This window comes from Nostoc sp. FACHB-133, from assembly GCF_014698055.1.
Lineage (GTDB): Bacteria > Cyanobacteriota > Cyanobacteriia > Cyanobacteriales > Nostocaceae > Nostoc.
In genome coordinates this window covers 1-57671 of sequence record NZ_JACJSH010000038.1, presented here as the reverse complement: position 1 = coordinate 57671, position 57671 = coordinate 1, and the positions used below count along the sequence as shown (strand labels likewise).

Here is a 57671-nt window from a genome sequence, read left to right as displayed (position 1 = left end):
ATTGCGGCTCGCGGATGCTTAATGCAGGCTCTACCGCCTGATGGCAAGATGGTATCACTGTTGGCTTCCAAAGCGCAGGTGCAAGCGGCAATTCAACTCTACACAGATGAAGTTGCGATCGCTGCTGTCAACGGTCAAGAGAGCATTGTCATCTCCGGTAGAAGCCAAGCCATAGAAAAGGTCTGTGCCACCTTAGAAGCTCAAGGGGTGAAGACCAAAGCCTTAGAAGTTTCCCATGCGTTCCATTCCCCTTTAATGGAACCAATGCTAGCGGAATTTGCACAAGTCGCCAAAACGATCGCGTACTCAGAACCCCAAATCAAGTTAATCTCTAATGTCACGGGAGAATTTGCCACCTCGGAAATAGCAACCCCCGAATATTGGTGCCGTCACATCCAGCAACCCGTAAAATTTGCAGCGAGTATGGAAACACTTCATCAACAAGGTTTTGAAGTGTTTGTGGAAATAGGACCGAAGCCAATCTTGTTGGGAATGGGTCGCCAGTGCATACCAGAAGTCGGGGGAGTTTGGCTTCCTAGTTTACGTCAAGGACAGCAGGACTGGGAGCAAATACTCCACAGTTTGGGCGAATTATATGTGCGCGGCGTAAAGGTAGATTGGTCGGGTTTTGACAAGGATTATTACCGCCGCAAGGTAGTATTGCCAACTTATCCCTGGCAGCGACAGCGTTATTGGATTGAACCGACTGCAAATAATGCGATCGCGCCTTCCCCATCTTCCTTGCCCAACCGATATCATCCTCTGCTCGGTCAACGGCTGCGATTACCATTTTCTCAAGAAATTCGCTTTGAATCTCAATTTAGCCTGGACTCACTTTCATATCTAAATGACCACAAGATATATGGAACAGTAGTCGTTGCTGCGGCCTCCCATATTTCAATGGTTTTATCGGCAGTTAAGGAAGCTTTTGGCACCCAATCCGGCGAAATACAGGAGTTGTATATACCACAACCTCTGATCCTATTAGAGCAAAGTCATCGGCTCGTGCAATTGGTTCTAACGCCTCAAGCTGAAGAAACTTCTTTCCAGGTAGTGAGCCTCAAAGCAGGGGAAGAACAAAACGATAATGATACTAATTCCTGGATGTTACACGCAACTGGAAAAGTTCGGGTCGCTGAAGAAATGTCAATTACAGCACCGAGTTGGCAAGAAATTAAAGAGCGATGCGATCGAGAGATGTCTGGACAAGAATTTTACGCAGCTTTTGCGAGGATTGGATTCAACATTGAAGCTTCGTTTCAATGGATGGAGACGATCTGGCGCAAAGGGGGAGAAGCTGTAGTAAAAATGCACATTCCTGATTTACCAGAGGACGCTTTAAGTGCTTATCAGCTTCATCCAGGTTTGATTGATTCTTGTTTTCAATCGTCAGCTGTATGCTGGTTTGAGGAAAAAACCAGTACTGATGCTATTTATGTTCCTTTTCAAATAGCGGGCTTTAAGTTCTACAAACGTCCCAGTAATTTTAGTCAGCTTTGGTGTCATGCTCAAAAGCGGGAAAAAGACAGAGCGAATCCTCAAAGCTTGGTTGCAGATGTCACTCTGTTCGATGAGAACGGACTGATAATCGCAGAAGTAATTGGATACGAGTGTCGCAAAGCAAGTCGTGCTGTATTGTTACGCAGTCTCCAAAACAAGAATTTAGAGGACTGGTTGTACGAGTTTGCTTGGCAACCCCAGCCGAGCGATCGCCCTTCAGAGCCGCTACCGACGGAGGTACCGGGCAGTTGGCTGATTTTTGCCGACGCAGCCGGGATTGGGCTGAAGCTCGCCGAACGGCTGGCAGAACGGGGCGCGTCCTGTGTCCTGGTCTCTGTCGGACTCGCTTACGAGCAGGTTTCGAGAGAGCATTATCGCCTCAATCCTTCCAATCCAAACGACTTCCAGCGCTTGCTAGAGGATATCGTCGGCGACAGTCAACCTCCTTATCGTGGGGTCGTTCACCTGTGGAGTCTGGAAGAGACACAGGTAGACTCCCTGGCAGCTTTACAAAATGCTCAAGTTTTGGGTTGTGGCAGCGTGTTACCTCTCGTGCAAGCGATAATCCAAGCTGGGTGGTCTGCTCTTCCCCATTTGTGGCTAGTAACTCAAGGAGCTCAGGCTGTAGAACCAGTGCTAGGTTCCCTGCAATTACAGCAAGCTCCAGTTTGGGGATTAGGTCGCGTAATCGCTATGGAGCATCCAGAACTGCACTGCACGTGTCTTGACTTACCGCCATTAGCACAGGAAAGCGACATCCAACTCCTGTTAGAAGAACTGTGGTTCCCGGATTCGGAAAACCAGATTGCTTATTGTCAAGGAGTCCGTCACGTTGCTAGGTTAGTGCGACGTACTTCTGCTATCGAGAAGAGTGCTGATTCAAAGCAGTTTTCTCTTCAAGCAAATAGCAGCTATTTGATTACTGGTGGTTTGGGTGCGCTGGGACTGAAAGTGGCTCAGTGGATGGTAGATCGAGGAGCGCGGTACTTAGTTTTAATGAGTCGTGGTGGGGTAAGTGCGATCGCACAAGAAGCGATCGCTCAACTAGAACAAGCTGGAACTCAAGTTAATGTTGTCAAGGGCGATGTTGCTAATCCTTCAGATGTAGCTCGGATACTGGCGGAAATTCAAGCAAGCGGGATACCGCTGCGCGGGATAGTTCATGCTGCCGGAGTTCTGGATGACGGGGTGTTGTTGCAGCAAAACTGGGAGCGTTTTACTCAGGTAATGTCTCCCAAGGTGGAAGGAGCATGGAATCTGCATACCTTGACTCAGAACTTGCCCCTAGACTTCTTCGTCTGTTTTTCCTCAGTCTCTGCATTGCTGGGCACACAAGGTCAAGGAAACTATGCCGCAGCCAATGCGTTCATGGATGCCCTAATCCATTATCGTCGGGGGTTGGGACTGCCTGGATTAAGCATCAATTGGGGTTCTTGGGCAGATGCAGGAATGGCAGCCAACTTGGCGAGTCGTGACCAAATTCGCAGAGCGGCTCGCGGAGCGGGCATGATTCCCCCCGAACTAGGATTGCAGGCGTTGGGAGAGTTGCTGGAACAAAATGCTGTACAAGTTGGCGTGTTTTCGTATGATTGGGCGAAATTTCTCCAGCAATTCCCAAATCATGCTTACCCAGCTTTATTCTCGGATTTAGCTCGCCAAGAGGTGCAGCAGCTAGAGAAAAGCAAGCAACTGCGAGTTAAACAACTTGAATTTTTGCGTCAAGTACAACAGACAAGTCCAGAAAAACGCCTGGAACTTTTAATTGCTCATGTTCAAGAGCAAGTTGCCAAAGTTTTAGGGTTGAGTTCATGTCAACAAATCGCGATCGGATCATCGTTAAATGAGTTGGGTCTGGACTCTTTGACCCTCATAGAGCTAAGAAATTTGTTGGAGAGCAGCTTGAGTGTTGTGTTGCCGCCCAGGAAGCTGCTTCAAAATCCCAACATCATTGAACTGGCAGAAGAGCTAGCCCAGCAATTAACACCAAAAGGTTCATCAGAATCAATTAAACACTCAGTTGCAGTTAAACAGCCTGCAACTGACTGGATAGCTTACCGTAAGTCAAAGCCAGATGCTCGTTTGCGTCTGTTTTGCTTCCATTACTTAGGAGGAGCAGCTTCCGTATTTAGCGAATGGTCAGACTACCTACCACCAGATATTGAAGTTTGCCCGATTCAGCTACCAGGGCGGGAAAATCGCCTTAGCGAACAGCCCTTCACTCAGTTTGCGCCACTTGTGCAAACATTGACACAGGTTCTTATTCCCCATCTCGACAAACCATTTGCTTTCTACGGTCACAGCATGGGAAATTTGATTGGTTTTGAAGTTGCCCATCTACTTCGCCAACAGTATAGTTGTAGCCCAATCCACTTGCTAGTTGGTGGACTTTTCGCTCCTCAAGCTGTTGCTGCTCACTGGCCCAAGGATATGTCTTTTTCTGAAGAACGAATCCTGAAATCGGTAGAAATACCTCGCTTTGTTCAGGAAGATCAACAGTTCATGGAGCATTTTATGTCTATTTGCAAATTAGACTATCAACTTGTGCAGAGTTATATCTACTCAAATAAAGAGCCATTGGACTGTCCAATTTCCGCTTGGGGTGGTGAACAAGATTCTTTGGTTAGTCAGGACGATATCTCAGGTTGGCATCAGCATACCAAGAACACATTCAAACTGCATATGATACCAGGCAAACACTTGTTTCTAACAACCAATCGAAAACTGCTTTTGCAAGCCATATCCCAAGAACTAAGCTCGACTTTATCCAATTAAACAGCGTAAACAGCAATATCCCGCAAATGTTCAAATAAGAAGAACACATAAATAGTGAGCGGCTAAACAACTATGTCCGCCTAGTGAGTCCCAAAATTATAGGAGGGGTGAATTCGGCAGCAGTAGCAGAACTAGAACTAATAAATGAGAAGATAAAAACATTCCTATCTAAGGATAAATGGCAATCTCCATATGTGGTGATTTGTAGCGATCATCAAGCACGACACGGTGAGGTTGTCACTCAATATTTCGAGCATGTGTTCAACGAATTTCAGGGCGAAGCAGCGGAACGAGAAGATCGGATAGTCTATGCTGAGTCGATTTTTGACGACGAACCAAAAGCACTTAGATTACTGGCAGCCCACATCCTAGATCAGAAACTTGGTTCGGCTTTCTTCAGCGATTCAAGGCGAGTGCAAAGAGATGTTATGATCGATTCCGCCAGCTTCTGGCTGTGGGAACATACAATGGACATTCCTAAATTGCCATAATCAGGAGAGCATTAAGTTATTTTATAATGCTCTTCTGACAGCTAGATGTCAAAATTTCTGAGAGGGTGTTTAAGCTTATTTCTGTCTTTGCTGTTGGGGAGGTTTTAGAGAGGTCTATTCATAAGAACCGTAAAGCCAATTCCCAGCAGCATTCAAATCATCACTGAGATGAAACTCTTTGGAAGCTTGGAGATATTCATCGCGTGAAATATGTCCATCAGCGTTGCTATCTAAATGGGCAAAAGCTGTTTCAGCATCTTTTTCAGTTAGACCAACAGCTACACAAAATTCTTGATATTCTATCAGGCTGATTTTACCATCATTACTGGCATCCAAAATGTCGAATATCACATTAGCTTTGTTCTTGTGAGCATCCTGAAGTGCGGCTGAATTAGAGAAATTACTAATCGAATTATCTGCCACCTTCAGATATTCTTCTAAGCTAACTTGACCATCACCATTAATATCAGCAGGCTGCCAAAAATTCGTCCAAATTGCTGAATATTTAGCTTTTAATTCGATAAATTCTGATGAGTCTGGTTCCCAATTACGCAGTTTAGCAAGATTGCTGGCAGAATGTTCTAAATCAGCTAGTTCTACAAATCCACTTCTATTTAAATCGTATATATGGAAATTTTTAGTATGTTTTTTTTGCAATAGTTGACTTAACATTTATGGGTCTCCAGGGATTTATACATAACATATCAAACTTTATCAGGTTTGAAAAATAAAGCCACTTCTTTTTAAAGCAACCCGACTTTTACTACCTTTTCAATTAATTGGATTTGAGGTTATAGATAGCGTTTGAAGCATTTGTGTTATGGGGATGCTGACTTATATATCTGTAATTCGGGGTTGCGCCTCTTGGAACCAACTTGTAGCTCCTAGTACCGCAAGGCGGAAGTCAAAAGTAATATTCAGTAAGGTTTTTAGCGATTGAGAATGGTTAGTTTATTTACACCAACCTGTACTAGTTGGGTAATTATTGACCAATTTAGTATATTGACAAAAGTGATTAATTGTGTAACTTGCAGTTCGCAGCAATATAACTATACACAAACATACCAACTTTATCTATTTCTCGTTGAGCTAAAAAACGGAAGAATACTCTTCAGATAGTTTGGTTTTTTCCCGCCAACTTACTTATGTGCATACTACAGAAAATAGAATAACTATATGAATGTTGACGAAGTTCTCGATACTGTAGAACAAGGTCTGCTCTCAAGGCAATTAAGTTCCCTTGAGCGTTTCATCCTGTGTAACTCATGGCTTGGACGCGCTTATAGCGAGATTGCACCCGATTGTGCCTATAGTATCGCTCACATCAAGGATATTGGCGCTCAGTTATGGCAGACTCTTTCAAAAGCATTAGGGGAGAGAGTGACGAAAAAAAATCTGTTTTTAGTCCTCAAGCAATACCTACTCTCCCGCAGAGATGAAACAGTCGCTAGTGACCCATTATCAGTGGACTTAGAGTTAGTAGAAGTAATTAACCCACCACTAACGCCTAGCAGTAATCAGTTAACAGTTACCACTGAATTTTGTAGAGTTAAAGATATGATTGAAATTGCACAATTCAGAACTGAGCAGGCAAAGATTTACTGGCAAGCTCTAAATCAGCTAAATCTTAATTTTATTTGCCAAAATCAACCATTTCAGTATGGCTTTCCGCTCATCATTTCTGCGGAAATTGCTGACCAACTGTACCAAGCCTCCCAGGAAATTGAAGATTACATACTAGCCTTGGCAACTGATACTGATGCCCTTAACGAGCGGATAACAGAAAGATTTAATAGCGTTGTGGGACAACCTCTGCACCTAAAGACTATCAACTCCCAATTAGTTAGACATCTTCAATCAGGCTTAGGAATTCCTATAGCGTATGATGTACTCGTAACCGACAATTGCCAGAATAGCTTAAGTATAAAAGCTACTGAGGTGCAAGGTGGGATTACTTATCTAGGTTGGATAGGTCTAATTTTACAGGCGGCAAGAACAGCACTAGGGGAGCATCCAGAAGAGTTATTGGATAAACTTTTTGAGCCAGAAAAAGGCTTAGAAGCTATTAAGCAGCTAGCTCAAACAACTGAGATTTTTACCGTTGATGTTGATCCGGTCAGACAGGCTAGCAGAATAGATCTACAAGCCATGTCAGAGTTAGTATCCGGTTCTGGTTCTAATCTAGTGTCAATTTACGAGATTTACCGTCAGGGAAGCAATTGGCTAGCTGACATCCACGATAGTACAGGTAAGTTATTAAAGACTGTAAAAATCGTTAATATCATTTGTCGGCTGGTACCTGACGAGATTAGAGAGGTTCTAAGTACGCTACAAAACCAACCTGACAGAAGACAAGAACTTGTAGATTTCTTTTCAGACTCACGCTTAAATTGGATCTGGCATCCGGCTTGGCAGAACATTTTTGATAAACGAGATTTAGGAGTCCTTAAAAATTTGCCAACGGCTCGTCAGCATTATGTTGAAACTATTCAACAAGGTGACGTTCCCCCTGGAGTATATTTTCAAAAATCAGTTGATGGTCATGGGGGTGCAAATCAGTCAATAATCAAGGTGCAAGACAAGTACTCTGTACCAGTAGGCTTCATCCTACAGCCCTATCTGGTCAAAAAGCGTTTTGAATATATTGTTTCTGAACAGGGATTGAATTTTGACTATTCTGTTGAATTGCGAATCACGCGTCATTTATCATTAGGTACTGCCCGAAATCAGAGCGGAGCTTACTTCATGGCAAGGATTGCTCCTTATGAAGTAGAGGTTGAGAGTGTAAAAAACAGTGTAAAGGAAATTCAAAAGGCTGTGTCTTACATTCTTGACCAGTACAAACAAAGCTCCAGAAACATACACCATTGGCAGTTGCCTTTCGGTTTTAGTCCGGCTCTAATTCAACCCTAATTGAGTCTCATTTATAAAACAATACTTGATGTTAATTGAGATGGTGTGAACGTTACCCCTTATCGTTAACTTTAGGAAAGTCAGAAAAATAATTGTGGAAGTACTCTCGATATAGCTCACAGCTAACAGTCGCTTGATTATCGATAAGATGCACTAATCCTAAACTTTTTAACTTAAACGCCACCTCAATCTCTAACTGCATTGGAGCCGTTAAAACCTTTCTAAAAGCATCAGCTAATTTAGGATGCTGTTGCAGGTTCCACAACTGATACTGAAGATGTTGTTTATAAATTCCAGTATCCCTCGTAGCATCTTGTAGCAACGTTTGCATAGGAATTTTCAAGCGAGCAGTTTGATACAATGCCAGTCGAATTAAATATGGAAAGCCCTCAGTGAGCCTCATTAACTGCTCAAGTTCAGACTTTGTGAGTTGAAGTTCGTGACGTTGGGCTAAATCCTGCACCTGTTCTAGGCTAAAGGTTGGCAGTGCGATCGCCAATCCCACATTAAAGGGAGAGCGATGGGTGGGTAAAGGAATGTAAACTTCAACTGCATGAGCTATCACAATTCGCAACTTCTGCCAAACTGAACTGTCTTTTGTCTCCTCATACCAGGAACGCAACAGGACAAAAAAATCACTAGCGAGTTCTGGGTACTCAAATAATTGGTCTACACCATCTATTGCTAAAATGATAGGATTAGAGAGTTCCTTGAGGATATAGCCCTGAAAATAAATCGTGCTATTAATCAAAGCTCCCATATCCTCGTCCCAGTACTGATTTAATCTAGATTCAAAATCCAACTGGCGAGTGACATTTGTACAAAACCAGCGCAAAAAGCGATCGCTCGAAGCAAACACCTGTGTTCCGGCCTGATGTAAGCTAAGTCTTACTGTGTGGTAATTCTGACTGCTCCCATAGTCCAGAATTCTTGCAAGTAGGGAAGTCTTCCCCATCTTTCGAGGTGCAGAGATGCGAATTAACGTATGGGGTTGGAGAATTTCTTGATAACAGGTTTGTTCAATTGGCGATAGCGTTCGCGTAAGCGTCCGCTCTGCGGAAGCGCTGCTGCAAGCAGATCGCTCAACATATAGACGGGAAGCGAGGGAAACCTGTCCTTCTGGAGATTCTAGAACATAGCATGAACTAGTCAAGCCCGTCGTAGATATTGCTGTTATTGTCTCCGTTGGCTGAGGATGATTATGATTGATGAACTTTTGTTCTAGCAGTGTTAGGAAATTCGTCTTATTAACTTTTTCACCGAGCGTCTGTGAAAGCAAAGACCATAGTCTAGGCGCAACCGTAAACTTAATATAGCTTTCAGAGTACTTATTTTCTTGGGCAAGTTTAGAGTAAGTTTTTTTGTTTTCCAGCAGAGATTCTCGCAGGATTACCTTGTGAATATAGCTAAGAGAAAACCCTGTTTCTGTAGCCACTAACTGGAGGGCAAATTCAACAAGTTCTTCAATGTTTTTCATTCAAATAGCAACTTGCTAGAGTGTGATATTCAAGGCTCCATTGACTAAAAGCCACTGCTTCTGTTGGCAAGTTAACCCTTGAGCGTCTGTAAAGCAGGCTCCTTTGACGCGGGAACCAGAAAAATCAGCACCCATTAGCTGAGTATCTTTAAAGTTAGTATGTCTGAGATCGGTCTTAACCAGATTAGTATCTTGCAAGACTGCTCCCTCGAGATCGGCTCGAAATAGAGAGGCTCGTTTTAGAGTTGCACGGCTAAAGTCAGCGCCGACTAAGTTGGCTAACTCTAGAGCAACTCGGTAGAGGTTTGCTTCTGTTAAATCGGCATATCTCAAATCAGCTTCAACCAAATCAGCCTCCGTCAAATCAGATCCCCTTAGAATTGTCTCATTAAGCTGGCTCTTTTCGAGATCAACTCGCTGCAACGAGGCTTGGCTTAAGATGGCACCTTCCCAATTTGTCTGACGCAGATTGGCTTCATCGAGATTGGCTCCCGTCAAATCCGCCCCTTTAAAGCTGGTTTTGAATAAATTGGCTCGACTAAGGGATGCTTGAACTAAACAAGCACTTTCTAAAGACGCTTCAGTCAAATCAGCACCCTTTAAACAGGCAGAAGTTAAATTTGCATAATTGAGGAGAGCATTACTCAAGTTGGCATTAACTAATGTGGCTGACTTTAAATCTGCCCAAAAAAGGCTGCTGTAGAGCAAGCTTGCTTGAGTTAAGTTTGCGTGTCTTAAGTTGGCTCGATTCAAATCTGCCCAAATCAAATTGCTACTGCTTAAGTTCGTATAGCTAAAGTCAGCACTATTGAGGTTGGCATGACTAAAATCAATTCCATTTAAATCAGCACCCTTCAAATCAACTCGACTAAGATTAAGATTTTGAAAATTTCGTTCCTGCTCGGCATAGTTCTTAATAATGTCACTAGCATTAATGATGTTCATAAACATTAACGAGGCATTGCTGGGGTTAACGATTGTTTTTGAACAAACTTGGTTGTAATTCTCTGTACTCACACTTTTGCCATTCTACCGATACTCCATTTTCGCTTATTTCCAACAGTGATGCTGTACTTGAGATATTCATAATTTTTCAAGCAACCTGATTTAGTTTAGCGATCGCTCTGTCTACCATTCACCAACTTTATGTTATTCATAAAAAATACAAATATTGAGATTGAATTGGAAGCCGACTATACATCATTATAATTCACGTCTGATGTGAATTCTGAAAATCAACACAATAACAAAGATTTCGCACTTTGTAGAGACCGTGAATTTACGGTTTCTACACCTAAAATATAGGGTTTCAGTCTCTAATTCACATTAAGCGTAATTTATTACTGCAAGTTAGGAATACGAAAAATACAAAAATTGAAAGTAATGAAGCTAAATAAAATCATTGCGGTAGTTCCGACTGATATCAGAAGTAAAAATTGGAAAGTTGATTCAAAAAGTTACATAAGTTGCTGGTATTTAATTCTAAATATCGAATATTCGTGCTTGATTTTTTAGGTGGTGATTTGCCTGGAGTGCAAAGAAATGTTGCTTAATAATCTGAATTCATCAGATTCTTAGGCAATAGCTCTCATCCGCGAGGTGAATTTTTAAGTACCAGCTAGCTTACTCGTAGTAACCAAAGAACAAGTTACCAGGCGCTTGTGGGTTGTCACTCAAGTAGAAATCAGCAACTAGATTCAGGTGGTCATTTTTCATGATCTTGCCATCCCCATCAAAATCAAGCTTGTAAAAAATTTCAGCAGCTAAACTAGCATTACCAATTCCGTGAATTTTGTACAAGACTTGGTATTCTTCAAGATTTATTGAACCATCCTTATTTATATCCTGAATGTCGTGAAACATACTTGCTATTTTCAGCCAGAGAAAGTCACTTTTGGGATCGTTCACTAATTTGTCTTGATAGGAAAGCCATTCATCTAAACTCACTTTATTGTCTGCGTTTGTGTCTGCCTCTTTTGCAAGACCCTCCCAGCGCTTACCATAGGTTGAGGAAATATATTGATAGATTTCTGAATCCTTTGCTATGTTGTAACTTTCTGCATATTCATTGACAATTTTATCAAAGTCAGATTTTTCCAAAACACCATTTTTGTCAGCGTCAAATACATGAAAATAATAGGTTAGTTTTTTCTTCTGAAGTTCACTTAACATAGGTTAATTAGTATGGCTATGACTAAACGAATAATAAGCTGTATTGGTGATTTTTTATCTTAACCTATGCTAGCTTCCTACTTTTCCTACTTTTCCTACTTTAAAGTGAGAAATAATTTATTTACAAATAACTTGTGATACCGCTTGACTTCAATACATTAATCTGAATAAATAGATAAAACAAAGAAATACAAATACAAAGTTTAAAAATCTAGAAATAGTAGATTTATTGGTTTAGACGTAAGCAACAAGTTAAATATTCACCATCAAGATTAATCAAAAAGATGTTAAATCGCCAAAATCGCTTGCGTAAGTTCCGTAATGGCTCCCTAATTAATCTAAAACTGAGTGACTGGACAATTAAATCGAAGCTGCAAGCGTTGTTCTTAGGAGTTAGCCTTGGTTCTGTAGTGGTAGTTAGTGGGATTGGTTGGTATCAAACACAAGCTACCCTCAGAAGCAAAATCGCCGAGCAACTTTCCGGTATACGTACAACCAAAGCCGAACAGTTTGAGTCGTACTTTGAAAATTTGAATAACCAAGTGGGGATGCTGGCGACAGATAGCAATATCGTCAAAGCGATGGTGGATTTGAATGGGGGTTTCCGCAATCTGGATCGCAACTTTATTCCCCCCGAATGGGATACAGCGATGGAAGCTTACTACACCGAACAATTTTTTCCTCGCTTGAAAAAGAATATATCCCCTGAAGGAGTGATTCCCAGTGTCTATCAGCCCCTTGGACAAGCCGCTCGCTATCTTCAGTATTACTACCTTGCATCTAATCCCAATCCAGTCGGCAAAAAAAACCAGCTCCTTGATGCTGGTGATGGCAGCGCTTACACCAAAGCTCATGCCAAATATCAAAAATTCTTTGCAGAAATTATCGAAAAATTCGGTTATTACGATTTATTTTTAATCAATCATAAAACAGGGGATATCGTCTATTCCTATTTTAAAGAGACAGATTTTGCTACTAATCCACTACAAAGTTATGACTCCCAAAATGCACTAAAGGCTTTAGTGCGAGCAGTCCAGGCAAATCCTCAACAAGGTAGCATTCAGGTTGTTGATTTCAAACCTTACCGTGCCTCTTATAATGCTCCAGCTGCTTTCTTGGCAACGCCTATTTATAGCGGTTCTAACATGATTGGAATCTTGGCAGTGCAAATTCCTATTGCAAAGATCGACCAAGCTATTAGCCGAAATAATAATTGGCAAAACAGTGGTTTGCAGAAAACAGGGGAAGCTTATTTAGTCGGACCCGATTCCCTAATGCGTTCGACATCCCGTTTTTGGGTTGAAGACCCCAAAAAATATCAAAATGTTGTTCGTTATACGGGGACTGACAACAGAACTCTCGAACTGATGGAGAACTTCAACACTACCATTAGCTTACAGAAAATCAATAGTCCAGCCGCCAAAGCCGCCTTAGAAGGGCAACAAGGCATGATGGTAGACCGCAACTATCGAGGGGCAGAGGTATTGAGTTCTTACACTCCTTTGAAGTTGAACGGGTTAAATTGGGCGATCATAGCAGAGATGGAGGTGGGGGAAGCTTATCGTCCGCTTTACATGTTACAGGTAATTTTGCTGATTGCGGCGGCTCTTTTCCTGCTAGGAACAGCATTTTTAGCGGCAATTGCGGCAAGGATTTTCACCTCTCCCCTGCGTCGTTTGACTGATAGCGCCCGGAAACTTGTTGCTGGGGAACTGGACACAGAAGTTGATGTCAAATCCCAAGACGAGTTCGGGGAATTGGCAACAGAGTTCCAAGAGGTGGCGAATAAATTACGCCAAACTGAGGAAGAGCTGGAAACCAGGAAGCAGGAGAACGATGTTCTGTTGCAGAATATTCTACCCAGAGCGATCGCCGAACGCAGGAAGCAAGGAGAGCTATCCATTGCTGACAACTTCAAGCAAGTAACCATCCTCAATGCTCATCTGGCTGGTATTGCTGAGTTGAACAAACGCCTTTCACCGCAAGAAATGACAAAATTGCTCACCGAGCTATTTGATGAATTTGACGACTCGGCAGAACGCTACGGGTTGGAGAAACAGAACTCCTTGAGTACAAGCTATGTAGCGGTGTGTGGACTCACTGAAGTGAGATTTGACCACAGCCAGCGAACTGTTGATTTTGCCCTAGCCATGTTAGACATAATCCAGCGTCTGAATGTTAATCATCATTCTGCCTTGGCTTTACGCATTAGCATTCATGCAGGTCCTGTGACCACCGGGGTAGTAGGAACACAGCGATTTGGGTACAGCATTTGGGGAGAAACAGCGTATATAGCAAGCAGTCTCCAGAGCCAAGCTGACTTGAACTATATTTTGCTGACTGGGAGTGTCTATGAAAGGACGGCAGATAGCTACACATTCATCCAAAACCCGGCAGTGAAAATTCAAGGACTAGGAGAAGTCGAAACCTGGACGCTGATAACCACCAGGAAGTTAGTTCTAAGTCAGGTGGAGTTGGTTCAGTCATCCTTTGCCAAAGTGAAGCCCATTTCTGAGAAGGCCGCCGAACTGTTCTATCAACGACTGTTTGAATTACAACCAACATTTCGTTCTCTATTTAAAGGGGATATGAAACAGCAGGAACGCAAGTTAATGGCTACGCTTGCACTTGCAGTGGAAGGTTTGCGTCAACCAGATCAGATTATCGGTCCAGTACAGAAGTTGGGTCGCGACCATGCGGGCTATGGGGTCAAGGATGAATACTACGATATTGTAGGTCAAGCTTTGCTATGGACGTTGGCGCAAGGACTGGGTGAAGAGTTTACTACGCCAGTCCGAAAAGCATGGGAAGAAGCTTACATATTTCTGAGCGAAATTATGAAAGAAGCAGCAGCGGAACCTGAGTTGGAAAAAATAGGTGTTTAACAATTCAAAATTCAAAATTCAAAATGACGCTCACAGACTCACTCTAAGCGAAGCTATGCCGTTGGCGCAGCCTCTCGTAGAGAAGGCTTTACGCTGCGCTAACAAAATTCAAAATTAAAGGTAATTGGAGTTGGGGATTTAAACCATTACATATTGCACTATTTTCCGTGTAGACCTTCATTAGCCATTAGTCATTTGTGTTTACTAAGGACAAATGACAAAAGACAACCTCACCAGTTGATGTGCAATCTTATTTGCGTAACAGCTTACTCACTGTTTATTGTTCGTAAACAAACAATCATGGATAAATCATTTCTGGGATGGCTATTACTTTTGGGACTGGGATTCCCATTGTTGGGTATATTGCTTGGTGAAGCCGCCTCAAGATTGGAACGCAAGCAACACCCCTTAGCAGTCGCTCTGCGTCAGATGCGCGAATATGTGTTACCGCCCTTAGCTGTAATCTTGGTCATGCGACAGCTTTTAAGCGTCGCTGGCAAAGATTCCTGGGCACGTTTTGTGGAAACGTTAACTTGGGTTGCCGTTATTGTGGCGGGACTTTCTTTAATCAACGCCCTGTTGACTACAAAAAAGCAACCGATCAAATGGCAAATTCATGTACCTAGCCTGTTCTTTCAGGTAGCTAGGGGTGTGGTAATCTTCGCCATTGGTTATCACATTATCAATGGAATTTGGAATATAAATTTGACTGGCTTGGGTTCTGCTGTGGGGATAGCTTCAGCAGTAATTGCCCTAGCGCTGCAAGATACCCTCAGCAACTTGGTATCAGGATTGTTGCTGCTATTTGCCAAACCATTCAGAACGGGTGACTGGATTGAGTTCGACGGAAAGCAGGGGCGGGTACTCGAGCAAAATTGGTGGTCGGTTACTATTGCAGCTCCTGGCAGAAAATTCAACGTTCCCAATGGGGTATTGTCGAAGGCAAGCATTATCAATTACGGTCAGGGAGCAATGTGGAAAAGTATTTCTGCCAGCTTTTCTTATGACGACTCTCCTAATGAAGTGATTCCAGCACTAAATAGCTTGGTGGAGGGCATAGATGCGATCGAAGACGAAGGTTTGGCTCAGGTTAGTTCCTATGGAGACTCCTGTATCACCTATGACCTTTACTATAAATTACTGCCTGAAAATAATTTTGGCGTTTCTGCGACACTCAAAAGCCGACTTTACTATCTAACTAAACGTTATGGTTTTACCATGCCTTATCCGATTTCAGTGCAGTACGAAGTCGATGCGAAACTTGGAATACCAAGCCAGATTCCCCAAGTAGTCGAGAACCGCCAACAGGAATTGATAACTTATTTGCGATCGCTCCCATATTTCCTAACGCTTAATGATAATCAGATTGAAAAACTCGCCGAACGAGCTAGATTTAAAGCCTACGGTAAGGATGAATTAATTATTCAGGAAGGCAAAGAAGACGAGGGACTTTATATTATCTTCAAAGGCACGGGACAGGCTTATCTCAAGGACGCGCAAGGAAACCGCAAGATAGTAGATGAACTAGAACTTAACGAAGTATTTGGTGAAATGGCTATCTTTCCAGGGGAGGTAAGCCCAGTTACAGCGATCGCCAATGAAGATGTTGAGGTTGTAGTGATTCCAACGGACGAGGTTATTGAAATAATCGAGTCTAACAACAAATTTTCCTCGGAGATTCTTCAGTATATCGAAGAACGGAAAAAGATGGTTAGACTTGCCAAAGGAATTAAGGAGGATGTAAATCTGCCAAATAACAAAAATGGTCGCCGAGTGCAAGTGGGAAGATAATATATGTCATTAATCAGGATCGGGATAACTAGAGCAAAAAGTTTTAGAAATTACTTATTTTTGTTCAGCATAGTTTTACTATTAATAGCTTGCGCCGATCAATCAAAAACCTCAAAAGCAAATATTGACAATCAGGCTAGTGGGGAAAAATCTTCAAAAGAAAATTTAGGTATTCAGAAAGTCGAGAGGAAATTAGTTAAATCACTCTCAACCCAAGACTCAGCTCAACAAGGCATTGCGCTTCCGGAGGTAAACCCCCTAGAACTAGAGGGAACAATAACGATATCGGGAACTCAAGTAGTTTTGCCAATTAGTCAGGCTATTGCTCAACGCTTTATCCAAGACGGGTATCCTAGTAAGATTAATCTCGCTGGTATTGATACAGTCGTTGGCTTCAAGCTATTTTGCCAAGAAAAAAAAATAGATATTGTCAATGCAGTTCGCCCGATTACCAGTCAGGAGTCAGCAGCCTGTGCGAAGTCAGGTATTCAGCCAATAGGCTTTCAAATTGCCACCGATGCCGTGACTATTGTAGTTAGTTCTCAGAATAATTTCGTCCCAAATACTCTGACACGCGACGAACTGGCAAAGGTATTTACTGTCCAAAAGTGGTCAGATATCAACCCCAAATGGCCACAAGAGCTGATTAAACATATTATTCCAGAGGGGGCTGGTACTGGGGGAGCAGTTGACTTGTTTGCCCAAGCTATTCTTAAGGGGAATTTTAGCCAACTTACTAGTGCTCCCAATACGATATCTTATGACTTTGTAGAGCAGTTGTACTCAGAAGCTTTAATTAATCCTTACATAGTTGGCTTTTTAGAGTATGGCTCCTATCAAGAAAACCGCGAGAATTTGAGGGCGATCGCTATTGATAAAGTAGACCCTTTCCTGCCAGGATATCCTCTAACTCGCCCTTTGTATATTTATGCAGATGCCAAAGCGATTCGGAAGCGACCGGAATTAGAAGGGTTTATTAACTATTACTTGACATATGTGAGCCAAGAAATTTCTTATCTTGGCTACCTTCCAGTTAAACCAACCGTATTGGATGAGTCAAAAACTAAGTTTTTACAAGTGTTGGGTAATCAAGAGTTATTGAAGTCAGCTAGTAAGAAAAATTAGTTAGTGGGACAATTATTAACATTTAAATCATGAATGCAAACAGAGATTTAGCTGAGGATGATAAGCAAATACAAATTTATGGGAAAAGAGGAAGGTGGGGTCTCCTCTGGGGATAAGGAGCGGGGGAAAGGGGAAAGAAAAAATTTTAACCTTTACCCCAAACCCAATTCCGAGTTAAAAATGCTCAACCGAGCAGTATTGCGTTGTCATGATCTTATGAAAAATGAGAAAACATGACTGAAAGTGAAACAAGAATCAAAACTTGAAGAAGAATTCCGAAGTCAGAATTCAGGAGTCAGAATCAATCAGTCGCGGGTCTTAAACCAGATTATTCATCCGCCAGTCGTACAGAATTCATTCTGAATTCTGACTCCTGACTCCTGAATTCTGTTCGATAACAATTTAGTTGTTCACTAATAAGCAAAAATGGTTAACAAATTTATTGTAAGTCAATACTCTCCAGCTTTATTTGACATCACTCAAGACATCATCGGTTCGTTACCTCTAAAGCTCACAAAACAGTGGTTAGAAAGTGAACAAACTCAAGAAGTCGCATTGCAATTATTAGAACCATATAAAGTTAAGGGTTACAGCGTATCTTCTGATTCTGCTGGATTGACTAAGCTAACCAAGCAAAAAGGCTTGCTGGAAATTTTGGCAATCATTAATCAGCCAAAAGAAATTGTGTACAGTTTTGGTACTGCTATTGGTGGAGAGGGAGTTGGGATTTGGGCTGCTGATAATACCCAAATGTTTTATCCAGCATCAGTTAGTGCTGAAACTCTTGTGTCTACACTGCTATCAATCCAGCGCGAAATTAGTAAACGTTGCCAAATTAAAATAGGTTTCGGTGCAGACTATGGCGAGTTTTACTATATTAACGGAGGCTTATATGGATTAGAAGCTGATGTTATTGAAGAGATTGCCGAAAATGAGACCGAAGGTGGTGAGATAGCTATTAGCCAAGACATTTATGACTTGTTACCATCTAACCACAATTTTACTATCATTAAAAAAAGCGATGCAACAGCACACATTGGTAATCTTTACCGGGTATTAGATGGGACAGGTTTATTAGAAGAACCGCCTTTAAATACGAAATATCCAATTCCTTATTCTGAAACTTTTTATGCTGATTTGGTCGAGTATGAAAATAGATTATCTGACACAGAATTGGGTAGGCAATTAGCAAGTAAGTACTTGCAAAATAAAATAGTTGTGTTAGTTGAACGGGACAATCAAAAGGCTGAGACTTATGAGTCTGCCATGTTCACCAGCCTATCGCTTACTGCTAGCTTGAAAGATATCGGAGCGCAGCTAATTAATCAAAATAATGGTATAGAAATTAAAGTTGTTGGTACTATCGGTATCTATGTTTTTGATGAAGCTACCGCAGCCATAAACTTTGCCAAAATACTTCGTCAAGAGTTAGCAGCACAAGGTATTGCTTCTCGTATTGGCATTGACGTTGGCCCAGTTTTAGTATGTGATTTGGCTGTTGGTGGCAAAGACATAGCGGGGAATCCAGTAAACATTGCTTCTAAAATGGCTCAAGACAAAGGGCAATTTGGAAAGCTATATCTCAGTGCTGGAATGAAAGAATTGGTAGATGTAAGCAACTTTACCGAAATTACATATACAGTTTCTGGAGTAGAAATAACTATTTACGAAGGCTAAATAACGCTTGAAGAAGGCAGGAGGCTTTTATAAACAATTGGGCGGGGATTCAGACCCCGCACGCCACTTGCTTTAAGCCGGGGAACCCGTCCACCGCAGTGGCTCCCAATTGTAAGCGCCGTGTAGACGGTGGGGTTTTAGACGCTTGTTCCCTTTGGTCACAGGCTTTAGGGCAGGAAGCAATATTCCCTTCTGCCTCCTGCCCTCTGCCTTTCTTGTTGAACTTTGAAAAATAATGAATAAGAAAAAACCAACTAAAAAAATGATGACTTTCTGCACAACTACTGCGGGGAAATTATTAACAATTACAGGAATAGCTATGCTCACTTCCTCTGTTTATTTGGGTGATGCTCAGGCTCAATCTCTCACTAATAGTAGAAGTTTATCTCCGAAGGCAGAAGGCAGAGGAGCCACTGAGAAAGCTCATAAAGCTTCCTGCCTCCTGCCGACGCTCGCGGACTCGCTACCGCTGCGCTATCCTGCCTCCTGCCTCTTGCCTCGTTTATTAATAGCCCAAAATCTAGGGGGAATAGTCCGAAAAATCCCCCTAGAAGAAGTAGCAGTTCCCGCAATGTCTTCAGCCAAGACAGCGACCAATGCTAAATTTAGCCAAGCCCGAATTGAATTGAAGTCAGATGGTTCTTTAATCTACATACTCAGAGGTCAAAACCAACAAGGCTTTGAAGTTGAAGTACAAGTTACTCCCATCGGCACTCTTATTCAAGTTGATGAGCAAATAGAGATGAGTGGAGTTCCGGAAATTGCTGTAAAATCTTTCAAAAAATGGGCACCAAATGACCCACTTATCAGCACTTGGCGGAGTACCCGTCTTGGCGAATTTTTCTATCAATTTGTCATTCGGGATTTTTGGTTAGAAATTGCTGCTGATGGTAATAAAGTCGTCATTTACCGAAAAAAAATCAATATTTAGAAGTAAAAATATGCAATTTGGCGACACAGAGCTATGAAGACATTCACAATCAGTAATTGGCAGAGAATTGTCGCTACCACACTAACTGCAACAACAATTACTTTCACTACTAATGCTGCTTCTGCTCAATTACTTAAGGGTGGTGGTGCGTCTTTTTCCGAACCTCTTTATCAACGCTATAGTGCAGAATACGAACGGGAAACAGGCGTTAAGTTTCAATACACGGCTATTGGCAGTGGTGGTGGTATTCGTTTGTTCATCAATAAAACTGTGGACTTCGCAGGTACTACTTTAATTCCTACCCCAATTGAGAAAAATCAAATGCAAGATGGGTTGTTGATCGTACCCACAGGGGGAGGGTCAATAGCCATTGTTTACAACCTTGAAGATGTCAGCGTAGATGTCAAGTTATCTCGTGAGCAACTGGCACAAATATTTACAGGTCAAATTGCCAATTGGAACCAAATTGATTCCCGTTTTCCTAATAAAAAGATTCAAGTTGTAGTTCAATCCGATAGTAGCGGTACCACCTTAACTCTGACTAAATACTTGCGAAAAATTACGGGTGGAAAGATAGAAGCTAGCCGGGAACCTAATTGGGGATTTCAGGTCTTCACTGCCCTGCCTCAAGATAGTGCAGTAGCTGGAGAAGTACGTAGAATTGATGGTGCAATTGGCTATGTTCAAACAAGCTTTGCTCGTCAGAACAATCTGCCTACAGCTAGGATTGAAAATCGGAAAGGTCGTTATGTGGAACCAAATTTGGCTGAGACGGAAAAAGCTCTAGCCAATATCAAGTTTAACGATGATTTTACGACTGAAGATATTGATGATCCAGAAGATGGCTATCCCTTGGTTAGTTTGAATTGGCTACTTTTTTATAACAAGTATCCCAACGAAACTCTTGTCCAAGCCAATAAGAATTTGTTGACATGGATTCTAACTAAGGGTCAAGGATTTAACCGAGAGTTAGGGTACACAATAATTCCCGAAGATGTAGCTAAGAAAGTGATTGAAACTGCCAAAAATGAATTGAGGATTCGTCCTTAGAAAAGGTTGTTTATCCATTTTTTTGTGGAAAAATGCAGAAATTATGAGCAAATTGAGTCTGCCATTGACGCTGACTTTATTAATCCTGGGTTGTAATTTATTAGTATTATTTCCGGTCTTGGCGCAAGCAAATCATACTAATACTTCAGTATCTGAAATTCCAACAACTGTAAACTTGTTAGAGAATCATAAGGTTAGTTCTGTTGGTGAATTAGCTCCTAATTCAACTGTTCAAGAAAACGGGGAACTCTTAACAGGGAACAGTGAGGTACAAGACCAGAGATTTTACCCCGAACTTTCACAACCGTCTATAAAGTCGGGAGTTTCTAGCACCTTAGAAAACCAAGTATTTTCTGGTAATAGAATTCCCTCAAAAACCTCTGATGATCATCTTAAAATTCCAGAAATTCCTACTAACCAATTACAGCCACCCCAACTATATAGCCAACCACCAGATGCGATGACGGAAGTTACCAGGGTTGAAGATTTACGAGATGTAAGTCCTGGGGATTGGGCTTATGAAGCACTGCGAAATTTGGTAGAAAAATATCGTTGCATTGTTGGTTCTGAAAAAGCTACTTTTGAAGGTAATCGAGCTATAAACCGTTATGAATTTGCGGCTGCTTTTAATACTTGCTTACTCAAGATGGGACGTATAATTTATAGCTTGGGTAATACATTCCCTAATCAAGAAGACTTAGCATCTGTAAAAAGACTACAAGCAGACTTTGCTACAGAATTGAAAACCCTCTCGACTAAATTAGATAACTTAGAACAGCGAGTAGCCTTTGTTAACGACCATCAGTTTAGTACTACTACAGTTCTTCGGGGGACTGTAGATTTTAATTTAATTAGTGCTTTTGGAGGACAGAAAGCTGCTGCTTCTGGGAGTAATCCTAGAGAAGACTTGAATGAAAATTCAACTTTATCAGCGCGAGTAAATCTCAATTTCGATACCAGTTTTACAGGTAAAGACCGATTACGGACTAACATTCGAGCTGGAAATGTTAGCAATTTTGGTAATAGTGTGACTGGAACAGATATGACTCGCCTGATTGGTGCTGTTAACACTGGTAATGATGTGAGGTTGGGTTCGTTATTTTATGAGTTTCCCATCGGAGGTACACGCGGTAAGGTAGCGATCGCATCTGTTGCTGACTTTCCCACTCGCATTTTTCCTGCTCTGAATCCTGTTGCTTCTATTTCTAATTTTGGTGCTGAAAGTCCTATCTATTCGTTTGCTTTTGGTACAGGTGCAGTAGTTTACTATAACTTCACGGATAAAATTGCCGCTGGTGTCAGTTATTTAACTACTTCTGGTAGCAATCCAGTTGAAGGACTATTTAGTGGTCAATCTACAGCCTTGGCTCAGATAACTTATACTCCATCAAATAAGTTAGCGATCGCTTTTACCTATGGTCACTACTACGCTTCAGCACCTAATGTAACTGGGAGTAAGGGTAGTAGATTTGCTCAGTTGCCTTTTGGAGGCAGTACGGCGACTTCCGCCAACGCTTATGGTTTACAGTCTACTTACAAGTTGAGCAATAAGTTGATTTTAGGCGGTTGGGTTAGCTATTTCAATGCTAGGGCTGAGTCTTCACCTAGCGTTAGTGGTTTAGATGGTTCAATTGGAGATAATGCTGATATCTGGAGTTGGGCAATTACTGCGGTGGTGCCAGATTTGGGTAAGTTAGGTAGTCAGTTAAATTTTGTTTTTGGTATGCCCCCGAAGGTGATAAGTAATGATATTTCTGCTCGTTTAGATAGGGATACTTCGATGCAGTTTGAGCTATCTTATCGCTATCCAGTGACTGATAGAGTTTCGATTACTCCGGGATTTTTGTTGATTACTAATCCTGAGCATAATGCTGCTAATGACAGTATTTGGATTGGATTATTGCGAACTACTTTTACATTTTAATGACAACCCATCTCCAGAATATCAAGAGCAATTTTGACAACTGATAGCCTAGGTCGAGTTGCTTGAGATAGTTATCCTGAGTAAGCTTCCTACTTTTCCTACTTTATTTATTGGTAAATAAGGATTAATATCTTTTACAAATGCCTTCAACAATCCCGTAAGATTGGACAATGTTTTTTAAATGACCAGCAAGCTTTTACAGAATTAGCATAAAAGAAATGACTTACAGGAGAATCACTCCAGTCTCCACTCATACGATGCCGTGGTACCTACTTAATGTGTAAAGAGCTAACGAATCTCTTGAATAATACATTACACAAGCTGAGAATTGAAAAGGAGTGACAGTGGAGTGTAAAATTTACCAGTTTGAGAATGAGATTTGCCAAAAAATATCTTTTTTATCAAAATTAGATAACTGGCATTGTTTTCTCGCTCTTCTAGAGGATTATATTATAGTTTTTTTGATGGCAGCGACTTGTTCTGTTTTCTGGTATTTTTACCCTTTGGCAGTTTTAATTATTGGCTCTCGCCAGCGTGCATTGGCGACGCTTCTTCACGAAGCCTCTCACAAAACTTTAGCCAAAAATAAACTTTTGAATTTTGTGATTGGTACTTTTTTTTCTGGCTACTTTATTTTACAAACAATGGGGTCTTATCGAGAATCTCATGTGCGGTTTCATCACGGGCATTTCAGCGATCCTGAACTAGATCCAGATTACAAATTCGCTATAGAATCAGGATGGTACTCTCGACCTCAATCTCCGGAAAAATTTGCGATCCACAACATAGTTTTACCATTTTTTTTGGCAAAAGTTCCCAGCTACTTGTACTTTTTAATCAATCATCGGCTCTTGGACAAGCGCAATCGTCAAGAGACGATTGTCATGATAGTTTATATAGGATTTATAGCATCTCTTTTCACAAGTTTCGGATTGGGTAAGTATATTTTTATGTTTTGGGTAGTTCCTTATTTAACTACCTTTCAAATCATTGGCTGGTTTATTGAGATGAGCGAACATTATCCGTTGATGAATAATAGCATTAATCTCTACAAGACTCGCAATCGTCATAGTCATTGGCTGGAAAAATTTTTGACGGGAATGCACAATGAAAGTTATCATCTTGTTCACCATTTAAATCCGGCAATTCCCTTCTGGAATGTTCCCAAAGCACATCATATTTATCTCCAGGATAAAAACTATGCTCAATTTGATCGCCAAGCAGGAGGAATATTTATTTCTGTCAATAATGCACCGAGTCTAATTCAATGCATGATGGTCACTCTTCGTTTCCAAAGAAAAAAAAATTTATAAATATGCCTATGTGAGTTGGAAGGAGAAGAGGCGGCGTTAACCGCATAACTGCGGCACAGCTTGGAGCAAGCACAGGGGCATTCAGATTAGCTTGACAAAACCCATCCTGGAAAATTGTTCAAAATTTTAAGACCACCCGAATCGAGGAAATAAAATGATTGACCCACAGACTCGTATTTCCCAAATTAAAGCCGCTGGAAAATACCTTCCTAAACATATCGGTGAATGGAGAAATGCACAAGCTACATTTACTGAGGAGAAACTGGAAATATTTGGACATCCAGTGATGGAAAAATGGGAAGCTCCTTACATGAAAGAACTTGCTAACATTGTTACTTTTAATGGGGGGAAGATCCTTGAGGTTGGGTTTGGCCTGGGAATCTCGGCTAGATACATACAGGAACATGAAATAGAGGAGCATATTATCATTGAAGCCAACGCTGAAGTCTTTGTAAAACTTGAAGAGTTCGCGCAACAGGCTAAACATAAAGTCACACCAATATTTGGCTTTTGGCAAGATGTTGTAGATTCGTTACCAAATGATAGCTTCGACGGAATTTTATTCGACAGTGTCGCAACAACAGAAGATGAAGTAATAGTGTATCGTTATTCCTTTTTTGAACAGGCGTATCTTCTTCTTAAAAAAGGAGGTATTTTTACTCATTACACGGGTGAAATTGATATTAAACCTGATTACCGCCAACTCCTAAATAAAGCAGGTTTCTTCAACATTAGCGGCACTCTTTGCTCGGTGAACCCACCAAAAGATTGCGTATATTGGAACGAGCCAGTCATACTTGCCCCAATCATAATCAAATAAAGCCACCAACTTGAAAGATTAATAACCCTTTTCCATCACTCTAGGCAGAGTAAAATAAAGGTAAAACTCTGAAGTGGAGGCTGGAACTATGACACAGCCTAGAATTCCTGATACTACAGTCACCTTTAGAGGATGTCTGAAAAGTTTTTGAGAGGTAATTTTAATCACGCAAGTTGTTTGAGCATCAGACGAATCATCGCAACGTAAACAAAGGTTTCTGTCGTTTCCGGTAAGATTTCATAATCTTTACTTAATCGCCGACACCAATTAAACCAACCAAAAGTTCTCTCAACAAGCCAGCGTTTGGGTAATACAACAAAACCCTTCTGTTCTTCGTGGCGGGTGACAACACTTACAATCCATCGATAGATATCAATCACCCAATGCTGAAAACCCTTACCACGATAGCCGCCATCAACCCAAATTGTGATTAAACGACCCAAGCGATGCCTACGGCGGGCTACGCCTACGCGCACTTGATCGAGTTTGGAAAAAACTAGTTTGGCACCTGCTTGCTCGCTAACATTGGCAGCAGTGATGACAACAACGATGAGTAAACCAAGTGTATCAACAAGTATATGGCGTTTTCGTCCCTTAATCTTTTTGCAGAGTCATAACCAACTTCTTGTGATACCATTGTTGCTGTTTCAATGCTTTGGCTGTCCATAATTGCCTCGCTGGGGGATGCTTCTCGGTTTTGACTTACCCTTACCCATAAACGTAACCCAAGAGTGAATTTCAAACCATGTTCCATCTTTTCGCCATTGCTGGAAGTAATGATACACAGTTTTCCACTTGGGAAAGTCATTTGGCAGCATTCGCCATGCACAACCTGCACACAAGATGTAGAAGATGGCGTTAACGATCGCCTGCATATCAACACTACGTTTTCGACCACCTGTTTTTGGCGCAGGAATTAGCCCTGATAGTAGTTCCCACTGCTCAGAAGTCAGATTACTTGGGTACGATGGATTCATGGCTCTCGTAACTCTGTCATACTTAAGTATTTTTTCTAATTACAGGATACAGTTACGTGGGCTTTCTTACTTTTCAGACATCCTCTTAATTCTCCAACCATACATTTATTATTGTTTACTTAAACCTTGGATACAACTGTTTAATAATCGGCATTTACAAATTGGTTTTCAATGGCTAATTCACATTATGAATGAGTTCATTGGTTTTATTTTTTCTTATGGACAATCCGAGGATTTATCTTTTTTATCTGCCTAGAGTGATGGAAAAGGGTTATGCTCCTTAAGCCTGGTATTGAGACCCTCGCTATTCACGCAGGACACCCGCTAGACCTCAGCATGGCTGTGGGTGATCGCCCACCCCAAATTCTGCCTGTTTCACACCACTGATACTCGTAAAGAGTGCAGAATTAGAAACACAAGGCATGCCTCAAAAAGTTCTACGTTTTTAGCAGCAGTCAATTGAAATGAAAATAGTACCCTCTTTATTAGAAACCTGGTTACTTAAGTATCAAGATGCTCCCTACAATCTTGGGGAAAGTGGTGTCACAAATCTGTCGGTCGGTGAGCTAATGAGTCTAAGTGGTTGTTCTCCAGAAGAGTTATACCAACTTAGTTTGTCGAATAACGATACCTATGGTTCACTAGGGTTAAGAAAAGCGATCGCCTCAGTTTATGAAAACGTTAGCCCTAAAGATATTTTAGTCACCGCAGGAACCACAGAAGCCATTCTTATTTATTATCACGTTCGCTATGAACCTGGAGCTAATGTAGTGGTTCCTGTTCCAGCTTTTCATATCTTGTATGAAATTCCCAAATACCTGGGTTATGAAGTCCGTTACTTACCTTTGCGACGGGAAGAACAATTCCGACCAAATTTAGTCGAATTAGCAAAATTAGTAGACGATAAAACTAAAGTCATTGTCTTAAATAGTCCCCATAATCCTACAGGAGTTGTCTATTCTCCTGAAGAAATACAAGGATTTATCGAACTGGCACAAAACTATCAGGCCGAAATCCTAGCTGATGAGCATTATCGCTTCTTACCCCATCAACAAGAAATAGATTTTATTCCCTCATTATTTGGTAAGTCTCCTTCCATTGTTGCTTTAGGGTCAACTGGCAAGTGTTTTGGATCTATCGGCTTGCGAATTGGTTGGTTAATTGGCTCACCGGAAATTCTCAAAGCCTGCCATGATTTTAAAGATTACACGACTCATACAGTGTGCCCGATTAATGATATGCTGGTTAAAAATTCATTGTTAAATTGGCAAAAAAATCTGCCCAAATATCGAGGATGGATTGTGAAAAATGCCACTTTCTTGCGCGAATTGATTGAGCGAAATCATGACCTTATGGATTGGATTCAACCTGAAGCGGGAACGGTCGCTTTTCCATTTTTGAAAACTCTCAATAGTCAATATTTTGCTTACCAATTAGTGCAAGAAACTGGAGTATTGGTATTACCAGGAGAAGCGTTAGATCGTCCGGGTCATTTTCGCATCGCTTTGGGCGTTGAACCCGATCGTTTTCAGAAGGCAATCGACGAAATTGAACGCTGCCTTCAAACTTATTCCTCATCTAACTAACTTATGATAAACGCAAGCAGCTAGTGAACTAGGGTTAAACTAAGAGGCTGTTTGAAAAGTCAGAGAAATGGTAAAAAAGCTCTCTCAGTATACGCTGTGAATAGATCGTAGACAGCACTGAGAGAGCAACATGAGTAAAGCATACCCCAGCAATCTAACCCCCGCCCAATATGAATTTCTGAGTGACATGATTCCAGAACCAAAACCCGGTGGTCGCAAGCGTGAAGTTGATATGTGGGAAGTCTTGAACGCAATTTTCTATGTTCTAGTAGAAGGAGTTAGATGGCGATGCCTACGGCGGGCTATGCCTACGCTACCGGGTGACTTTCCTGTCTAGCAGACGGTATATAGCTATTTTCGCAAATGGCGCAAAGACGGAACGTGGCTGAAAATTCACGATAATCTCCGGCAGTGGATACGGATTGAGCAGGAGCGCCATCGAAGTCCATCGGAAGCGATCATCGACAGTCAAAGCGTCAAGAGTGCAGCGATGGTGAGTCAATTGATCGGCTTTGATGCAGGAAAAAAAATCAAGGGACGGAAGCGATTTATGACGGTCGATACCTTGGGGTTAGTCTTGCGGGTGTTGGTCACGGCGGCCAATATGGGTGAGCCAGAAGGAGGAAAACAAGTTCTTAAACGAGTGAAACACTCTACTGAGCAGGTATCTCGTTCGACTATCCTCTGGGTGGATGGTGGCTTTGATGGTGGGCCGTTTATGCAGTGGGTGATGAATTTTTGCCGTTGGATTGTGCAGGTGGTGTTGCGTCCGGAGCAGACCAAGGGCTTTGTCTTGCTCAAAAAACGTTGGGTGGTTGAGCGCACTTTTGGTTGGCTCATGGGGTGTCGGCGGTTGGTCAGAGACTATGAGTTGTTGCCCGAAACATCAGAGACGTTTATTTACCTTGCCATGATCCGGATCATGGTGAGACGATTGGCATAAAATTTTACTCCTCAAAACTTTTCAAACAGCCTCTAAGCGATAGAGCCAACGAAACTTCTCCGTGTGGGAGTAAGTTCCGTTTATAGCTTGAGTTTGGATAAATAATGATACCTACGGTTCTCTGGGGTTGAGAAAGGCGATCGCAGCCTGAGAGCCGTTTATGTACTCAGGCATTGATATCATCTCCTACTTAGTTGAATCAGAGGCAAGCTTCTTTTCCAATTTTTCTGTGTATCTGTTGTATCCAAAACTATCTTCACCTCTGAGCAGAACTGCTCTCCACTTATCCAATTTAATGTTTACCTTTGCGTACTTGCTACAATAAAATTCTTCTAACATTTTCTTGGTATAAATACGAGTGCTAGTTGTGGCAATCCGTCCATTCAATCCCCATCGTGATTTATTAGTCTTATTTTCGACGGAACCGTGAATCACTCGCTCAGTAAACAGAAAAAACTGCCCAGCTTTCATTTCGATGTAATGCGGTTGTGGCAACTCGCCTGGGTAATCAATTTTGGAATCCCGATTACCATAAAGATTATTCATCCAATCCTGGGTAACTTCCCCTAAGTTGATGGGATAAATCTCCTTATGAGTTCCTGAGAAAATCGTCATACAGCCATTCTCTTTGTTAGCATCGGTTAAAGCAATCCAGCAGGTTAATTGATAAAGAGATTCATTGTCTTCTGGAGTTATCAGCGATTCTTGCTCATTTTCTAAAAATCTGCTGGCTTGATGCAATTTTGTTGCCAAACCGGGCAGAATTTCAAAAAATCTAGTTCTCCACAAAAGAAGATCGGGTCCTAAAATTTGAGCCGCTCGTTCAGTAATCGCAGGATGATTAAACAGATTTAATAATTGCTCATCATCTAAATGACGATTCACCTGATTCATCGCATTGGGAAGATGTTTTTTATAGTCCTCCGTTATTTCTTTACTCCAAGGTGTCAATGAATAATCTTTCCTAGTCGTATCAAGTTCATAATCTCCGGCAGTCAAAGAGAAACATTTTGATTCAGTTTTCACTAATGAATTGATAAGATATTGCCTCAAATACTCTATATCCTCTGAAGACACTAAATCGAATGGTCCGACATAGCCATTCTTATAGAAACCAAGAATCTGTTCCTCAGTGAGCTGAAATTCGGGGGCAACTGATACTATAGGTTTGTAAGATTTCGGTTCTTTCAATCGGCAACAGTAATCAAAGTACACTGTTTTTCCGCCGGATTTAAAAGCTACCCAGAACATCTGATTATTCCAGGCAGTCGGTAATTGTTCTCTCAATGTTTCTGGCAACCAACCATGAACAAAACTGAGTTTTGCCAGGATATAAAAGAAAGCCAGTTTAAGAGAAAACTTCCAATCAAATAAGGAAGAACTTGTTGTCGTTGCCATGTATAAATCTCCTAGATTTTCTAGATATTGTTGACATTCCACATTTATTTATGACATAGGCATAGCCAATCCTGCTTTCTTTGTTGATTTCATTACTCTGTCGATAGCCTTGTTTAATCAAATGCAGTATCATCAAAGTCTTGAAGCACAGAATGTAGGGATTAGCAAAGGCAAATTTCAGCTTAAAGCTTGTTCGAGATCCCAAATCAGCGTTCAAATAGTTCATCCAGAATTTGGGGACATAACGCTTTCTCTAAAAGCCCACGAACCATCACGGAAACTGGACTTTCTTTTATAAATCGCTCAAACACCTGCCCTAGCAACATTTCTATTCTCCACCCAACAGAGTTTCACCTCTTTTGAGCAAACTACAAATCAAGCCATTACACAACACCTTGAAAGGGCTAGTCCTATGTAATTAATTTTTATCGAGGAAAGGCAGAAGGTGTCACTCTACCCCGCTTGCTACTTTCTCCCCAAATTAAGTTACAGGTTCAAACTCCTAAACTTTCTGTCCATTGAAGTAAGGGTAGAACTTAGCAACACACGTGGCTTGGTTATAGTCTTTTTCCTTCCAGCGAACCACCAGTAGTTTACATTTATGTTGAGATCATCTATGTAATGTACCTCGTGCCACCAACAAAATGGAATGTATATCGCTTCTCCTTGATGCAGTGTGACCTCAATACACTGTTGCATTATAGTTTGCTTTTCAGGAGAGGGAATAGAATCAATCAAATTATAGTGAGACAAATGACCCTGAAATGAAAATGGTGATCTTGCGCGCATTCCTTTAACGTTTGGAGGGATCAAGAAGAACTTTTTTCTCCCTTTAAGTTGAACATTAAGGTTCTCAACTTGATCAAAGTGTATTCTTGTGATACAACCCTTACCTCCAACCCAAATGTTTGTTTCACAAGGTTTACTTAAAGATGTTATGCCATAACTTTCAGGTATTCTAACTTGTTCAGCTAGTTTCGGATAAGGATCTACTCTGATTCCCGCATATTGATAGCGAGTAGGATATTGCTCAATTATGCTTAGATAATCCGACATTCGCATCATGCTCGTCTTGGGATTGTCACTCCTGCCACTGAAAGTGCCATCGCTTTGTGATTCCATTAAGGTTAGAGTTGCATTATCCATAAGCTCAGAAAGGTTTTCTCCATCCCATTGATATGCGTTAATAAAATCCAGTTCTGTAATAATAATTGGTTGATTAGCTCGACTAAAACGATTAAATTGCTGAACAAAAGAAATCCAGTCAATTTTCAAAGGTTTAATTTTACCGTTTTGAGTCAAGTGAGCCTCCTTTAATAAATCTCATAATGTAATTCTGAATCATTGAATGAATTTCTTGGCGGCTAAAATACGTTTTATCGTATTCCACGCGTAGGGTTGCATTTCCTTCAATTGGCGACATTGACACAGCATAATTTAAAGGAAAATTGAATTTGTCATGAGACCTTCTAGCCTTCACCTTCAATCCAGTTTCAGCGTTTATATTTTTGGCATTATGGAAATTCACGAAATTAAACGTAGCGAAAAATAACTCCGGTTTGTGTTGGTCGGCTAAAATTTGCAGAAGTGGATACCTAATATAGGGTTCGATATCAATTAGAGATTGCTGCACATTTTTAATTTGTACCTCTTTATCTTCTATAACTTGTTGACAGAGGGGAGCAATATTCCAGAACAAACCCAAAGCTCCAAACGGGTCAGATAATCTTTCTGTCCGACCATTTGAGATAACTCCTACACAAACGCTGTTTGATTTCATCACATTACTAATCAGGTCAAGGTAGGTACTTAGGAAAAGTGCTTTTGGTGAAACTCCCAATTTTCGACACAAATCCCGTAAATCAGCAATGACTTCTGGGTCAAAGTTGTATTCTTCAGTAACAGATTCCACTTGCTCCACTGAAGTGGTTAATGGTTTCAAGGGTTTATATGTATGGTCTTTCAGGTGAAGCTTCCAGAAATTTGATGCGTCTAGTGAACCAATAATCTCTTTCTCTAAAGCAACAAATTCTTTATACACATTGGCAACAGGGACTACTGTTATTTCTTCTCCTTTCTTGAGAGCAGAATAGATTTCGTACAGTTCGTTGTGAAATTCAATATTACTCCAGCCATCTGTAATTGCATGATGAATTGACATCAAGAATTCAAACCTATTCTCGGCTTTCTGGAAAATTCCGAAGCGAAAAAGTGGTTCATTGGGATTTTCAACGTCAAACAAGTTCTGCCTGTCTTGCTTCATCACTGCATCAATATAATTTGACTGCTCCTCCGATTTAATGTGGCTAATGTCTTGCTCATTGATGGAAAATCTTAGATTCTTTTTGACTACCTGAACCGCTGGAGTCCCGTTCTGAATAATAAATACGGTTCTCAAAGCCGGATGTTTTTGTACGCTTATTTCTAGAGCTTTCTTAAAGGCATTCAACTCAAGGCTTTCATCATATATATCGTAGGAGATCTGACAATGGTAAACCCCCATTTTTTGAGGGTCATTCACGTAATGATGCAACATAAACTCTTGCATTTTGGCAAGAGGATATGCCGATTCTGTATCTAAGGGAAGTAACTCAGAGATTCCCTCTGGAAGTTCTAATAAATGTAGGGGTAGAGGAACGTTATTTTCTCGACGCTGGTCATTATCTATTGGTTGAGCAAGGTGATTAATTGTCTGATTTTCAAACACATCAGGTGTATAGTTCCCTGCATCAGCAGATAAACAATGAGCAATTAACGTTCGCAATGCTTGAGCAAAATCTTGGGCTAGACTTTCAATTGTGGCAGGGGAGTGAAAGTTTTCGCTGTATGTCCATTCCAGTTGTAACTGGTTTTCTACTACAAGTCCGTTAATCTCTAGCAAATGACTGCGGTGTCCTAGCTGGCTGTGTCCAGAACCAACTGATTCAGAGGCTAATTTAACGAAAGAATCGGATTGCATTCCCCAATCAAATTGCCCCAGGTAGTTGAAACTTACCTCAGCTTGTGGTATGGAAGAGAGCTGAGAGGTAATTGAAGCATCCCCACTCAAATAGCGCAGCAAACCGTAGCCGATGCCTCGGTTGGGCATAGCACGAAGTTGTTCTTTAATAAAATTGATTGCATCTCCTAAATTTTCTGTTGCTTTTAGTTCTAAAAGCACGGGGAAGATAGTAGTAAACCAACCAACTGTGCGGGATATGTCTACATCTGGTAATATTTCTTCTCGTCCGTGACCTTCTAAGTCAATAAGAACTGAGTTACACCCACTCCAAGTCGCCAATACCTGCACTAAAGCTGTTAGCAATATGTCATTGATTTGGGTATGGTAAGCTTTATGAATTTCTTGGAGTAGGGCGCGAGTTTCTTCTTCGTTGAGGGATACTTTTACACTACGGGCTGAGGCTTCCGTGTTAGCTCCCTGGTTACAGTCTACTGGGAAACAGGTGATTTTTGAGGTGGAAATGTTTGACCAATAAGTTAATTCTTTTGTAGCGGTTGGCGACTGGGCGTATTCGGTTAGTTTTTCTGCCCAGTGTTTGAAAGAGGTGGTTTTGGCAGGAAGTTGAATGGGTTTACCTGATTCGAGTTGTTGGTAAGCTGTCTGTAAATCTTCGAGTAAAATTCGCCAGGAAACTCCATCGACGGCTAAGTGGTGGATGACTAGCAACAAGCGAGAAGGTTTTTGAGTTCCTAGATGGAAAAGTGCAACTCGCAGGAGTGTGCCTGAGTTGAGGTTTAAGCTGGCTTGCAATTGGGAAGATGTAAATTCAATTGTTTGGGAGAGTGTTCCTTCTTGTAATGTGGATAAATCTATGAGGGAGAAAGGTACAGTCTCATCGGGTAGGGCGTTAAATTGCTGCCAACAAGCTTCTGATTGATTAAAGCGCAAGCGTAGGGCGTCGTGATGGAGTAATAATTGTTGCAAGGCTTGCTGTAACAGGTCGGGGTTTAGAGTTGGTGAGACTTCTAGTAGAAAGGCTTGGTTGAAGTGGTTCGGTTCGGGGAGATTTTGTGCAAAGAACCAGTGCTGGATGGGTGTGAGTGGTAATGACCCAGTTACTAAACCTTGTTCGGCTTTTCTAGTTTCTGTTGTCGTTGCAACGGCGGCTAATTCGGCAATTGTTTGATGTTGGAAGATTTGTTTGGGAGTGAGTAACAGACCTGCAATATTCGCTTTATAAATAATCTGAATGCTGAGAATAGAATCTCCGCCTAGTTCAAAGAAGTTGTCGTGGATGCTAAGAATCTCTCGGTGGAAAACCTCGCGCCAGATTTGGGCTAGTATTTCTTCAAACCTTGTACGAGGTGCTACTAAATCTGCTTGTAGTTCCTGACGTGCTGTATCGGGTGTTGGTAGCGCTTTTCGGTCTACCTTGCCGTTGGGGGTTAGTGGCAGGGCATCCAACATCATGAACGCTCCTGGTATCATGTAATCGGGCAGTTTCTCCTTGAGAAAACTTCGCAGGTCGCTGCTAGCGATCGCGGACTCGTGATTAGGGACAATGTAAGCTACCAGATATTTGTGACCTGGAACATCTTCTCGTGCGACAATTAAGGACTGTTGCACCGCTGGGTGACAGGCGATCACTGCCTCAATTTCCCCTAGTTCGATGCGGAAGCCGCGAATCTTCACCTGGTTGTCGATGCGACCGAGAAACTCGATGTTGCCGTCTCTTAGGTAACGGGCTTTATCGCCAGTTTTGTAGAGGCGAGAACCCGGCTCATTGCTAAAGGGATTGGAGATAAATTTTTCGTCGGTTAAATCGGGACGGTTGAGGTAGCCCCGCGCCAGTCCATCACCACCGATGTACAATTCTCCGGGAACACCTACTGCTACGGGCTGCTTCTGAGCATCGAGCAGAAAACAGCGCGTATTGGAGATGGGGCGACCGATGGGAATGCTTGTATCCCCTGCTGGAACATCCTGTATCAAGTACCAGGTGGTGAATGTTGTACTTTCTGTAGGTCCATAAACATGAAGCAGCCGCTGCGGTGGTCCATTCTTCAGCACTTCTTTGACCCACCTAGTATCGACCGCCTCTCCTCCAAATAGAAGGTGTTGTACCGAACGGAAAGCCGACGGAACAACACTTGCCATTTGATTGAATAAGGCAGTCGTCAAAAACAACACGCTGATTTCTTGTTTTTGAATGAACTCTGCAAAGTCATTGGGTGAAAGAACCACATCCTTGGAAACCCCAATGAGCTTTGCCCCATGAAGTAGCGCTCCCCAAATCTCGAAAGTGACAGCATCGAAGGAAAAGTTTGACGCGAAAGCAACTACCTCAGTAGATTGTAAATTGATGTAATTCGTATTAAGTACCAAGCGGTTTACTGCTCGGTGAGGAACAGTAACCCCTTTAGGCTTTCCAGTTGAGCCAGAGGTGTAAATGATATACGCTAGGTTATCGGGCGTCACGTCGCTCGTGGGGTTTGACTTCACCTGGTCGGCAATTTCTGACCAGTCAAAATCCAAACAGACGATACGGGCAGAGTCTTGGGGAAGCTTCTCGACCAGATGTACCTGAGTTAGCAGCACTGGCACTGAGGCATCTTTCAGCATATAAGCCAAGCGCTCAGACGGGTAAGCTGGGTCGAAGGACACATACGCTCCACCAGCTTTGAGGATGCCAAGCAATCCCATTACCATTTCTAGCGATCGCTCTACACAAATCCCTACTAAAACTTCTGGTCCCACGCCCATAGTTCTCAAGTGATGTGCTATTTTGTTCGCCTGTTGGTTTAGCTCTCGGTAGGTCAACTGTTTATCTTCAAAAACCACCGCAATGGCATCAGGCGATCGCTCTACCTGTTCCTCAAACAACTGATGGATACACTTATCTTTGGGATACTCCCGCTGAGTCTTATTCCACTCCACCAACAATTGATGTTGCTGGGCTGCCGTCAGCAGAGGTAATTCTGAAACTCGATGTTCCTGGTTCGCAACAATACCCTCTAGCAAAGTTTGATAGTGTTCTACCATTCGCTCGATTGTAGCGGCATCAAATAAATCAGTGTTGTACTCCCACAAAACTGTTATTCCCTTCTCTCCCGTTTCAGAACTGCGCCCGACACGTTGCTCGGAACGCGGGATAACAATTATATTTAGATCAAACTTTGCCGATTTGTTGCTGACATTTTCATCCAGGCTTATGTTCAAACCTGGGAGGTTCAATTCCGGCAGGGGAGCATTATGGAAGTTGAACGCTACCTGATACAGTGGATTATAACTTAAATTCCTTACTGGCTTCAGAGCCTCCACCACCTTATCGAAGGGTAAGTCCTCGTTGGTATAGGCTTCCAGAGTACAGGAGCGCACTCGACCAAGTAGCTCGCGAAACGTGGGGTTGCCAGACAGATCGGTGCGTAAAACAATAGTATTGACAATCATGCCAATTAACCCCTCTGTCTCGCGCTTCCGCCGATTAGCAACACCAGACCCCACGCTGAGGTCGTCTTGCCCAGTATAGCGGTGCAACAGAATCAGAAAAGCTGCGAACATCGTCATGAACAGGGTGCTCCCCTCTTGACGGTTTAGAACTCTGAGGGATTCACACAAGCTAATGGGAAGCTCTATCCTCAGTAGAGATCCATGATAACTTTGCTCTACAGGTCGCGGGCGATCGTAGGGTAATTTCAGGAGGGGCAAACTACCGGACAACTTCTGCTTCCAATAATTTAGTTGAGCTTGGGCTTCCTGGCTTTTGACCCATTCTCGTTGCCAATGGGCAAAGTCCACGAACTGGAGTGGCGGTTCAGGAAGCGGTGAAGGATTCCCCAAAGAAAACGCTTGATAAAGTTCTAGCAACTCACCCAGGAACACGTTAAAAGACCAACCATCATGAAGCATGTGATGCTCGACGTGGATCAACATATGTTCTTGGTCGCTTAATCTCAACAAAACCCACCTGATTAATGGCAGTTGATTCAAATTGAATGGCTTTTGAACTTCCTCATCAATCAGTCGCTGAGCTTCTGTTGAGCGCTCAGATTCAGGGAATGTCTGGAGGTCTACCACAGGTAGGATAATCGGTAGGGCTTGATGAACCACCTGAACTAGCCGTCCATCAACCGCAGGAAAAGTAGTTCGGAATATTTCATGGCGCCGCACAATCTCGCTGAGGCTCTGTTGTAGTGCCGTTACATCAAGCTTGCCCTTAAATCGGAGTGTTTCTTGGAATTGGTAGGCGCTATTGCCCTGAGCTAATTGCTCAATGAAGTACACTCGCTCTTGGGCAAAGGATGTAGGCAGGTTGCCATGACGTGGCATTGGCTGAATGGAAGGAAGTGGCAACTGCTGCTCTATACAGCTTTCCTCTTCGATAGGCTTGGCAAAGTTGGCTATGGTAGGGCTTTCAAAGATGCTCTGAAAGGGTAGCTCTACTTGTAAAACATCGCGTACACGGCTCAGGAGCTGAATTGCTGTAAGGGAATGACCACCGAGATGGAAGAAATTGTCATTGACTCCGAGATGCTCGATACCGAGTACCTCAGCCCAGATTTTTGCTAGCTTCTCCTCAATAGGAGTATTGGGTGCCACAAAAGTTTCTTCCAGTTCAGAGCGCGTGTTCAAGGGCGCGGGAAGTGCCCGACGGTCTACTTTGCCATTGAGGGTCAGGGGCAGAGCGTCTAGCCTGACGAAAGCTGTAGGCACCATGTATGAAGGCAACTTCTCCTTGAGAAAGTGGCGCAATTCACCAATTGTGGGTTGCTTTAGGTTGGGGACAAAATATGCCACAAGGCGTTTGTCGCCTGGGATATCTTCGCGGGCAATCACTGCTGCCTCGCGTACATCAGAGTGTTGACTCAGTGCTGCCTCAATTTCTCCTGGTTCGATGCGGAAGCCGCGAATCTTAACCTGATTGTCGATGCGCCCTAAAAACTCTATATTACCGTCGCTTAAGTAACGTGCTTTATCGCCTGTTTTGTACAGGCGCTCACCTGGTTCATTGCTAAAGGGATTGGGGATGAATTTCTCTGCTGTTACTTCTGGGCGACCCAGATAACCGCGAGCCAAGCCTAAACCACCAATGTGCAATTCCCCTGGAACACCAATTGGGACAGGTTGGAGGTGATGGTTTAGAATATACGTAGTAAGATTCCCGATGGGGGTTCCGATGGGTACACAAGTAGCAATAGGATTCTTGACTATGAACTCGGACAAGTCATAGTAAGTAGCCACGGCTGTTGTTTCCGTTGGTCCGTAGCCATTGAGCAATTGCGGAGGATTTGCCAGTCCCTTCACACAACGTTGCCACAGCTTTAAGGTTTCTGGCAAGACGGCATCTCCCCCAACAGACACAACCCGCAATGATTCTGGAAGTGTCTGTTCTGCCTCTGCCAGTTCCACCATCACCTGATGCCAGTGGGATGTCGGCCAATCCATCATTGTTACTTCCCACTCGCGGCATCGTTGCACAAATCTGCTGCCAGACACTAGCATATCGTCTGTCCGTAGAACAAGTGTTGCACCCACACTCAGGCAAGGAAAAATTTCTACCACAGCCCAATCAAAGGCAATGGAAGCAAACTGGAGAACACGGTCTTTTTGTGTAATGTTGTATATCGCTCTGACAGACTCAGTAAAATTGACAATAGACAGATGCTCTATCATCACTCCTTTTGGCTTTCCTGTAGTCCCAGAAGTATAAATAATATAAGCCAAGTTACTAGGTTTAACTTCGGTGAGTGGATTTTCTTCACAATGATCGCCGATATTGAGCCAGTCGCTATCCAAGTATATTACCCGTGCTGCATTCACAGGCAATGACGATGCCAATTTTTCCTGAGTTAGCAGCACCTTAACCTGAGAATCACTCAACATATAAGCCAAGCGCTCAGAAGGATAGGCTGGATCTAGGGGCACATAAGCACCACCCGCTTTGAGAATTCCTAACAATCCTACGATCATCTCTAGGGAGCGATCGACACAGATGCCTACCAGCACATCGGGTTTCACGCCCAGTTTTTGCAAGTAACGTGCTAACTGATTCGCCCGTGTATTCAACTGACTGTAGGTGAGTTGTTTGTCTTCAAATACTACTGCTACTGCATCCGGTGTGAGTTCCACTTGGGCTTCAAACAGTTGGTGGATACATTTATCCCGGGGATAATCAACAAGAGTGTTATTCCACTCCACTAATAGCTGATGGCGTTCAGCTTCAGTTACCAGAGTTAGGGAGTCGCTCATTACACGTAAATGCTCGAACATAAATGAAGAATCTTTCCTAATGACTACAGTCTAGTTATAAGTAGTTGGTGGCGATGGGGGAAAGGGAAAAGGAAAAACAAATTCCTTTCTCCGTTGGCTCGTAATTATCCAGTTCGTAGGATGGGTTTCGCTACCGTGCCACCCATCCTACGAGCGATCACTGTATGGAGCGGGAGCTAGTTAGTTTGAAGCGTTGGCGAGAGGATAACATTTGCTTTTTTGGTTGAAAGACTACAAAAGCATGGGCATAAAGAACCTTTTTACATTGTTTTGAGTGATAACTTCACCGTTGCATTCTTCCATGCATTTTCAAATTCTGATTCAAGTTTCTTCGGAACCTCATTGCCCTGAGCTTTGATACTTTGAATCAACCCAAAGAGCGATCGACCATTCATCTTGTGGATTTCCTGCTTTTCATAATCACAATTGTGGATTTGCAGATCATTACAAAACACCTTTTCGGCTTCCGTATAGTTTTTCTGACGGTAATATGCTGCGCCCAGCGATTCCCGCACTGGGTAATACCAGTCCGATGGCTCGTTGTATTTCAAACCGTCTTCCAGAGCAACAGCTTTTGTCCAAATATTGATAATCCGGTCATTAGGGGTATTTCCCTTGAAAGACCCGGAGTCTTGATTCAAAACTGGGTATTTCTCTTGCCTATTTTTTATCTCGTTAATAAAGTTACCACTTACATCTGGAGTCAGAGCTTCTAGTGTACGCGCTACAAGAACTAAATTAGCAATCCGAAATAGGTCGGAGGCATTGTTGTTACCGTATTGCAATTCTGGAGGAGCTTGACCAACTTTTTTCCGAAATTTCTCAAGCTTTGCTAGAGCTGACTCTACTGTAACGGGACGGGTAGTAGCCAGATATTTCAAAACTTGCCCATACGACTGCATTGCGTTGGTAAAAGGCAAATTGCGCTGGGTGAAAAATTCAAATAAGGCTTCCTCACACCTGATCTTCGACAGAAAATCCCATGCGTTAAAGCGTATTGCAGTCCAGATAGGGATGGTAAAGAAATAATCGTCCTTGGCTTGAACCAGTGTCTGATTATGGAGTGGATTATAACCATTCCAGGTATATTCTTTTGTGTTTTTTAACAATTCTTGCGCTGCTGCGATCGCCTCACTTGAACGTCCTTGAATTGAGAGCGTATCAGCCAGAAAATGCAGATTATGACTTACATAGTGCAGGGGATAGCGGGCTGTTTCCGGAGTTTGGCGGATATAAGCTCGGTCTACATATAGGGCTTTATAGTTAGCCTCCGTTGCCTTGGTGTACTCACCAATTCGTTGGTAGACATGGGAGGGCATATGTTGGATGTGACCTGCTGCGGGCACGAGTTCTGCGATTCTACGGGCACTCGGCAAAGCCACTTCCGGACAGGGGGATTCCTCGGTTGCGTGAATAAAATAGTGATTTGCTCCTATATGTTTCGGCTGGCGAGTGAAAACCTCTTCTAGGACTGGAAGAGCCTTTTCAATTTCAGGAGTTGGTTGGCCTTTTCTCCAACCTTGCCACGGACAGTGGTTTGTTCCTGTATTTCCTATATAATTCGAGTCGAGAGGGGAAAATTTTTCTAGTAGGTTATCGAAAAGCTTTTTAATTTCAGGAGTCAGATCACCTTGTGTCCACCATTCCCAAGGATGAATATTCATTAGAGCCGCCGCGTAGAGCGTTGCTGCATTATTGTCCTTTTCATGTGCTTTTTGAAGTTTTTCCATTGCATCAGCATAGGCTCTCGCATCAACACATACATATTTCCCTGTTGGATCTACATACACTTTGTTTCCCTGTGCATCGACACATACTAGTAGACCAGATTTGACATCGGCGTTGAGTGAAGCCACTTCGTTGTTTGCATTGGAAGACACTTGCTCCACTAGCACTTTGCTAGAATTATCATGCACTGGCTCTTTATTAGTGCGTTTGTAGCGTTGCGTAAGAGCTTCTGCGTAATCCTTTTCCAGCGATCGATCAGCCGCCTTCTCCTTTGCTAAATTGACGGCTTTGTAAGCCAAATTTAAGCAGGCATCTGTGGCACCCGTGTTAATATCTGGACCGGCTGCCATTGCAATTCCCCAGTAGGGCATTGCTGCTTTGGTGTCGTACTTTGCAGCCTGATTGAAGGAATGGATCGCTTCCGGGTGGTTGAAAGCATAAAGCAGGGTCATGCCTTGGTTAAGATAATCCTGTGCCTCTTGAACATCCGATCCTTGTGTGATAATTGGGTACTTATGATTTCCCAGACCTGAAAAAAGCGGTTCGGTGTAGCCTGGTGGCAGGGCTTTAATGCAATCTTCAATGTAGATAGCAGAAGCTTCGGCATTCCCTGGGTGTATTGCTAAAACTAGCACAATGACAACACACGCTATCAAATACTTTATCAGGGAAAAACTCATAAGCTGAATGGATTTTTAAATGGGGTGTTGCCATCGCAGCTATCGATTTCTTCAGGGCTGTAATAGTAATGTGGTCCATTTTCGGAGGGAGAACCATTGTCGAAGGGGTCTTTGGCTTTTTTGCTATCCCCTGGATATATCTCCACCTTATTCCTTAGCGTTTCCCATACAAGGGGCTTGTCATCTGAGCCAAAGAATGAATTTGTATCTAGTAGACCTCGATGGTTGGGGTCAGCCGGCCAATTGAGGGCAATGAACTCTTTCCAAGCAAAAATGGCGGATTGTGTCAAAGTGGCCTCTGATGCAGGCTTACCATTAGAGAAAATGTCTTTAGGTATATCACCACTGATGGTGATCGTGTTGGGGTCGTCTGCTGCTTCACTCGCCAGTGTATGGGTGGGGTAGCTCACAACTAAGAGGCTAAAGAGTATAATTCCAAACAACACACCTAAAATTCTGGTTAAACTTTTCATAGTTCCCCAAGTCATTGTGTGGATAGAAGGCGATCGCTGACTTTAGACATTTTGTACTTAGCGTCCTGTTGGTTTGTTCGTTCTATTTATGAATTATTAAGTTATTGAGCTTCAACGAGAAATAGATAAAGTTGGTATGTTTGTGTAAAGTTATATTGCTGTGAGCCACAGTTTACACAATAAGTTAATTTTGTCAATATACTAAATTGGTCAATTAATTTCCCAACTAGAAGCTGAGGTTGGTTCCAAGAGGTGCGATGACGAATTACAGATACCAAGTCAGCAGGCGTTTAACCAGAAGTTGGCGATCGCTTTCAACTGCCCTTTCTCCACAATCTGTTCGGTTGCTAAAATTATTTAGAAGCTTTTCCAGCAATTCTTGCTTCTTCTAGCCAACCATCAACCAACGCTTGATGGTTTTTCACCCACTCTTCGGCATTACGACGGATATCTTTTGAGCGATTTTGACCCTTATGGGCGAGTTTTTCTTGGGTAATAAGATCCTCAAAAGGAACCTGAACCAGTTCAAACCAGCGTTTGGCGGCTGGGTTAGCCTCTAAAAATTGCCGGGAAGCCACAAAACGCGCTCTATCCGAAATAAATCCCAGATTCTTACCGCCTACCGTGGTATCTTTTTGTGTCACCTCTTTTCCCTTTTCTCCTGGTAAAGAGGTAAAGGGAACTTCTAACCAAACCACATCTCTACCAGTTTGTAACACTGAAGTCAACCAATCAAGATTAAAACTGTTATAGAGTATAGGTTTTCCTTGCTGGTAGCGAGCAATGATATCTGCCTTGAGAACTTCAAATTCTCCCTTATCCTGTTTGACGGTATCCTCTAATCCGTAAACTTTCAAGTGATGATCAATAATCAGTTCACAGGCAAAACCCGGATTGCAACCCGTTAAATTTGCTTTACCATCTCCGTCTGAGTCAAACAGTTTGGCAAGTTTTGGGTCTTTAAGTTGTACAAGGTTCGTAATTTTATATTGCTCGGCAGTCTTCTTATCAATCGAATAACCTTGAATAAGATTACCGGAAACAAACATTCCAACACGTTCCAGTTTCTTTTCACCACCAGCTTTTTCAAAAAAGTTGGCGTGCAACCTTTCTGAAGTGGTAGCAACATCTATTTCGTCATTACCGAGACCAAGAAATATAGTGGTTGTATTCGATACCTTTAGTTCTTCGACTTCATAACCAAGCTTTTCTAAGCCAATGCGAAGGATTTCTACAGCAAATTGTGACGCTACTATACTACTAGCAGCAGGGCGTACTTTAACCCCCTTACCAGGTAACTCTACTTCTGTCGATTGACTGCTACCTGGAGATTTTGTAGCGTTTTCGGGAGTTGATTGGCAGGCAATTAAACCTACAAGCAAGGCTAATACTATAGCAAAGGTCTGTTTTTTTCTGTGTTGTTTCATTATTATTGGGTTAATCAGCTTTAACTGATATCTCACCTAAAAATAGAAATCGGAAGCCAGGAGTCAAGAAAGAGAATTTTTTATCTTTTGTTGTGCGAAAAACGCATCAGGGTATTTTCTAAAAATAGGGGCGCTTAGGCTAAGGAGAAAAAAGTTTTTCATCCTATTTTTTGAGAGTGATCGCTCATCGGTCACGCTCGTGTAGTCGAAGTGTTAACTCTTAATCTGGAAAGGAGAAAACCGATAGGCCCTTGTTGCAGCCAAGAACCTTTGCTGCTGACTTTCCCCACAGCCTGAGTAATCCGGTCAAGCATAATCGCTAGCAAGACAATGCACAATCCTCCAACAGCAGCCAGTCCCACATCCAGACGACCAACGCCCTGCAACACCATCAATCCTAGCCCTGGCACGGCGATCATTGAGGTAACTACCGACATTCCCAATGCAAACAGGATAGTTTGGTTTAATCCAGTGAGAATGGTCGGCATAGCTAGGGGAATTTGAGCCTCCCACAAAACTTGCCAAGGAGTTGACCCAAAAGCGATCGCCGCTTCCACCACTTCTTCAGATACTTGCCGGATACCAAGGTTGGTGAGGCGAATCAGAGGCGGAAGTGCAAAGATGATGGTTGCCATCACCCCAGGAACTTTACCAATGCCAAATAGCATGACGACAGGAACCAGATAGACGAAGATGGGGATGGTTTGCATGATATCAAGGAGGGGTCGCACAAATCCCACTAGGCGATCGCTCCTGGCACAGGCAATACCGATGGGAATACCGATCGCCACGCAAAATGCTACCGCAGTCACCACCAAGGAAAGTGTCACCATTGCCTCCTTCCACGCCCCAACAAAACCAATTAAGGTCAATGCAGAGATGCTATAAATCGCAATCTTTCTCCCTGCCACCTGCCATGTCATCAACCCAATAATCATCAGGAAAATTAGGGGAGGAATGGATTGGAACATCGCTTCTATAGAGTCAAGCGCAAATTTAATCGGGATGCGAATTACTTGGAAGATGGGACGAAAGTTGTCAACGAGAAAATTAACCGCAGCGTTAACCCAATTATCTAGAGGTATAGTATAAAGCTCAAAGGGGTTTAATATAATATCCAACCCAGATTGGCTCTTGGCAATGAGATAAGCGCCTAGAGTTAACTCATTTAACACAATAGAGCCTCCTGATAAAAATGGCAAAAAGAGCGAGGAGTTAACTTAACAAAAGCTGCTAATACTAGCAAGAATAGTTTGTTTAGTGCCCAATCGCCTGCCTGCGAGAATAAATTTTTTCTAGAGTAAATCCCGCAATACGCTCACGCGATATCCGAGGGTGGATTACCTGCAAGCGCCCGTCCAATCAACTTTTCAGCCTCTCGTAATTCTGAACATTCTACAGCAAGCGTTGCGGCACCGCGATGGAGAACTGAATCTAGTCGGCTCAAGGCCAAATAAGCCTGCTACTAGTACAGCACGGCGTAAATAAACCAACCATTCAAAATCAACGAAACGCTTATGCTGTCTTCATTTTGAATTTTGAATTTTGAATTCCGCGCAGAGGTACTAGGTCTGCGGCAGCTTGCTCAACAGAAAAGGCTGCTTTGGTTAACTCCAACGCGAAGGTGGTATCACCCCTTTGGCTAGCTAAAAAAGCTTGATCAACAAGTTCCATTGCTTCTAGATGAAGAATTTCTACGTCTTGCATTTTTCAACTACACTGGTACGTGGTGTGTTAAATTCGACGACACAGACGTAGCCGGGTGGCTTTTAGGATGATAATTGTTCATTTAGCCCTTAAATCGCACCTCGAAAAATTTGTTTAGCAGTTAAATTCAATTCTGGGAAAATAGAAGAAACAATTTGCTCATCAGAGCGAAATTGTGTGATTTGATATTCATCATCAGTCAACTGACAGATAGAAAGTGTTGGCTGTTTAGGATTCCCGGTAAATCTTTTAGCTCCCAGCCCTAGGTAATCAACAATCCAGTATTCGGGAATTCCAATGCTTTGATATTTCCCAAATTTCGTGTAGTAATCATCATCCCAATTAGTAGAAACAACTTCCACAATTAATGGAACTGAAGCACCTTCAATTACAGTAGATTTTTTCTTCCATAATGGCTCATTCACAAGATTTGTCCGATTTAATAATAATACATCAGGTGAGTAACATGCTTCGCTCGTGGGAGATTTTACTAGTGCTGTTTTTGGGATGAAGTAAGGTAAATTTAATCGAATATATTCAAAGCTTATTTGACCAGCTATAAAACCTACAACATCCTCATGGTCGCCTGTAGGTTGCGCCATTTCAATTATTACTCCATCGTGTAGTTCGTAACGTCCGCCTTCTGGACGCCATTCTGTAAATTCATCAAAAGTTACTAGTTTAGGTAATGCTTGAGTCATACTGTTTCCTTTTCTGTAGATGGTGGTTTATTTTGCTAGCTTGTTTCCTTTATTTATGCCACCTTTTTTTCTTACTTATTTGTAGCCAAGTTAGGTTTATTTTCAGTCAACCTTCGGATAACGTTTTGCTATCAGTTAAAATTGGGGCATCTGCTGTAATAACTAAATTAATAATTTTCTACTGAATGTTGCTAATACTAGTAAGAATATCAGACGCTTCAACAACACCTTTAAATTTCTCTTCGCTATCAACCACAGCAACCGTTTGTCCTTGTTGGTAGAGGTGAAAAATACCTTCTAAGCTGATATTAGCATTGGCTTTAGAAAAGTTTTGCAGCATCACAGAACTCAGGTCATCACTTCCTTGTCGGATAGCTTCAAAAAGAGATTTTTTCGTAACCATGCCAACGAGTTTACCACCCTGATCGACAACGTACATTTGTTTGAGGTGATGGTGTAACATTTTCTCCAGTGCCACTCTAGGGGAGTTTTGACCGAGAATCAAGGTAATGGTTTGACGAGCAATTGACCCAGCTTTGAGGACTTGGGCGCGGTTGATATCCATAGTAAAGGCGCGGATGTAGTCGGAGGCGGGTTGGGTAATGAGTTTGGAGGGAGTACCGACTTGAACAATATAGCCATCTTTCATGACGGCAATGCGATCGCCAATTTTTAGCGCCTCATGAATATCGTGACTGATAAATATAATAGTTTTGTGCAGTTCTTTCTGGAGGCGCAGCAATTCATCCTGCATTTCCCGGCGAATTAGTGGATCTAGGGCGCTAAATGGCTCATCCATGAGTAAGATATCAGCATCTGTCGCCAAAGCACGGGCTAAACCCACCCGTTGCTGCATCCCACCACTCAGCGAGTCGGGCAAATAATCCGCCCATTGCGCTAAACCCACCAATTCTAAGGTTGAGAGTGCTTTTTGGCGGCGAGAAACTTTGTCCACTCCCCGCACCAAAAGACCATACTCTACATTCTCAGTAACAGTTTTGTGGGGAAACAGCCCAAATCGCTGAAAAACCATCGACACTTTCTTCAGGCGAATCTCCCGCATCCGTTTCTCGTCCACATGGGCCACATCTTCATCATCAATGTAAATATGCCCGCTGGTGGGCTTAATCAGACGGTTGATGCAGCGAACCAAGGTAGATTTTCCCGAACCGGATAACCCCATCACCACAAACAATTCCCCTTGATTAACCGTGAGAGATACATCGGCAATGCCCAGTATATTAAGAGTAGCTTGCAAGATATAATCTTTAGATTTGCCTTCTCGAAACAGTTTGAGAGCAGCATGAGGCTTTTCTCCATAAATCTTGATGAGATGCTCAATGCAAATTTTGGGTTTTGAATTTGTCATTGCCTGACTAAAGTAACAAGTAACGAACATGTTATGAAACTCTAAATATATGGTGCTTCTTCTACTGATGGCTCACCAAAATAGAGATTTATGATTTATTCCAAATTTACAAAACTGGCATTCAGACTTCCTGTTTTTGAATTTAAGTATAATAGACTATCGTTGACTAGCTTCCCTTTCTAATGAGCGAGAAATAATAGGTTAACTATCTAATTTGGGAGCGGATCTCAAAAGCTTGATATTGCAGCAAATTAGCTAAATTCTTTTAGGCATGTCTGGAAATTAGGGTTGCAATAGCGTTCGCGGAACGTGCGCCCTTGGCACATAGCGAGTAGAGCTTTCAGCAGGTCGCGCTCACTTGTTACTATTGCTCTTTTGGCAAACTCTTGTCAACTAACTTGTCAATAATAATATATTTCTCCTACTTTTCCTTCTTTCCTAAGTTATTATCAAGCTATCTTTTAAAACCAACTAATACCTTTACTGATTTCATGAGGCGATCGCACTCCTGACCAAATCATCCGGCACTTCAAAAATTCCCAACCGCCCAATGTAAGGAATCGGTATAATCTCGCGTGGATTCTCCAGCTTCCAGTGATATTGCCCAGGCATTCCCCAGCCAGACGCAACTTGCGAAAACTTGCAATCAACTATTGTGACAATGCCAATAACTTGACCGCGACGGAGAGAGATTAATTCTGGGATTATTACCTCTATTCCTTGACAAAATTCTTTCGCTGACTGGTACTCTTTCTTGGTACAAGTCTTGGCTGCGTGAATCAGAATGTCGCCGCGATAATGAATGGGCCAACCACGGTTTTCAATATTTTTGAGAGCATAAATAATTGCCCATGCCCAAGGCTGACGAACAGATAGCGCTTTCATGGGTTTTAAAACTCCAGCAATTGAATGTATGCGTCTAATGCCGCGATCGCTGGATGTGGATGTATTTGCGACTTCAGCCCATTGCAGATTGTGGCAATAGTTCCAAGCTCTATGAAAGTGAAATGAATATTGGACTGACGGTCACAACAGCGATGTAGAACTGTTAGAAGAACAAAATTCAACTGTCTGAGAATTACATCTTCAGCTACATGAAGTCGCCAAGTAAGGTTTTCGGAAGTAACCGAACGCCAGGGGTTATCGAAAGAACACTTTTCAACTTGGGGCAGCACTTTTACCTTAAACCTGTAATCCCTGTCAGTAGTAGAACATTCATCAGGGGCAAGAGCCGCCCATTGTTGTAAAAGCTGTTGGTAAGTTTTAATCATTCTCAGTTCCCGCATAAAAGACAATGTTTATCCTCCAGTAGAGCCTTAAAAACTACGACCACGAGATAAATTCTTGAATCTGGTAAACTGATGGTCAAACAAAAGCTTGACTGTACCTGTGGGGCCATTGCGTTGCTTGCGAACGACTAACTCAGCAATGCCACGATCTGGGGTATCGGGGTTATACATTTCTTCGCGGTAAAGCATGATCACAACATCACTGTCTTGCTCAACAGCACCACTGTCTTTTAAATCACTAAGTACAGGGCGTTTATCGTTACGATGTTCAACTTCGCGGTTGAGTTGGGACAAAGCCAGTACAGGCACATCCAAATCTTTGGCTAATCTTTTTAATCCTCGGCTGATTTCACCGACTCGTTGAGCCATGTTCACCCGTGAATCAGTATCAAGCGCCATCAGTTGTAAGTAGTCAATGATCACAAGCCCAACACCACCGTAATGGGATGAAATTCGGCGGACTTGGCTACGAATTTCATTAAGAGAAGGGCAAGATTCGTCGTTGATGAAAATCTGTTGTTCACTTAACTGTGCGATCGCCACGCTCAAGGGTTGCCACTGGCTGTCAGAGACATTCCCAGTTTCCAAGAAGTTATTTTCAATGCCAGATTCGCTGCTCAAGAATCGCTGTACGTACTCATCAGTAGACATTTCCAAGCTGAAAACGCAGATCGGCATCTTCCCAGTTTTGGCAACATTGAGAGCGAGATTACCAGCCAAAGCGGATTTACCAACAGAAGGACGAGCAGCCAGTACATACAACCGTCCTTTGCGAAAACCACCGCCGAGTATACCGTCCAGGTCATAAAATCCACTAGCCAATGCTGGTGAGCCTGTACCAGCATGACGCGCTTCAATTTCGGTAAAAGTGTCGGCTAGGGCATGAGAAATATGAACCAAGTCAGAGGCAGAATGCTCAGACTTAATGCAGTAGACTTTTTGTTCGGCTTCGTCAAGAATTACAGGTAAATCAGTTTCGGTGGCATAGCCGAGTTGAACAATCTCAGTGCCAGCAAGGATTAACTGCCGCCTTTGGTATTTTTCCATTACCAAGTCAGCTAAAACATCGATGTTCACAGCTGACACAGTACGGTCAACCAGACTGGCCAGTTTATTGCGTCCACCGATACGGAACAATAAACCATTATCAGACAACCAGTTGGTAATACAAAGCAAGTCTGTTGGTAATCCCTGCCCGTACAGTCGTAGGGCTGCTTGATAAATATCTTTGTGGGCATTGATGTAAAAAGCATCTGCACTCAGACGATCGCTCATTCGGCTCATGGCGCTTGGGTCGAGCATGATGCCACCGAGTATTACTTCTTCAGCCTCAATGCTTTGAGGGGGTAAGCGGTCTTGTTGAGATGTGAAGTTTGATTTGTCTTGTGTCATAAATCCTCAAACAGAAGTCGGAATTCGGAGGTTGGAAGTTGCAAGTTAAAAGTGAAGACAGGGGCAGGGGAAGTCAGGAAGAAAGCCGAATTTGGATAAAATACTTCCGACTTCAACTCATGCAGCTTGCGGATGTAAGTAGGCATACATGGAGGGATGTGTCAGCTTTAACCAATCCAACCATTTGAGCGTTGCACCTACGTCTTCTCGGTCATAGCGAGTGCTGAAAGAAGCGATCGCTTTGTCCTTGCCAACTTCATCCATGCGGTCTAGAAGTTCAGAGAATGTGGCTTTATGCCAATCAAGAGAACGATTTGAGTAGTAACTGATGGGTTGGTCATTGGGTTTTGATTCTTCAGTTTGCGGTGTAGATGAAGAGAGAACTTTTGACCAATAAACCAGCAGTTCTTCTAAACCAGCTTTACTCACCTCCAAATTGCTGATTGATTTGATCACAGTGGGGACTTTTTGCTGCCAATTAACCTTGTCCCACTCGGCTCTCTCCTTGGCGATTAACTCCACCAAACGGCGATCGCAGGTTTGGTAAATCTTGTCTCTGCAAGAAGTGCGCCAGGGGAAACGCCAAGAACGGAGCTTGATTTCATTTCTGTAAACTGCGGGTAAAGGCTCAGATGCCAAGATGCCGGGGTCAAGCAGGATGTGATTAAGCAAATCATCAATCGACTGAAATTTTGGTTTGCTTGGTTTCTTATTCGCTTGTTTGTTTTTATCGAACAACTCCGCCGCAATAGTTGCTCCTCTTGAGGGGTTATCGGTTTGTTGCGAAGACTCGAAATTTTTTGACAACGAAGTGGGTTGTTGTGGGGTTGGTTCTTCTGGGGTTGATTCTTCTAAACTTGGTTTTTCTGGAGTTGGTTTTTCAAGGTTTAGTTGTTTAGTTTCACACACACACGATTCTTGGGTGAGAAATGCGTTTTGAGTTGGGGGTGGTTCTTGTATGTGTTTTTCTTCTAATTTATTTTCTTCTAATTGTTTTTCTATATGAGGGGTGGATGACCCACTTATGGACGATCCACCTATGGACGATCCACTTATGGATGACCCACCTATGGATGAATGATTTTCTCGAAATAACTTTGTGTCTTCTTTGCTGGTAAAAATGTAATATTGCCAGTCAAACTTACCATTGTTCGGATTGTTCTCTTGAACTCTCACTAAATAGTCATTTTGTTCAGCGTTTTTGATAGCATTACGGATTTTGTCTCGTTTGTACCCCAAATGTTTTTCGATTACCGTAAAATTAATATCAAAGTTTTCATCGTGAGAAGCTACCCAAGAAATTAACCTAAATGTTGAATCAGTAACGTTGTGATCACGAATTAAACTGTTGGGAATTGCAGTAAACTGTTTAGAGGGTTTACCATTACGAAATCCCATAAAATCCTCCTTGAATATTAATAATATTGGATATAAACCTCAGCAATAGCGATAACTTGAGGTCATCTCCTACCCCCTACGTGTGGTCGAAAAGTTAGATTAATCCGTGTGCTAACGACCTTATTGGTCTTCGGGACTTGATGCAGATGAGTACTTTGACAACCCGGAAGCATCACCAGCAGACTCCCATGCTCCAGCCAAAAGTCAGTCGGCTTACCTCCGATGGGCTTGATTTGGAATTTCCTCACCGAACCTAAACTGATTGATGCGATTGCAGGATTTACACCCATCGAAGCTTCACTATCGTTGTGCCAGCCGATACTGTCTTGTCCACTTCTATATTGATTGCCAATGACGATGCGAAAGTTATAACCAGCAGTTGCGGTGATTCTGTCGCGTAACTTAGCCAGAGCGTCTGTCCAAGGTAGTGGTTTGAGTAGTACGCTTTTAGAGTAGAGGTAATCACAGCCTTCATCGCCATAAATGCACTCTAGGCGAGGCACAGGCATTGTTTTACCCAGCATACGTATTTGATTCTGTTGCCATTGCAGTTGTTGACAATGTTGGTAGAGTGCGTCAGCTTCAGTAAGAGTGAGAAACTCTGGATAATAGTTAACTGGTAAAACAATGGTTGGTTCATCAAAAAGCGACATCTGTTTCATAATTCTCCTTTGGCGATTGCCCGAACGATTTCAATAGCTCGTTCTTGTGAAATAGCCTGTTCTGGATTTTTGTAAAACCCAATGATTTGAGACTTAGGACGAATAATAATTTGCTGCCCTGTTGCGCGTTTGTCCCATACAAAGCACGAGATGGTAATGTTGTCTGTTGCCCAACGAGTACCCCGTTTATCCTTGCGAAAACAGAAGCGCGGCATGATTAGAACAAGTGACGGCGGGTGTTGTTGCAAGAAATCCGCCCGATCATCACAGGGTTCGAGAAAGCTGGTAAGTAAAAAAGCAGCGACACCCACACGCGCTTTCTGGTATGCATTCTTGATGATTGATGCAGCAAATTCCGCGTATGGTGGGTTAGTACAAATCCAGTCGCACTCTGGAAATTTTTCCCATGATCCGGCTAATGTTGCATCGTAGTGAAAATGTGCCTGCTTGTTCGGATCGATGTCGTTAGTCCAAATATGTTCTGCATGAGGCCACACATTCAACAAAGATGCGATCGCTCCATGCCCCACACAAGGCTCACCAATCACACCAGATAACGGAACATGGCGCAGTAATTCTGTAGTGAACCATGATGGAGATTCGTAAAAGTTCAGAGGATGCCGGGTGACAGTTTCGATGACGGTGATTTCTGGTGCTAATAATGGTGTAACAGTCATACTTCATCCTCACTAAATTCAATGTGGCTTAAAGTCTGAAGTTCAACAGCTAATCCACTTAAGAAGTTTTGGAGTTCAACTGTTGCCAATTCTTTGGATATCTCTTTTTCTGATGTGTAAATAAGTTGCTTATGATGCCCAAAATAAACTTCTATACGAGTTAAGTTTTGCTCTGTGTCAGTTAACAGAGTTAAAGTAAATCTTCCAAGTTTGCAGAAGTAATACTGGCGGCGATCGCAAGGGTTGCCTTGATGCCAAGTAATATAAGGTTTTGAATCAATGTGAGCGCTAATAGATTCAAAATCAACGTGGAAAATGTTCATCTCAGTCAGCATCTCGCCACTGTTATAGCGGTCTGTTATATGCTGCTTAATTGCTGTTACTGCTAAACCGTCAGGAATATTAATGTGAGCTTCCGATGTGATTTTTTCAACTACTGTAACTATGGCTTTCATTGTTGTTACTCTAGAGATGCAATGAGTGTTTTTGTGTGGCGATTGTTACTTATTGAGCGGCAATCGCTTTTTATTTTGATTATTAGGAATCTTGAAGTGACGACACTTTCTCAGATGTGTATTATTTGCTAGAAAAGTCATCTTTGTAACAAATAATTTCAAAATGCTGTTAGTTGCTTGACTAAGTAAAAGAGAAACTTTTAATGTTATTGGTAATATTCGATGCTTCAGCAATAAATTCCATCTTTAGTTAGCGAACGTTTCTGTGGTGGGGGCGTTCGCTTTCACTTGGTCAGCACTGGTTCTTTCTTACTAGCGAAAGCCCCCGCCTGCCTTAGCGCTGCACCAGGACTAGGGTGAGCGAAAAATTCTTCTATAGCTTTGGTCAGCCCAGCCGCAACAACCGGATCGTGACAAGCGTAGACATAGATGGGCTGTTGCACACCGTTAACCAATCGTGTTTCTTGGCGATCGCCTAGTTGTGGGTAGAATGTTCTCACCCATGTACCCAAGTGTCCCCGGTAGTGAGCGCCGCTCAGGGGGACTTTCTTTCCGAGTTTGCTCTCTGCAAAGTTGACCACGCCGAGCCAGCGTTCTTCTGAAGGGGTTAGCAATTTCCTATTATGTTCAGCCAGAAGATTCCCGGCATAGTCTTTGAATTGCTGTTCCATGTATGGGTTGAGTCTGCCACCTGTGAGTTCAGCTAAAGTTTTCATGGCCAGGACAAGAGTATGCAATCGTTGTTCAACTGGGGGGAGGGCTGATGTAGTGGATTGTTCTTGTGGTTGAGTAGCGGGTTTTGTCCACCCCAATAAATCTTGAATCCAGGCACGAACACCAATGCTTTCAAAAGCTTCACAGGCTAATTTTGCTTGTGCGGTACATCTCTTACCAGCTTCATAGCCGTAATAATGAAGTATGGTTGCTACAGCGACATCGGGAATACCGGACTCAGACCATGATTTAATCTCAGCACCTTTAAAGCCTTTGTAGATAAGCCTTTCAGCCAGTTTAGAGCGAGAAATATCAGCAGCAGTTTTGAGGCTTCTGAGCAATCCAGCATCATTAACATTTGCTAATCTGGCTGCTGCCCGAACACTGGCCTTGCCCTGACCATTAGCGTCGATTTGAATCTCTTGTTTTATCTGGTCGATAATTTGAGCGATTTCGATTTGTGACATAACTTTAGTTGGGTGATAATTTTTCCTTGTTGATTAGAGAGAATTAGACATTCACGCGCACCAAACTTTTTTCACCGACCAATGAGAAGCGACTAAACATTGTCGGTGTTTCAGTCAATGTTGGCGATAGCAATTCGACAAGGTAAAACCAAAACTTATCTACAAGTACAACCCCCAGAATCAGCCGTTGTTTTGTGTCATCACCATAAGAACACAGGATTACTTTCTGCCCCAAAACGAAAGCAGGTTTTTGCACAGTGAGGGTTTCTAACTGCCCAGTCCCAATGATTTGATGTTCTGTAGCGTGGACAATTTCATCACCACAGATGACTGTATAAAGCCAACACTCATATTTCCATTGCACACCAGAGCAATAGCCAAATGTTCTTGTGGTTTTCAGGTAAACTCTCTCCAGTAAATTCACCTCAACGGATGGAATTGTTCCACGCCAAGGTGGAGAAAGATACCAACTTGTTTGAAGTGCGTTAATATTGTCAATCATGCTTTTCTCCCTAATAAGTAATTAATTGCTTCAACATCGAGAGCAGCAATGCGTTTTTTAATTGATTGTGGTGGGTTATCAAAAAACTGTTTAAGATGCCATCTCCGAATTTGGTAATGTCTAGCAGAGCGTCTTGTAGCTTTGAGCCATCCTCTTTTTACCCATCTTGTGACAGTTGAGAAATTCAATTGAAGAACTTGGGCAATTTCTTTACAAGAATAGTTATCAAGAGTGGGACGGGCGGAATAACCTAAGCTATTTAACTTCAGATAAATTGCAATTGGTGTGCGTTGATATCCTCGCCTTTTTAGGATTGAAGCTATTTGTTTGATTGTATAGACTTCAGCTTTCGCCTCAATAATTGCGAGTTCTTCATCAGTCCATTTTGTATACATTTGATTACCTCCTTCAATGAAGGGAATGTGTTTTAGGGAAAAGGGGAAAGGAATGAAGAAATTTCCCTTTAACCTTTTCCCAGGCGAAGCCCAAGACTTACGCCGTGACTAACTCCGTTCTCTCCAGCAGTCGTTGCAATTTATCGCCAGTTAGCTGTTCTAACGGTTGGTCTAAAAAATATTCATCAAAAATGGATTTATCATCAGTAGACACGTCCACCATCGACAATGACCGCACAGCATCAAGCACGGAGTTAGAATACTGCTGCTGGACTGAACAACGCCTCTTCACCCACCAGTCACCGTCAGTGCATCCGACTTGCCCCAGTTTCACGCCGTTGTTGTTGTAAATGCCATCATCGAGAATTTCAAACCCGTAATTCTGGCACTCGTTGAAGATATGCGCCATGATTTGGTTTTCAGTCGTGGGGGGTGTTGCTTCTTGTTCCTGCACAGGTAATGAGCCGTCTTTATAGTGAGTGCAGATGAAGCGATCACAACGCATTAGAGTGTTGGCACGAAATACTTCTTTGTCGTTGATCATGACTACCCAGCGTTGCGTTAAGTGGTTGTCGTCATGGCTGATACTAGCTATCAGTTTGTCATCAGCGTAATATTCGTAATCAGAAAACGAGATTTCGACTATTGTGAGGAGTTCGGGAGCTATAGCTTGGGCTTGGTCAGCGATGTAGTTGTCGAGTTCGGCTTGAGCGAGGGCTTGGTTGTCGGGGGCAGTGGGAGCGACTTTCTGAATCTTGCTTGCTTGATATTCAACAATCGCACTAATCCAGGCATCCTTGCAGCGTTTATCGCTTACTTCGACTGTGCAGGCGATTTCGCTGTAGATTTGCTTGAGTCGGGCAATAGATTTCAGTTGCAGCTGTTGTTGGCTGTAGATTTGGTATGTCATGATAAGTAGTACTCCATCTTGATGGTGGATCTTTTGAAAGGCGATCGCTTCGTTTTGCAGACTGGGGCGGTCGTCTTTTGTTTTTGGCAAATTTTATTTGCTCTAATATATGTAACTGTATGCGGTAGTGCATACAGTTGTCAAGGGTTAATGCAAATAATATATGTATATATACATATTTTGTATGCACTAGTGCATAATTTTGTGTTAATGTAGCCTACAGGTACGATGGAGGGATGAGCAAAAAAATGTTTTGTAGGCTAGCCGTGCTTATGGCAGAAAAAGATCCACAGCTGTCACAGAGACAGTTGGCAAAAGAAACTGGGTTAGATATCACAACGATTAACCGCTTGTTCACAAATAACTTCAGCCGCGTTGATGTCGGTACAGTTGAAGTTTTGTGCAATTACTTTACTAGAGAAGTAGGTGATCTTTTTGAAATGAGAAATCCAGAAGACATACCTCAACGCAAATCAAGAAAGCGTTCCAACTCAGAGGTTGAGGCTGCATGAGTGCTTTTGCCTTTGGAAAACTGAAAATCAACAGTATTGTTCTTACTCCTCTTGCAGTGGAACAGGTATGACTAGGGAAAAGAAACCAAAGTCACGATACGCTGCAACAGAAGAAGAAGTGCCGCAATATGGAGACAAAGTATGCTTTGAAGCTGCTACAGGTAGAGTCAGATGGAGATAAGACCTCCTTAAAAGTTGACTCTTCAAGCACTGTTCAGCTAGAGGTGGAATAATGACTAAAGCACCCCGTAAGCGCAACAAAGCCACCTCTGCTGCATCCAATGACAGCACATTACCAGATGACCAAGACCTTGAGGATATCTCCCTTCAGGAAAACCCAGCCTTAGCAACAATAAACGTTACTGCCGTTGAAGTTCCAGAATTAACCGAGCAGGAAATTAGCGATCGCTTGCATCTGGAGAGAAAAGTAGAGAGGGCATTTTTTGAGGCGGGAAAGGCTTTAATGGAGTTACGTGAGCGCAGGCTGTACCGCTCGACCCACAAAACCTTTGAGGAATATTGTAGGGACAGGTTTAGTTATACTTACCGCCATGTAAATTATCTAATAGCTGGTTGTTTGATAGTTGACAATATAAAAATGGGAACTAATAGTTCCCAAAATGAAAGGCAGGATGAAATGGGAACTAATAGTTCCCAAATTTTGCCCACATCAGAAGTACAAGTTCGCCCTCTGGCAAAGCTAGAACCTCAACAACAGCCAGGAGCATGGCAGCAGGCGGTAGAAAAAGCAGAGGGTAAAGTCCCAAGTGGTAGAATCGTGAAGGATGTGGTGCAGCAGATAATGGAACGCACCAAAGTACCCAATACCTACCAGATCGGGGAAGTGTGCCAAATTTTAGCCAAGGACAACCCGGAACTTAGGGGCAAAGGTGGATGTTGGGGAATAGTCAACCATGTAGGTGAATTCAGCTGCACTGTAAAAATCTGGGATGGCGAGTACAGTATTGGGCTGAAGCACCTCAAATCTTACAATTACTTACCTGCGGAGTGTAAGCAGATGCAGGTGATTTGCGATCGCATCAGTCGAGTGTATTCCGATTCGCTGGAGGAGACAGTCAAAAGTCTGTTGCAGTTGTTGGGGAAGCTGAATCGACCTTATCTTACGGCGGTGGAAGAGAAATTATTGACGCTTCTGGAGTCGGAGTATGGGAGAATACCCTGAACAATTTTGGCAATTTGGCATTCAATGTTTTCAGGTTGCAGTTTCAATGGAGTTAGCAACACAATGGGACAGTG

41 protein-coding genes and 2 pseudogenes (1 of these 43 running past the window's edge) are annotated in these 57671 nt (G+C 42.5%); 16 read left to right on the top strand and 27 right to left on the bottom strand.

Annotation, left to right across the window (positions count from 1 at the left end):
• Window positions 1-4272: the 3' portion of a type I polyketide synthase gene (locus H6G86_RS25585; RefSeq protein WP_190936663.1), read on the top strand. The gene continues 2010 nt to the left of window position 1, outside the view; the window shows 4272 of its 6282 coding nt (coding positions 2011-6282); the start codon falls outside the window, past its left edge; the stop codon is at window positions 4270-4272.
• A 107-nt stretch (window positions 4273-4379) separates the two neighbouring features.
• Window positions 4380-4763: a hypothetical protein gene (locus H6G86_RS25580; RefSeq protein WP_199338424.1), complete on the top strand. Its 384-nt coding sequence runs from the start codon at window positions 4380-4382 to the stop codon at window positions 4761-4763.
• Window positions 4764-4877: 114 nt separating this feature from the next.
• Here the strand turns inward: H6G86_RS25580 and H6G86_RS25575 are convergent, their stop codons facing one another.
• Window positions 4878-5435, bottom strand: coding sequence for an EF-hand domain-containing protein (locus tag H6G86_RS25575; protein ID WP_190936662.1), 558 nt, complete (start codon window positions 5433-5435; stop codon window positions 4878-4880).
• Between the two features lie 504 nt (window positions 5436-5939).
• Between H6G86_RS25575 and H6G86_RS25570 the strand changes: the two genes are divergently transcribed.
• Complete coding sequence (locus H6G86_RS25570) at window positions 5940-7676, top strand: helix-turn-helix domain-containing protein (RefSeq protein ID WP_190936661.1); 1737 nt, start codon at window positions 5940-5942, stop codon at window positions 7674-7676.
• A 52-nt stretch (window positions 7677-7728) separates the two neighbouring features.
• Here H6G86_RS25570 and H6G86_RS25565 read toward each other — a convergent pair whose 3' ends face one another.
• The 3 genes from H6G86_RS25565 to H6G86_RS25555 all read right to left on the bottom strand — a co-directional run bounded on the left by H6G86_RS25565 (window position 7729) and on the right by H6G86_RS25555 (window position 11325).
• The gene (locus H6G86_RS25565) at window positions 7729-9153 is read right to left on the bottom strand and encodes an AAA-like domain-containing protein (RefSeq protein WP_190936660.1); all 1425 of its coding nucleotides are present in this window, start codon (window positions 9151-9153) and stop codon (window positions 7729-7731) included.
• A 15-nt stretch (window positions 9154-9168) separates the two neighbouring features.
• Window positions 9169-10170 (bottom strand): pentapeptide repeat-containing protein, encoded by a 1002-nt coding sequence (locus H6G86_RS25560; protein WP_313931451.1) that lies wholly within the window; start codon window positions 10168-10170, stop codon window positions 9169-9171.
• A gap of 606 nt (window positions 10171-10776) precedes the next feature.
• On the bottom strand, window positions 10777-11325 hold the full coding sequence (locus tag H6G86_RS25555) for an EF-hand domain-containing protein (protein WP_190936658.1): 549 nt from the start codon (window positions 11323-11325) through the stop codon (window positions 10777-10779).
• A 284-nt stretch (window positions 11326-11609) separates the two neighbouring features.
• Between H6G86_RS25555 and H6G86_RS25550 the strand changes: the two genes are divergently transcribed.
• From H6G86_RS25550 to H6G86_RS25510, 9 genes are all read left to right on the top strand, one after another.
• Entirely contained in the window at window positions 11610-14210 is a 2601-nt protein-coding gene (locus H6G86_RS25550; RefSeq protein WP_190936657.1) for an adenylate/guanylate cyclase domain-containing protein, read from the top strand.
• A 300-nt stretch (window positions 14211-14510) separates the two neighbouring features.
• Complete coding sequence (locus H6G86_RS25545; protein WP_190936656.1) at window positions 14511-16001, top strand: cyclic nucleotide-binding domain-containing protein; 1491 nt, start codon at window positions 14511-14513, stop codon at window positions 15999-16001.
• Window positions 16002-16004: 3 nt separating this feature from the next.
• Window positions 16005-17126, top strand: coding sequence for a substrate-binding domain-containing protein (locus H6G86_RS25540; RefSeq protein ID WP_199338423.1), 1122 nt, complete (start codon window positions 16005-16007; stop codon window positions 17124-17126).
• A gap of 426 nt (window positions 17127-17552) precedes the next feature.
• Window positions 17553-18803 carry a nucleotidyl cyclase domain-containing protein gene (locus H6G86_RS25535; RefSeq protein WP_190936655.1) on the top strand — a complete coding sequence of 417 codons (1251 nt, stop codon included), beginning with the start codon at window positions 17553-17555 and terminating at the stop codon, window positions 18801-18803.
• A 235-nt stretch (window positions 18804-19038) separates the two neighbouring features.
• The gene (locus H6G86_RS25530) at window positions 19039-19734 is read left to right on the top strand and encodes a hypothetical protein (protein WP_190936654.1); all 696 of its coding nucleotides are present in this window, start codon (window positions 19039-19041) and stop codon (window positions 19732-19734) included.
• Between the two features lie 33 nt (window positions 19735-19767).
• Entirely contained in the window at window positions 19768-20784 is a 1017-nt protein-coding gene (pstS, locus tag H6G86_RS25525; protein WP_190936653.1) for a phosphate ABC transporter substrate-binding protein PstS, read from the top strand.
• Window positions 20785-20827: 43 nt separating this feature from the next.
• Window positions 20828-22708: an iron uptake porin gene (locus H6G86_RS25520; RefSeq protein WP_190936652.1), complete on the top strand. Its 1881-nt coding sequence runs from the start codon at window positions 20828-20830 to the stop codon at window positions 22706-22708.
• 338 nt (window positions 22709-23046) lie between these two features.
• Window positions 23047-24021, top strand: a complete 975-nt coding sequence (gntB, locus tag H6G86_RS25515; RefSeq protein WP_313931450.1) for a guanitoxin biosynthesis L-arginine gamma (S) hydroxylase — start codon at window positions 23047-23049, stop codon at window positions 24019-24021.
• Window positions 24022-24175: 154 nt separating this feature from the next.
• Window positions 24176-24841, top strand: coding sequence for a class I SAM-dependent methyltransferase (locus tag H6G86_RS25510; protein ID WP_190936650.1), 666 nt, complete (start codon window positions 24176-24178; stop codon window positions 24839-24841).
• A 164-nt stretch (window positions 24842-25005) separates the two neighbouring features.
• Here the strand turns inward: H6G86_RS25510 and H6G86_RS25505 are convergent.
• Window positions 25006-25818: pseudogene (locus tag H6G86_RS25505) on the bottom strand (IS5 family transposase).
• Between the two features lie 464 nt (window positions 25819-26282).
• Between H6G86_RS25505 and H6G86_RS25500 the strand changes: the two are divergent.
• Window positions 26283-27404 (top strand): aminotransferase class I/II-fold pyridoxal phosphate-dependent enzyme, encoded by a 1122-nt coding sequence (locus tag H6G86_RS25500; RefSeq protein WP_190936649.1) that lies wholly within the window; start codon window positions 26283-26285, stop codon window positions 27402-27404.
• 130 nt (window positions 27405-27534) lie between these two features.
• Window positions 27535-28347 (top strand): annotated as a pseudogene (locus H6G86_RS25495) (IS5 family transposase).
• A gap of 186 nt (window positions 28348-28533) precedes the next feature.
• Here H6G86_RS25495 and H6G86_RS25490 read toward each other — a convergent pair.
• The 22 genes from H6G86_RS25490 to H6G86_RS25390 all read right to left on the bottom strand — a co-directional run bounded on the left by H6G86_RS25490 (window position 28534) and on the right by H6G86_RS25390 (window position 55992).
• Complete coding sequence (locus tag H6G86_RS25490; RefSeq protein WP_190936648.1) at window positions 28534-29745, bottom strand: phytanoyl-CoA dioxygenase family protein; 1212 nt, start codon at window positions 29743-29745, stop codon at window positions 28534-28536.
• Between the two features lie 486 nt (window positions 29746-30231).
• On the bottom strand, window positions 30232-31047 hold the full coding sequence (locus H6G86_RS25485) for a cupin-like domain-containing protein (RefSeq protein WP_190936647.1): 816 nt from the start codon (window positions 31045-31047) through the stop codon (window positions 30232-30234).
• A complete protein-coding gene (locus tag H6G86_RS25480) occupies window positions 31031-38935 on the bottom strand; it encodes a non-ribosomal peptide synthetase (RefSeq protein WP_190936646.1) in 7905 nt (2634 codons plus the stop codon). Before H6G86_RS25480 ends, H6G86_RS25485 begins: the two co-directional genes overlap by 17 nt.
• Before the next feature lie 281 nt (window positions 38936-39216).
• The gene (locus H6G86_RS25475; protein ID WP_190936645.1) at window positions 39217-41364 is read right to left on the bottom strand and encodes a tetratricopeptide repeat protein; all 2148 of its coding nucleotides are present in this window, start codon (window positions 41362-41364) and stop codon (window positions 39217-39219) included.
• A complete protein-coding gene (locus H6G86_RS25470) occupies window positions 41361-41837 on the bottom strand; it encodes a hypothetical protein (protein ID WP_190936644.1) in 477 nt (158 codons plus the stop codon). The genes H6G86_RS25475 and H6G86_RS25470 overlap by 4 nt, the downstream gene beginning before the upstream one ends.
• Window positions 41838-42190: 353 nt before the next feature.
• Window positions 42191-43264 carry a glycine betaine/L-proline ABC transporter substrate-binding protein ProX gene (gene proX, locus H6G86_RS25465; protein ID WP_190936643.1) on the bottom strand — a complete coding sequence of 358 codons (1074 nt, stop codon included), beginning with the start codon at window positions 43262-43264 and terminating at the stop codon, window positions 42191-42193.
• Between the two features lie 191 nt (window positions 43265-43455).
• Entirely contained in the window at window positions 43456-44439 is a 984-nt protein-coding gene (locus tag H6G86_RS25460) for an ABC transporter permease (protein ID WP_190936642.1), read from the bottom strand.
• Between the two features lie 143 nt (window positions 44440-44582).
• Complete coding sequence (locus H6G86_RS39660) at window positions 44583-44711, bottom strand: hypothetical protein (protein WP_277883666.1); 129 nt, start codon at window positions 44709-44711, stop codon at window positions 44583-44585.
• 68 nt (window positions 44712-44779) lie between these two features.
• Complete coding sequence (locus tag H6G86_RS38890; RefSeq protein WP_242064964.1) at window positions 44780-44971, bottom strand: hypothetical protein; 192 nt, start codon at window positions 44969-44971, stop codon at window positions 44780-44782.
• A gap of 89 nt (window positions 44972-45060) precedes the next feature.
• Window positions 45061-45672: a Uma2 family endonuclease gene (locus H6G86_RS25450; protein WP_190936641.1), complete on the bottom strand. Its 612-nt coding sequence runs from the start codon at window positions 45670-45672 to the stop codon at window positions 45061-45063.
• 178 nt (window positions 45673-45850) lie between these two features.
• Window positions 45851-47041 carry a quaternary amine ABC transporter ATP-binding protein gene (locus H6G86_RS25445; protein WP_190936640.1) on the bottom strand — a complete coding sequence of 397 codons (1191 nt, stop codon included), beginning with the start codon at window positions 47039-47041 and terminating at the stop codon, window positions 45851-45853.
• Between the two features lie 489 nt (window positions 47042-47530).
• Complete coding sequence (locus H6G86_RS25440) at window positions 47531-47926, bottom strand: ASCH domain-containing protein (protein WP_190936639.1); 396 nt, start codon at window positions 47924-47926, stop codon at window positions 47531-47533.
• Between the two features lie 5 nt (window positions 47927-47931).
• The gene (locus tag H6G86_RS25435) at window positions 47932-48312 is read right to left on the bottom strand and encodes a hypothetical protein (RefSeq protein WP_190936638.1); all 381 of its coding nucleotides are present in this window, start codon (window positions 48310-48312) and stop codon (window positions 47932-47934) included.
• Window positions 48313-48357: 45 nt separating this feature from the next.
• On the bottom strand, window positions 48358-49722 hold the full coding sequence (gene dnaB, locus H6G86_RS25430; protein WP_190936637.1) for a replicative DNA helicase: 1365 nt from the start codon (window positions 49720-49722) through the stop codon (window positions 48358-48360).
• Between the two features lie 117 nt (window positions 49723-49839).
• Window positions 49840-51120 (bottom strand): helix-turn-helix domain-containing protein, encoded by a 1281-nt coding sequence (locus tag H6G86_RS25425; RefSeq protein ID WP_190936636.1) that lies wholly within the window; start codon window positions 51118-51120, stop codon window positions 49840-49842.
• A 62-nt stretch (window positions 51121-51182) separates the two neighbouring features.
• Window positions 51183-51782, bottom strand: a complete 600-nt coding sequence (locus H6G86_RS25420) for an alpha-ketoglutarate-dependent dioxygenase AlkB family protein (RefSeq protein ID WP_190936635.1) — start codon at window positions 51780-51782, stop codon at window positions 51183-51185.
• Window positions 51779-52459: a hypothetical protein gene (locus H6G86_RS25415; RefSeq protein WP_190936634.1), complete on the bottom strand. Its 681-nt coding sequence runs from the start codon at window positions 52457-52459 to the stop codon at window positions 51779-51781. The genes H6G86_RS25420 and H6G86_RS25415 overlap by 4 nt, the downstream gene beginning before the upstream one ends.
• Complete coding sequence (locus H6G86_RS25410; protein WP_190936679.1) at window positions 52456-52914, bottom strand: hypothetical protein; 459 nt, start codon at window positions 52912-52914, stop codon at window positions 52456-52458. Before H6G86_RS25410 ends, H6G86_RS25415 begins: the two co-directional genes overlap by 4 nt.
• A gap of 284 nt (window positions 52915-53198) precedes the next feature.
• Window positions 53199-54095, bottom strand: a complete 897-nt coding sequence (locus H6G86_RS25405; RefSeq protein WP_190936633.1) for a hypothetical protein — start codon at window positions 54093-54095, stop codon at window positions 53199-53201.
• A gap of 43 nt (window positions 54096-54138) precedes the next feature.
• Window positions 54139-54597: a DUF1392 domain-containing protein gene (locus H6G86_RS25400; protein WP_190936632.1), complete on the bottom strand. Its 459-nt coding sequence runs from the start codon at window positions 54595-54597 to the stop codon at window positions 54139-54141.
• Window positions 54594-54992 (bottom strand): MerR family transcriptional regulator, encoded by a 399-nt coding sequence (locus H6G86_RS25395; protein ID WP_242064963.1) that lies wholly within the window; start codon window positions 54990-54992, stop codon window positions 54594-54596. Before H6G86_RS25395 ends, H6G86_RS25400 begins: the two co-directional genes overlap by 4 nt.
• A 97-nt stretch (window positions 54993-55089) precedes the next feature.
• Complete coding sequence (locus H6G86_RS25390; RefSeq protein WP_242064960.1) at window positions 55090-55992, bottom strand: hypothetical protein; 903 nt, start codon at window positions 55990-55992, stop codon at window positions 55090-55092.
• 146 nt (window positions 55993-56138) lie between these two features.
• Here H6G86_RS25390 and H6G86_RS25385 point away from each other — a divergent pair, with 146 nt between their 5' ends.
• Window positions 56139-56414 (top strand): helix-turn-helix domain-containing protein, encoded by a 276-nt coding sequence (locus tag H6G86_RS25385; RefSeq protein WP_242064958.1) that lies wholly within the window; start codon window positions 56139-56141, stop codon window positions 56412-56414.
• A 232-nt stretch (window positions 56415-56646) separates the two neighbouring features.
• Window positions 56647-57597 (top strand): hypothetical protein, encoded by a 951-nt coding sequence (locus H6G86_RS25380; RefSeq protein WP_190936631.1) that lies wholly within the window; start codon window positions 56647-56649, stop codon window positions 57595-57597.
• The last annotated feature ends 74 nt before the right edge of the window (window positions 57598-57671 follow it).

What these genes read in the sequence shown, in the direction of transcription:
- H6G86_RS25575 (WP_190936662.1), bottom strand. Translation starts at nt 5,435, where the DNA reads ATGTTAAGTCAACTATTGCAAAAAAAACATACTAAAAATTTCCATATA.
- H6G86_RS25570 (WP_190936661.1), top strand. Translation starts at nt 5,940, where the DNA reads ATGAATGTTGACGAAGTTCTCGATACTGTAGAACAAGGTCTGCTCTCA.
- H6G86_RS25565 (WP_190936660.1), bottom strand. Translation starts at nt 9,153, where the DNA reads ATGAAAAACATTGAAGAACTTGTTGAATTTGCCCTCCAGTTAGTGGCT.
- H6G86_RS25555 (WP_190936658.1), bottom strand. Translation starts at nt 11,325, where the DNA reads ATGTTAAGTGAACTTCAGAAGAAAAAACTAACCTATTATTTTCATGTA.
- H6G86_RS25550 (WP_190936657.1), top strand. Translation starts at nt 11,610, where the DNA reads ATGTTAAATCGCCAAAATCGCTTGCGTAAGTTCCGTAATGGCTCCCTA.
- H6G86_RS25545 (WP_190936656.1), top strand. Translation starts at nt 14,511, where the DNA reads ATGGATAAATCATTTCTGGGATGGCTATTACTTTTGGGACTGGGATTC.
- H6G86_RS25540 (WP_199338423.1), top strand. Translation starts at nt 16,005, where the DNA reads ATGTCATTAATCAGGATCGGGATAACTAGAGCAAAAAGTTTTAGAAAT.
- H6G86_RS25535 (WP_190936655.1), top strand. Translation starts at nt 17,553, where the DNA reads ATGGTTAACAAATTTATTGTAAGTCAATACTCTCCAGCTTTATTTGAC.
- H6G86_RS25530 (WP_190936654.1), top strand. Translation starts at nt 19,039, where the DNA reads ATGAATAAGAAAAAACCAACTAAAAAAATGATGACTTTCTGCACAACT.
- pstS (WP_190936653.1), top strand. Translation starts at nt 19,768, where the DNA reads ATGAAGACATTCACAATCAGTAATTGGCAGAGAATTGTCGCTACCACA.
- H6G86_RS25520 (WP_190936652.1), top strand. Translation starts at nt 20,828, where the DNA reads ATGAGCAAATTGAGTCTGCCATTGACGCTGACTTTATTAATCCTGGGT.
- H6G86_RS25510 (WP_190936650.1), top strand. Translation starts at nt 24,176, where the DNA reads ATGATTGACCCACAGACTCGTATTTCCCAAATTAAAGCCGCTGGAAAA.
- H6G86_RS25500 (WP_190936649.1), top strand. Translation starts at nt 26,283, where the DNA reads ATGAAAATAGTACCCTCTTTATTAGAAACCTGGTTACTTAAGTATCAA.
- H6G86_RS25490 (WP_190936648.1), bottom strand. Translation starts at nt 29,745, where the DNA reads ATGGCAACGACAACAAGTTCTTCCTTATTTGATTGGAAGTTTTCTCTT.
- H6G86_RS25480 (WP_190936646.1), bottom strand. Translation starts at nt 38,935, where the DNA reads ATGAGCGACTCCCTAACTCTGGTAACTGAAGCTGAACGCCATCAGCTA.
- H6G86_RS25475 (WP_190936645.1), bottom strand. Translation starts at nt 41,364, where the DNA reads ATGAGTTTTTCCCTGATAAAGTATTTGATAGCGTGTGTTGTCATTGTG.
- H6G86_RS25470 (WP_190936644.1), bottom strand. Translation starts at nt 41,837, where the DNA reads ATGAAAAGTTTAACCAGAATTTTAGGTGTGTTGTTTGGAATTATACTC.
- proX (WP_190936643.1), bottom strand. Translation starts at nt 43,264, where the DNA reads ATGAAACAACACAGAAAAAAACAGACCTTTGCTATAGTATTAGCCTTG.
- H6G86_RS38890 (WP_242064964.1), bottom strand. Translation starts at nt 44,971, where the DNA reads ATGCAAGACGTAGAAATTCTTCATCTAGAAGCAATGGAACTTGTTGAT.
- H6G86_RS25450 (WP_190936641.1), bottom strand. Translation starts at nt 45,672, where the DNA reads ATGACTCAAGCATTACCTAAACTAGTAACTTTTGATGAATTTACAGAA.
- H6G86_RS25445 (WP_190936640.1), bottom strand. Translation starts at nt 47,041, where the DNA reads ATGACAAATTCAAAACCCAAAATTTGCATTGAGCATCTCATCAAGATT.
- H6G86_RS25440 (WP_190936639.1), bottom strand. Translation starts at nt 47,926, where the DNA reads ATGAAAGCGCTATCTGTTCGTCAGCCTTGGGCATGGGCAATTATTTAT.
- H6G86_RS25435 (WP_190936638.1), bottom strand. Translation starts at nt 48,312, where the DNA reads ATGATTAAAACTTACCAACAGCTTTTACAACAATGGGCGGCTCTTGCC.
- dnaB (WP_190936637.1), bottom strand. Translation starts at nt 49,722, where the DNA reads ATGACACAAGACAAATCAAACTTCACATCTCAACAAGACCGCTTACCC.
- H6G86_RS25425 (WP_190936636.1), bottom strand. Translation starts at nt 51,120, where the DNA reads ATGGGATTTCGTAATGGTAAACCCTCTAAACAGTTTACTGCAATTCCC.
- H6G86_RS25420 (WP_190936635.1), bottom strand. Translation starts at nt 51,782, where the DNA reads ATGAAACAGATGTCGCTTTTTGATGAACCAACCATTGTTTTACCAGTT.
- H6G86_RS25415 (WP_190936634.1), bottom strand. Translation starts at nt 52,459, where the DNA reads ATGACTGTTACACCATTATTAGCACCAGAAATCACCGTCATCGAAACT.
- H6G86_RS25410 (WP_190936679.1), bottom strand. Translation starts at nt 52,914, where the DNA reads ATGAAAGCCATAGTTACAGTAGTTGAAAAAATCACATCGGAAGCTCAC.
- H6G86_RS25405 (WP_190936633.1), bottom strand. Translation starts at nt 54,095, where the DNA reads ATGTCACAAATCGAAATCGCTCAAATTATCGACCAGATAAAACAAGAG.
- H6G86_RS25400 (WP_190936632.1), bottom strand. Translation starts at nt 54,597, where the DNA reads ATGATTGACAATATTAACGCACTTCAAACAAGTTGGTATCTTTCTCCA.
- H6G86_RS25395 (WP_242064963.1), bottom strand. Translation starts at nt 54,992, where the DNA reads ATGTATACAAAATGGACTGATGAAGAACTCGCAATTATTGAGGCGAAA.
- H6G86_RS25385 (WP_242064958.1), top strand. Translation starts at nt 56,139, where the DNA reads ATGAGCAAAAAAATGTTTTGTAGGCTAGCCGTGCTTATGGCAGAAAAA.
- H6G86_RS25380 (WP_190936631.1), top strand. Translation starts at nt 56,647, where the DNA reads ATGACTAAAGCACCCCGTAAGCGCAACAAAGCCACCTCTGCTGCATCC.